General features: G+C 57.3%; 45 protein-coding genes (1 of these 45 running past the window's edge). 28 read left to right on the forward strand and 17 right to left on the reverse strand.

Translation table 11 applies throughout. The features are described 5' to 3' along the window. Positions 1-520: 520 nt before the first annotated feature. From F3I47_RS20135 to F3I47_RS20145, 3 genes are all read left to right on the forward strand, one after another. On the forward strand, positions 521-745 hold the full coding sequence (locus tag F3I47_RS20135) for a DUF3606 domain-containing protein (protein ID WP_009093256.1): 225 nt from the start codon (positions 521-523) through the stop codon (positions 743-745). Positions 746-1,263: 518 nt separating this feature from the next. After that, the gene (locus F3I47_RS20140; protein WP_150030328.1) at positions 1,264-3,048 is read left to right on the forward strand and encodes an EAL domain-containing protein; all 1,785 of its coding nucleotides are present in this window, start codon (positions 1,264-1,266) and stop codon (positions 3,046-3,048) included. A gap of 168 nt (positions 3,049-3,216) precedes the next feature. Further along, the gene (locus F3I47_RS20145; protein WP_009093254.1) at positions 3,217-4,404 is read left to right on the forward strand and encodes a diguanylate phosphodiesterase; all 1,188 of its coding nucleotides are present in this window, start codon (positions 3,217-3,219) and stop codon (positions 4,402-4,404) included. Between the two features lie 1,261 nt (positions 4,405-5,665). Here the strand turns inward: F3I47_RS20145 and F3I47_RS20150 are convergent. From F3I47_RS20150 to F3I47_RS20155, 3 genes are all read right to left on the reverse strand, one after another. After that, positions 5,666-6,739 carry a RepB family plasmid replication initiator protein gene (locus F3I47_RS20150; protein WP_009093253.1) on the reverse strand — a complete coding sequence of 358 codons (1,074 nt, stop codon included), beginning with the start codon at positions 6,737-6,739 and terminating at the stop codon, positions 5,666-5,668. A gap of 1,226 nt (positions 6,740-7,965) precedes the next feature. After that, positions 7,966-8,109, reverse strand: a complete 144-nt coding sequence (locus F3I47_RS22565) for a hypothetical protein (RefSeq protein WP_223812782.1) — start codon at positions 8,107-8,109, stop codon at positions 7,966-7,968. After that, a complete protein-coding gene (locus tag F3I47_RS20155; protein ID WP_223812783.1) occupies positions 8,110-8,829 on the reverse strand; it encodes an SDR family oxidoreductase in 720 nt (239 codons plus the stop codon). It lies immediately after the preceding gene. A 105-nt stretch (positions 8,830-8,934) separates the two neighbouring features. Between F3I47_RS20155 and F3I47_RS22570 the strand changes: the two genes are divergently transcribed. The 9 genes from F3I47_RS22570 to F3I47_RS20195 all read left to right on the forward strand — a co-directional run bounded on the left by F3I47_RS22570 (position 8,935) and on the right by F3I47_RS20195 (position 19,267). Further along, a complete protein-coding gene (locus F3I47_RS22570) occupies positions 8,935-9,111 on the forward strand; it encodes a LysR family transcriptional regulator (protein ID WP_223812784.1) in 177 nt (58 codons plus the stop codon). 57 nt (positions 9,112-9,168) lie between these two features. Then, on the forward strand, positions 9,169-9,810 hold the full coding sequence (locus F3I47_RS20160; RefSeq protein WP_223812785.1) for a substrate binding domain-containing protein: 642 nt from the start codon (positions 9,169-9,171) through the stop codon (positions 9,808-9,810). A 624-nt stretch (positions 9,811-10,434) separates the two neighbouring features. Further along, a complete protein-coding gene (locus tag F3I47_RS20165) occupies positions 10,435-11,637 on the forward strand; it encodes an AAA family ATPase (RefSeq protein ID WP_009093252.1) in 1,203 nt (400 codons plus the stop codon). Then, positions 11,634-12,605, forward strand: a complete 972-nt coding sequence (locus F3I47_RS20170) for a ParB family protein (protein WP_009093251.1) — start codon at positions 11,634-11,636, stop codon at positions 12,603-12,605. Before F3I47_RS20165 ends, F3I47_RS20170 begins: the two co-directional genes overlap by 4 nt. Before the next feature lie 184 nt (positions 12,606-12,789). Continuing rightward, complete coding sequence (locus F3I47_RS20175; protein WP_150030329.1) at positions 12,790-13,716, forward strand: aminoimidazole riboside kinase; 927 nt, start codon at positions 12,790-12,792, stop codon at positions 13,714-13,716. Positions 13,717-13,873: 157 nt separating this feature from the next. Continuing rightward, positions 13,874-15,388, forward strand: coding sequence for a carbohydrate porin (locus F3I47_RS20180; RefSeq protein ID WP_150030330.1), 1,515 nt, complete (start codon positions 13,874-13,876; stop codon positions 15,386-15,388). Positions 15,389-15,454: 66 nt separating this feature from the next. Continuing rightward, complete coding sequence (locus F3I47_RS20185) at positions 15,455-16,825, forward strand: sucrose-specific PTS transporter subunit IIBC (RefSeq protein ID WP_150042101.1); 1,371 nt, start codon at positions 15,455-15,457, stop codon at positions 16,823-16,825. Continuing rightward, positions 16,825-18,234 (forward strand): sucrose-6-phosphate hydrolase, encoded by a 1,410-nt coding sequence (locus F3I47_RS20190; RefSeq protein ID WP_150030332.1) that lies wholly within the window; start codon positions 16,825-16,827, stop codon positions 18,232-18,234. Before F3I47_RS20185 ends, F3I47_RS20190 begins: the two co-directional genes overlap by 1 nt. A 28-nt stretch (positions 18,235-18,262) precedes the next feature. Then, on the forward strand, positions 18,263-19,267 hold the full coding sequence (locus F3I47_RS20195; RefSeq protein ID WP_150030333.1) for a substrate-binding domain-containing protein: 1,005 nt from the start codon (positions 18,263-18,265) through the stop codon (positions 19,265-19,267). Positions 19,268-19,304: 37 nt separating this feature from the next. On the opposite strand, the gene F3I47_RS20200 is transcribed toward F3I47_RS20195, so the two are convergent. The 3 genes from F3I47_RS20200 to F3I47_RS20210 all read right to left on the reverse strand — a co-directional run bounded on the left by F3I47_RS20200 (position 19,305) and on the right by F3I47_RS20210 (position 21,861). Further along, entirely contained in the window at positions 19,305-19,850 is a 546-nt protein-coding gene (locus tag F3I47_RS20200) for a chorismate mutase (protein WP_009093240.1), read from the reverse strand. 310 nt (positions 19,851-20,160) lie between these two features. Beyond that, positions 20,161-21,327: a zinc-dependent alcohol dehydrogenase gene (locus F3I47_RS20205; RefSeq protein WP_046103058.1), complete on the reverse strand. Its 1,167-nt coding sequence runs from the start codon at positions 21,325-21,327 to the stop codon at positions 20,161-20,163. Beyond that, positions 21,328-21,861, reverse strand: coding sequence for an SRPBCC family protein (locus F3I47_RS20210; protein WP_150030334.1), 534 nt, complete (start codon positions 21,859-21,861; stop codon positions 21,328-21,330). Between the two features lie 229 nt (positions 21,862-22,090). Between F3I47_RS20210 and F3I47_RS20215 the strand changes: the two genes are divergently transcribed. Further along, entirely contained in the window at positions 22,091-22,330 is a 240-nt protein-coding gene (locus F3I47_RS20215; protein WP_150030335.1) for a hypothetical protein, read from the forward strand. A 2-nt stretch (positions 22,331-22,332) separates the two neighbouring features. On the opposite strand, the gene F3I47_RS20220 is transcribed toward F3I47_RS20215, so the two are convergent. After that, positions 22,333-23,244 carry an N-acetyltransferase gene (locus tag F3I47_RS20220; RefSeq protein WP_150030336.1) on the reverse strand — a complete coding sequence of 304 codons (912 nt, stop codon included), beginning with the start codon at positions 23,242-23,244 and terminating at the stop codon, positions 22,333-22,335. 426 nt (positions 23,245-23,670) lie between these two features. On the opposite strand from F3I47_RS20220, the gene F3I47_RS20225 reads away from it, so the two are divergent. From F3I47_RS20225 to F3I47_RS20255, 7 genes are all read left to right on the forward strand, one after another. Beyond that, positions 23,671-23,880 carry a hypothetical protein gene (locus F3I47_RS20225; protein WP_058958532.1) on the forward strand — a complete coding sequence of 70 codons (210 nt, stop codon included), beginning with the start codon at positions 23,671-23,673 and terminating at the stop codon, positions 23,878-23,880. A 585-nt stretch (positions 23,881-24,465) separates the two neighbouring features. Then, entirely contained in the window at positions 24,466-25,419 is a 954-nt protein-coding gene (locus tag F3I47_RS20230) for a hydroxyacid dehydrogenase (protein ID WP_150030337.1), read from the forward strand. A gap of 10 nt (positions 25,420-25,429) precedes the next feature. Next, positions 25,430-26,128 carry an RraA family protein gene (locus tag F3I47_RS20235; RefSeq protein ID WP_150030338.1) on the forward strand — a complete coding sequence of 233 codons (699 nt, stop codon included), beginning with the start codon at positions 25,430-25,432 and terminating at the stop codon, positions 26,126-26,128. 62 nt (positions 26,129-26,190) lie between these two features. Next, the gene (locus F3I47_RS20240; protein WP_150030339.1) at positions 26,191-27,588 is read left to right on the forward strand and encodes a DASS family sodium-coupled anion symporter; all 1,398 of its coding nucleotides are present in this window, start codon (positions 26,191-26,193) and stop codon (positions 27,586-27,588) included. A gap of 13 nt (positions 27,589-27,601) precedes the next feature. Beyond that, complete coding sequence (locus tag F3I47_RS20245) at positions 27,602-28,765, forward strand: metallo-dependent hydrolase (protein WP_150030340.1); 1,164 nt, start codon at positions 27,602-27,604, stop codon at positions 28,763-28,765. 136 nt (positions 28,766-28,901) lie between these two features. Beyond that, entirely contained in the window at positions 28,902-30,782 is a 1,881-nt protein-coding gene (locus F3I47_RS20250; protein WP_150030341.1) for a sigma 54-interacting transcriptional regulator, read from the forward strand. Between the two features lie 134 nt (positions 30,783-30,916). Beyond that, complete coding sequence (locus F3I47_RS20255; RefSeq protein ID WP_150030342.1) at positions 30,917-32,497, forward strand: sensor domain-containing diguanylate cyclase; 1,581 nt, start codon at positions 30,917-30,919, stop codon at positions 32,495-32,497. Between the two features lie 24 nt (positions 32,498-32,521). On the opposite strand, the gene F3I47_RS20260 is transcribed toward F3I47_RS20255, so the two are convergent. After that, complete coding sequence (locus tag F3I47_RS20260) at positions 32,522-34,303, reverse strand: sensor domain-containing phosphodiesterase (RefSeq protein WP_150030343.1); 1,782 nt, start codon at positions 34,301-34,303, stop codon at positions 32,522-32,524. Between the two features lie 346 nt (positions 34,304-34,649). Between F3I47_RS20260 and F3I47_RS20265 the strand changes: the two genes are divergently transcribed. The 3 genes from F3I47_RS20265 to F3I47_RS20280 all read left to right on the forward strand — a co-directional run bounded on the left by F3I47_RS20265 (position 34,650) and on the right by F3I47_RS20280 (position 39,085). Then, positions 34,650-36,083: a methyl-accepting chemotaxis protein gene (locus tag F3I47_RS20265; protein ID WP_150030344.1), complete on the forward strand. Its 1,434-nt coding sequence runs from the start codon at positions 34,650-34,652 to the stop codon at positions 36,081-36,083. 348 nt (positions 36,084-36,431) lie between these two features. Continuing rightward, positions 36,432-36,671: a hypothetical protein gene (locus tag F3I47_RS20270; RefSeq protein WP_009093224.1), complete on the forward strand. Its 240-nt coding sequence runs from the start codon at positions 36,432-36,434 to the stop codon at positions 36,669-36,671. 278 nt (positions 36,672-36,949) lie between these two features. Continuing rightward, positions 36,950-39,085, forward strand: a complete 2,136-nt coding sequence (locus F3I47_RS20280) for an EAL domain-containing protein (protein WP_058957582.1) — start codon at positions 36,950-36,952, stop codon at positions 39,083-39,085. Between the two features lie 48 nt (positions 39,086-39,133). On the opposite strand, the gene F3I47_RS20285 is transcribed toward F3I47_RS20280, so the two are convergent. Continuing rightward, positions 39,134-39,670 (reverse strand): GNAT family N-acetyltransferase, encoded by a 537-nt coding sequence (locus F3I47_RS20285; RefSeq protein WP_150030345.1) that lies wholly within the window; start codon positions 39,668-39,670, stop codon positions 39,134-39,136. A gap of 245 nt (positions 39,671-39,915) precedes the next feature. Between F3I47_RS20285 and F3I47_RS20290 the strand changes: the two genes are divergently transcribed. The 3 genes from F3I47_RS20290 (at position 39,916) to F3I47_RS20300 (ending at position 45,015) form a co-directional block, all read left to right on the forward strand. After that, positions 39,916-40,485, forward strand: coding sequence for a pyridoxamine 5'-phosphate oxidase family protein (locus F3I47_RS20290; protein WP_150030346.1), 570 nt, complete (start codon positions 39,916-39,918; stop codon positions 40,483-40,485). Positions 40,486-40,771: 286 nt separating this feature from the next. Beyond that, positions 40,772-42,226 carry a YsnF/AvaK domain-containing protein gene (locus tag F3I47_RS20295; RefSeq protein ID WP_150030351.1) on the forward strand — a complete coding sequence of 485 codons (1,455 nt, stop codon included), beginning with the start codon at positions 40,772-40,774 and terminating at the stop codon, positions 42,224-42,226. A gap of 251 nt (positions 42,227-42,477) precedes the next feature. Beyond that, on the forward strand, positions 42,478-45,015 hold the full coding sequence (locus F3I47_RS20300) for an excinuclease ABC subunit UvrA (protein WP_150030347.1): 2,538 nt from the start codon (positions 42,478-42,480) through the stop codon (positions 45,013-45,015). Here the strand turns inward: F3I47_RS20300 and F3I47_RS20305 are convergent. From F3I47_RS20305 to budA, 6 genes are all read right to left on the reverse strand, one after another. Beyond that, complete coding sequence (locus F3I47_RS20305) at positions 45,012-45,872, reverse strand: MBL fold metallo-hydrolase (RefSeq protein WP_150030348.1); 861 nt, start codon at positions 45,870-45,872, stop codon at positions 45,012-45,014. The two genes, F3I47_RS20300 and F3I47_RS20305, sit on opposite strands and share 4 nt — an antisense overlap. Positions 45,873-46,037: 165 nt before the next feature. Then, on the reverse strand, positions 46,038-47,351 hold the full coding sequence (locus F3I47_RS20310; protein ID WP_009093217.1) for a CitMHS family transporter: 1,314 nt from the start codon (positions 47,349-47,351) through the stop codon (positions 46,038-46,040). Positions 47,352-47,682: 331 nt separating this feature from the next. Further along, complete coding sequence (locus F3I47_RS20315) at positions 47,683-49,134, reverse strand: flagellin (protein ID WP_150030267.1); 1,452 nt, start codon at positions 49,132-49,134, stop codon at positions 47,683-47,685. A 203-nt stretch (positions 49,135-49,337) separates the two neighbouring features. Further along, on the reverse strand, positions 49,338-50,111 hold the full coding sequence (locus F3I47_RS20320; RefSeq protein WP_150030268.1) for a (S)-acetoin forming diacetyl reductase: 774 nt from the start codon (positions 50,109-50,111) through the stop codon (positions 49,338-49,340). 23 nt (positions 50,112-50,134) lie between these two features. Further along, positions 50,135-51,814 carry an acetolactate synthase AlsS gene (gene alsS, locus F3I47_RS20325; protein ID WP_150030269.1) on the reverse strand — a complete coding sequence of 560 codons (1,680 nt, stop codon included), beginning with the start codon at positions 51,812-51,814 and terminating at the stop codon, positions 50,135-50,137. 14 nt (positions 51,815-51,828) lie between these two features. Then, on the reverse strand, positions 51,829-52,611 hold the full coding sequence (gene budA, locus F3I47_RS20330; RefSeq protein WP_009093211.1) for an acetolactate decarboxylase: 783 nt from the start codon (positions 52,609-52,611) through the stop codon (positions 51,829-51,831). Between the two features lie 104 nt (positions 52,612-52,715). On the opposite strand from budA, the gene F3I47_RS20335 reads away from it, so the two are divergent. Beyond that, a complete protein-coding gene (locus F3I47_RS20335; protein ID WP_058957545.1) occupies positions 52,716-53,618 on the forward strand; it encodes a LysR family transcriptional regulator in 903 nt (300 codons plus the stop codon). Between the two features lie 71 nt (positions 53,619-53,689). Further along, positions 53,690-53,935, forward strand: coding sequence for a hypothetical protein (locus F3I47_RS20340; protein WP_150030270.1), 246 nt, complete (start codon positions 53,690-53,692; stop codon positions 53,933-53,935). Positions 53,936-53,973: 38 nt separating this feature from the next. Here the strand turns inward: F3I47_RS20340 and F3I47_RS20345 are convergent, their stop codons facing one another. Both F3I47_RS20345 and F3I47_RS20350 read right to left on the reverse strand, forming a co-directional pair. Further along, a complete protein-coding gene (locus F3I47_RS20345; RefSeq protein WP_150030271.1) occupies positions 53,974-57,018 on the reverse strand; it encodes an efflux RND transporter permease subunit in 3,045 nt (1,014 codons plus the stop codon). Next, on the reverse strand, positions 57,015-57,671 hold the 3' portion of the coding sequence (locus F3I47_RS20350; RefSeq protein ID WP_150030272.1) for an efflux RND transporter periplasmic adaptor subunit. 477 nt of this gene lie beyond the right edge of the window; only the last 657 of its 1,134 coding nucleotides appear in the window; its start codon lies beyond the right edge, outside the window; its stop codon occupies positions 57,015-57,017. The genes F3I47_RS20345 and F3I47_RS20350 overlap by 4 nt, the downstream gene beginning before the upstream one ends.

Here is a 57,671-nt window from a genome sequence, read left to right on the forward strand (position 1 = left end):
CGCAGGATTGGCTGCAGCTTCTTTCGTCTGCCAGACGCGCAGACTGAGGTCGAAACGCTCTGCGGCGCTCTGCTGTGACAGCCCGGCGGCCAGACGAAGTTCACGCACATTACTCTGTACAGCCACAGGCGGCTGAGGGGGACGATTAACCAAAAAGGACTCCTTCAACATGATGAAACCGCAAAGGCGCAGCGCTTCGCCTGTATAAAGCGAAGCGACCCGGAAGTGGCCCTGCGAATTGACCTGAGAATAATTGACCATTTTAAATAAATGTCAAATTCCGGATTCTGCATTCCGGCAGGATTTCTTTGTAAACGAAACGGGTAATTCTGCCCCGCCGGCGACTTTTCTATTTTTTTAGAGTGCCTTATTGCGCCAGCCAGGAATAGTCCTGATATTTGACTTAAGCGCGATTCAGGGATTAATCCGCTACCTCAATGCCTCACTCTTCATCACGATAGCTGTTTAGCCTGAGGGTGCTGCTCAGCGGGCACCATCAAAAATACGAGGAGGATAATAAATGAAAAATCCTATCCAGCGTCGCTCACCCGACGATCTGTCACGTGTAGAGATCCGTGAACAGTGGCAAATCACCTACTGGACCCAGGAGCTGAAGACGACTCAGGAGAGGCTGACGCGTGCGATTCGCGAACAGGGATCGCTGACCGAACAGGTGCGGGCGTGGCTGGAGCAAAACCCGCCACCCCGGCGTCCGTTACAGTCCCGCAACGGCATCAAACGTTAACCTGATTACTGCCTGACGTGCTGCGTCAGTGGCAGCCCGGCGGCGGATTGGCCTGCCTCAGCCATCACAATGGCGACAGGTTATCTCTGCCGGAGTAACCCGGTTTTCTGCTTTTACCAGTCATATTAACAGGTTATCTTTCTCACCCGTCTCTGCTCAGCGACGCGGTTCCGCAGCCTGTCGCGGCTGCAGGGTTCAGACTGACTTAGCAAAACCATTCACGCGCCTGAATGCATATTGTTCTGCTGCCCTGAAATAAATATTAAAAAGTCTGAAATCACACGTTTTCTGAAAATGACAACAACATGTAAATATTAACGCCTCTCTTCGATTAAATTTTCGAATCGTAAACACGCTTTTAATGCGTTAAAGAAAATATTCAGAGACAGCTGCCGCAGAGTCACCTATCATTCAGCGGAAAATAAAAAATACGCTATATTTACTGCCGCCTGATCGACATTTCAAACCGGACAGTTTTCTTTTTCGCTCCGTAATCAACCGGTGCGGGGTATACACACATGCTTAAGAATTTAAACGGCGATGATGAACGCAGAAGCCGTGCTATACAGGCGTTGCGCAGTCCTGATGAAAGTCGCGATGACGTCCTGCGGAAATTTGTCCGTCTGGCGAGTCAGGCACTGGGCATTCCGGGCAGCTTTATCTCTGTTCTGGATGATGAGTATCAGACCGTACAGGCCTCGCACACATTCAATCTTCAGCGCTCCACGCGTGAGGATTCTCTCTGTCGCCACGTGGTCGACAGTAACACGCCTATGGTCGTGCCCGACACCTGGCACGACCCGCGTTTTGTCAGGCATCCCCTGATCACCGGCGCACCCTTTATTCGCTTCTATGCCGGCGTACCGCTGAAAACGCGCGATAACATTATTCTGGGTACCCTGTGTGTGACGGACACCGAGCCGCATATTTTCACTTCCGATCAGGTCATGACGCTGACCCTGCTCTCCACGTTGGTCATGTCTTTTTTGGAAGCCTGGCATGCGGCCGGGTTTGTCGATCCCGTAACCGGACTGCCTAACCGCCAGCGTCTGATCCGTGATTTGCAGTATCTGGCCGTGGCGGGCGACATCACACCCCGCCGCCTGGTCCTGATTGATTGCATTGATATGTCGCGAGCCTATGAACTGGCCCGCACGATGGGAATGGGTCCGGTTGAAAGCCTGCTGAAAGATATGGCCACCCTGCTGCCACTGCGGCTGCGTCCGGCGGTGGGCGAAATGCTCTATACCGTGGCCACCGGGCGGTTTGCCATCCTGACCCGGGCAGACAGCCGCCTGAGTGCCGCCTGGGTGGCCGGTCGTCTGGAGGGTATCAGTGCAGATGTGGATGATGGACTGTCGGTCGCGCTGACACCGCACACCGGCGAAGCGGGCTTTGTGGCCAGTCAACTGTCGGCACCTGAGGTATTACGTCGCGCCGTCAGTGCCCTGAACGATGCGGTCGGACTGGGGCTGCCCTCGCAGCGCTATGACGCCGAGGCGCAGACGCAGCATGCTGACGATTTACTGCTGATGAACGATCTTAAAGCTGCGCTGCGCGACAACGTTGGGCTCTATATGGTTTACCAGCCGAAAATCTGCCTGCAGAGTGGCAGACCGGTGGGGCTGGAAGCGCTGATCCGCTGGCAGCATCCTACCCGGGGTGAACTCTCGCCAGGTGCCTTTATCCCGCAGGCTGAACAGACCGAACTGCTCTCTCTGCTGACGGCCTGGATTATCGATCAGGCGGTAGCCCGCCTGAGGCGGCTCAGGAATAGCTGCATCCAGCTGCCGTTAACGATTAACGTCAGCGTGAACGACTTCTCGCAGGAAGGCTTTGCTTCTGCACTGGAAAGCAAGCTGGTCAGGGCTAAGCTCCCCACCTCACTGCTGGGCATTGAGTGTCTGGAAACTGAACGTATCCTTGAAAGCCCTGATGCCCTACGCGGGCTGGAGAGACTCAGAGAGTGTGGATTTACGATTTCGCTGGATGATTTTGGCTCCGGCTACAGCAATATCAGTTATCTGCGCCGGATGCCGCTGGATGTTATCAAGCTGGATCGGTCCCTGATCAGCGAGCTCTCTTCCGATACTGCCTCACGCATCATTGCCCGCAGCATCATCGCCATGCTGAAAGAGCTGGACTACACCGTGCTGGCAGAGGGGGTCGAGTGTCCCGATGCGGTGACCTCGCTGACAGAGTATGGTTGTGACCAAGCTCAGGGCTACTTCTATTCCAGACCGCTGAACGAAGAAGCACTGGATCACTGGCTCAACTGGAAGCTGCGCGGAGAGCCCTGCTGAGTGACCGCCTGCACGTACCGGATCTGTCAGCCGGAACGTCACCCGACAGCCGCTGCGCTTAGTGCTGCCTGCCCGTGTGCACGCCGTGCTACAGTCAGTAAGGAAAGATGAAACATTTTTTAAACAGTGTTAGCGTGTGCGCTATATTCACCTAAAGCGGAGCTGCACATGCTGACTACCATTATATACCGCAGCCATATTTCCGATGATTTTCCGGTCAGAACCCTGCCTGAGATGGTCGATCACGCCAGCGAAATCAACACTGCGCACGACGTAACAGGCATCCTGTTATTCAACGGCACACACTTTTTTCAGTTGCTTGAGGGGCCGGAAGCGGGCGTTCAGGCAGTCTATCAGCGCATCTGTGCCGATCGCCGGCATCATAATGTCGTGGAGCTGATGCGCGACTACGCACCTTCCCGCCGGTTTGGTAATGCGGGTATGTCGCTGTTTGACCTGCGTGAACATGACCGCTCGTCGCTGCTCCAGGCGGTGCTGGACAAAGGGACCTCGAAATATCAACTGACCTATGATGATCGGGCACTGCAATTCCTGCGGACCTTTGTTGAGTCACGTGAGAAGGAGAACTATTACGAGGTTCTTCCGCCCGGTTACTGGGAATTCATTTCAGAGCATAACGAGGTGCCGGATTCCCGCCCTGAAACAGAAGGCGTCAGTTTCCGCCCGGTCGTCGATCCGCTGGCTCGTAAAGTCACCGCGATTGAAGCCACTATTGTCAGAGCGGCGCCCTCCGATGCAGCCTCAGACGCCCAGCTTCACGCTGACGATCTGGAGACCCTGAAAAAGACTTTCGCCCATGCAGGTCAGGTCTGCCCTGATGGCATGACGCTCTACGTCAGCCTGCTGCCGATGACGCTGGTGGTGATACCCGATGCCGTCACGCAGATTGTAGCCGCCATTCAGCAGGCGGGACTGGTGCCGGAGCAGGTGGTCATCGGCGTGAGCGAAACGGCAGTTATCTCGCAGCTGGCCGCCTTCTCTGAAGCGGTTCGTGCGTTGAAAGCCGCCGGGATCAGCCTCTCTATCGACAATTTTGGAGACGGCTCCGCCGGGCTTTCGCTGCTGACCCACATTCAGCCGGACCGTATTCGTATCGACGCCGGGATCACCCGCGACGTTCACCGCAGCGGCCCCAAACAGGCGGTGGTTCAGGCAATTATCAAATGCTGTTCTGCGCTGGAAATCACCGTAATCGCAGCCGGTATCGTCCAGGCCGAGGAGTGGATGTGGCTGGAGGCGGCTGGTGTGATCAACTTCCAGGGCACCCTGTTTGCTGCCGCTGGCCGCTACCAGGCTGAATCGGTCGCCTGGCCGGAATACCGGGAGGCGATGTAACGCAACCTGCCTGAACAGCAACAGAGCGGCTGGCGCGCCGGCCGTTTTGTTGCCTCACTCCTGACAATCCTCACGCAGTTCACTGATTCACTTCCCTGTCCCGTCTCTGCCCCTGACCTGCTGTATGAGCTTTTACAGCTTCCCGTTTTGACAGCGTATTTCTGACCAGTCAGGCACAGGAATGAGGGATAACCACTATAGCGAGTAATGTTACTTCCCTGCTGCCTGCGGAAAGGCAATTTGTTGCATATTTACACACCGGCAAAGACGTAATGTGACACATATCCACTATAGCGAGTGAATCGCAGCTCAGCTCAGCGTCAGTAACCACTGTAGCGAGTATCGGTGCCAGTGAGTGTTCCCACTCAGGCGGTTCAGCGACGGGAAACAGGCGAGCAACCACTATAGCGAGAAGACTCCTCAGGCAGGATGCGTGTTTACTGTTGCAGGGACTCTCTGAGGCCATATTGGGTGCATCGGGCCTGTCATGCAGGTCAGTTCTGTGGCGGTCAGTCTTAAGGGAACCACTATAGCGAGTGATGACTGAGGCAGAGCATCGTCTTGGTATTTTTCTTGAGGTCTTATCTGACAGGGAACATGACACTAGTGAGCACTCACACACTAGGTAAGCCCACCAAAGGCGTGGCCGGACAGAAACAGTAACAACCACTATAGCGAGTAAACCTCCCCTGCCTGTTCCCGTTTGGCAACCACTGTAGCGAGTGTGTTTACCCCTTAAAACGCTATGATCTGATCATTAACTCACCGCTTTAGCGATAAAACAACCTGATAACCACTGTAACGAGTAGCTCACAGGAGAAAAAGAGCATGAGAATGGCACGATTAGCTTCGAAAACAGAAAGGGTAACCACTATAGCGAGTAAGTGAAGCGCGCGCTGCGCGATAAATACCTGCCCTGCCCCGCTTCTTCTGAGGCAGGTAGACGTTCAGCCGGATAACCACTGTAGCGAGTAAAGCAGAGAAATCTCTGTGTCAGCCGTACTCATCATCACCTTTAACAGAAGAGCAACCACTGTAGCGAGTTAACACTGGCTGCGTCGGTTAAAAACGACACAAGGCAGATTAGGTGGAGGCCACAGCGATTGAGCGGGATCTCTGACGCGGGCAGCGGGTGGATAACCACTGTAGAGAGTAACGTAACTCGCTACAGTGGTTGGCTCAGGCCTTCCTGACATCCCTACTCTCAGGCCGCGAGCGGAAAGGGCTATCACAGGGAACGAGGCGTGCTAACGTCTGAAAATTATTGCTTTTTTTGCTTCCTGATTTTGTTCAGCAGCTCTTTCTCCTCACGTGACACCATCACCAGCTCGCTGCTCTCCTCTTCCATCACGGCTTCAGGCTGGCCGACATCAATAACAGTCGGATCGTTGTAGAGATCGTCGAACTCATCCATTTCGTCATCGATCAGACCAGACTTGCTGAGCGGCAGCTCGGCCGGGCGCAGCTTGGGGTGACGGTAATGGACCCAGAAGTAAACCGATGAGCCGCGCCGGGTTTCCGTGTAGTCAAGGTATCCAATCTCTTTCAGCTGCTCCATGGCCTTTCTGACGGTGGCGTTCTGGGTGATAACACGCGAAGTAAGGTTAAGTCTGGCACGCAGCCGGGCCATGGATATCGGCGCCGGTTTAGGCGGAAGACTCTCAATGAAGGTGTAGAGCGCCTGGGCCGACTCTTTACGTGCCAGCTCATTGATGGCTTTCAGCTGCAGCAGGACTTTCCTGTCGAACTGGTAGAGCTCAAAGATTTTGGGATCGGCCTGTAAGGTGACCGTATCCTTTTTGATGCTGTATTTGGCAGACTGCACCAGATGCGTGGTGTAGTTCTCGCCACCCTTGCTGGTAAATGTCAGCGTATTGGAGGCAATACGGGTCAGGGAAGCATCCAGACGGCTTCTGAGCTTCGAGGAGAGACGCACAGAGGGTATGCCACACAATTTGGCGAATTCAACGAAAGAGAGCGTTACCGTGTCTCCCAGACACTCATGTGTGGCGAAGGCACGGATGATCCCTACCCAGGTTTTGAAATCGTTGTCCATATCCAGGCGGGCACCCAGAATCTTGATGTTGTCATACCCTTCCGAGCGGACCAGGGATAACTGTTTAAGATCCTGTGTCACATCCATGGCATTCATCTGGTTTTTCTGACTGCGCGCCGTGGATTTCAGCGTCGGAACAAACAAGCCAAGTCGCATCAGCGCGACCGGCTGAACGGTGTTGTTGCTGTTAGGCGTGAGAGTAACAACCTCGCCAGTGCGTTTGTCTGTTTCGCTAAATGCATCCGCTATGTTCAGGATATCGGGTTCTTTTCTTGGCATCAGGCAGATCCGTGTTATGAACAGGCAACAGCCGCTGTTACTCGATACAGTGGATACTATCACTCACTATAGCGGTTAATCTACTTACCGCAGTGGTTATTTCTCTCACCACAGTGGTTATCTTACTCGCTACAGTGGTTGCTGACAGGGCCTTAAGCCAGCGCTGTCAGGGCCTGGCCTGCTACAGGGATCTTTCAGGAACTATTAATGATCTTATGAGGATCGCTTACTGGCTCGAATCGGTGGATAAACGTGTAAAAACGGGCTGTTAAACGTTCATTTTCAGAAAATCAGACCAGCCACCAGCCTCATATCTTCAGAGCCTGCCTGAAAACAGGCTGTAGCTGATAGCACTGCTGTTTATGCACCGTTACCAGGGCCGTCTACTCGCTACAGTGGTTGTTCACTACTCACCAGCGCGGTTACTTCTCTCGCCATAGTGGTTGTTATACTCTCCGCAGTGGTTGTTTTTCTCGCTATAGTGGTTATTGATCCGCTCTCAGGCCTTGTGTCATAAGGCTCAGGCCGCTGCGGGGATCTGTTTAGGATCTCAATTTGATCTATTGAGGATCGACTAATTGGATCTGGCCTGTGGATAACGGGGATAAAAAGACCCAAACCAGACGCTATTCCCGTCTCAAATGAAACTGCTTTTCTGCCGTGACTCAGCGTTAAGCCGTTTCAGCAAACATGACCAGATCCAAAGCCTGACACAGGAGGGTTTAAACAAGCTCACTGAAAAACAAAAATTAACATCAGCGGGTTTCCCGAGTGAGTACTGCGCTTAAGTTGTCGATCAGCCATCAACTTTTTCTGAAGAGAAAAAACGTAAACTCACCCTGAAAAAAATTCAATTAATATATTGATTTATATGCTTTTATTTTGATTTTTTCATGATGAAAACACCGTGAATCATTGCGATATTCAACTGACATGCAATGAAAAACTTTTGCCGGTAAAAGGAAATTACACACCAGTAAAGTAAAAGTCAGAATGCGAGAGCAGAGTGATTGCCAGAAGAAGAGGAGTTCAGGCCTGCCAGAAAAGAACCCAATTCAGAGCGCAGTAGTCAATTTTCGAATCTGGATGAGAAAGCGAGAACTTATCTGGTAATCATCTGCGAATGAAAATGTAGAGCTGAATAAAGGGGAGTCCGGGATCTTAAGGAGGGCGGTTTTAACCGCCCTGATACTTATCCCGGCTTCCTGTTAAACTCCGCCCTCTTTTCATCCGGCCAGAGCCAAAGCCGTTTCGCGGTAAGAATGCAGATTACGGCCTAGCATCTTAACCAGACGCTCGCGGTCGCCCTCCTGAGGGATCATGCCGTCGCTGACGTAACGTTCGGCCATAATGCGCATTTCATATGCCATTCACACAGGCATGAAATTCGTCATACTGGCCTCAAAGCCGCCCGGATCATCGCCTCCATAAGCAATGGGGCGGCCCAGCACCTCAGTCCAGATCGCAGCCACATCAGCGCCGGTGAGGATGTCAGGCCCGACTATATTGATTGTCTCAACAGGCAGTTTCCCCGCCGCCCGATCGCGACGAATCAATTCAATGGCAGCTATTTCAGCAATATCACGGGCATCAACCATGGCCACCCCTTTAGAACCGATGGGCATCGGATAAACGTTATGCTTTCTGACCACGTCTGCGATCATTGCCTCATTATCGATGAAGTAGGCAGGCCGCAGGATGGTCGCGCTGAATCCCAGAGTTTCAAGCATGCGCTCTGCGCCGAACTTTACAGCAAAGTGAGGCACGTTTACGGCCTTATCAGCATCAAACACCGACAGGTAAACGATCCGGTCAATGCCGGCTTCCCGGGCTACATTTAGCGTGATCAGGGCCTGAGTGAATTCATCCCCGGTGACAGCATTCAGAAGAAAAAGCGTGTCGACGCCACAGAAGACTCTCCGCAGGGAATCGATATCGAGCAGATCGCCTTTAAAGACGTCCACGCCCTCTGCGAAGCTGGCTTTGCCAGGATCGCGGGTAAGGATACGTACGTCAGCGCCGCGTTTCACAAGTTGCTCAACAACATGGTGGCCGACACGGCCGGTGGCTCCGGTAACGAGAATCGTCATGTTCATTTTCCTTCAGGTGACTGGTGTAAATGAACTCTAATTCGTTCCACTTTTGTTGAGAAGATGATAAAAATAAGATGGACTGTCTCATTAATGGTACTGGCTATGCACCTTGACGACTTAAACGATTTTTTATTAGTTGCAAGCCATGGCGGCTTGGGCAAAGCAAGTCGGATTTCCGGCCGTTCCAAGGCAACGCTGTCGCGACGCATACTGGAATTTGAGGAGGCGTTAGGCGTCAGGTTACTGGAGCGCGGTAGCCGTCATATCGAACTCACCTAGGCCGGTCAGTCACTTCTTGCTCTTACGTCAGGCCCTCTGCAGGAAATAAAAGATGCCATGTCTGCTGCGCGCGATGCCGAGAGCACACCTCGCGGCCTGCTGAGGATTGCTGCACCCGTGCTCTTTTCACAACTGGCTCTGGGCCGTATTACGGCCGAGTTCAGGCAACGATATCCGGCAATAGAGATCGAAGTCATATCTGAGGATCGCGTAAGCGATCTGATCGCTGAACATTTCGATGTTGCCATACGCGTCAATCCAGGTGGCGATGACGGACTGGTAGGCCGGTGTTTCGCAAAGGACCGTCTGATTCTGACGGCGACGCCGGCATTCAGAATTCCGGAAAGCAGTAAACACTGTGCTGTGCCTGTTGATGCCGTCGTCATGTCCTCTTTCCGCACGGGAGAAACCTGGAAAGTGAATGACAGCGAGACCGTTTATGACCCCCATCCGGTGCTGAAGCTTTCCTCTCTGCTGTCGGTTCGTGACGCGGTCCTGAGCGGTGCTGGCGTTGCAATGCTTCCGCAGTCAATTATTACTGACCATCTGGAGCGGGGAGAGCTTGTTTCCTGGGGGATATCAGGAGCTGAAACACAGTTATGGGTTTTACATACTTCCCGCCGGTTGCAAAGCCCGAAGGTAAAATGCTTCGTTGAATTCATCTGTAGCAGATATACGACGGGCTGGTTTATGCCATAAAAAAGAGAAAGGTTAAAACTGATGATCATCCCTGAAACCGGGCGCCTTATCACATCGCACGCACTGTGCTTACAGCTTCTTCGCCTCTGGCAGTGACCTGGCTGACGCCGGACACAACGGCTGACAAAACGACGTCTTACTCCCCCGCCTTCTTGCTGCTCTGTCAGGCAGGTTTAACTGAGAAAAGGATTTTTATTAACGATTACGCCGCTGAATAGAGCTGTGAGGGTCGCCTTTCAGTAAGCGTGGTGCATAATCCATTGCCAATCTGAACAGCAGAATGAAAAAGCACCCTGTCTGACCATGCACAACTGCAATTTTCACCAAGCAATTTCACAGTTTACTTATTGATAAATAATAACTATTTTACGATTTTCATGATGAAAACACCCTTCTCACGGCGTTACCTGCATCGGAACACCACATCATAAAGACGCACAGATCTGGCTGTATCCTACAGAAATGCCCGCACCATCACCCGGCTCCCTTCAACACCCTGCCTGATTTCCCGACGATTTCTTATCGTCTGTAGTGAAAAATCCAGGTTTTTGGCATTTTTCTAAAAAATTGGCAGATATGCGCTTTTTGTGTAGTATGCCAAAAAACATTAAATCAGAGGGGCTTATGAAGCGTGATTATGGTGGAGTGCTGGAAATGGCCACGCGCGCCAATTCCATGTTACATGGACTGAGTAACCATATTGAGCAGCAGCGTCAGGAGTTTAACCAGACCGGTTTTTACCAGACCTTCTCACGTAATGCCGTTGCCAATATGCCTTTACTGAGCAAGCACGCGGTCGTCGCGGCTATCGGGGATATGGAAGCTGCTGGCTACCAGTTTGGCAAAAAACAGACGGGCAGTACCTCGCAGTATGCACTGACCATTCAGAACGTCGTCGACATTTATCAGCACCGTAAAGTGCCGAAATATCGCGACCGCCACGACGGCCCCTTTGTCGTCTTTGTTGTCAGCCTTAAGGGCGGGGTCTCTAAAACGGTCAGCACCGTTACGCTCGCCCACGGTATGCGCGCGCACCCCTCCATGCTGCATAACGATCTGCGCATCCTGGTTATCGACCTGGACCCGCAGGCATCAAGCACCATGTTCCTGAGTCATACCAACAGCGTGGGTTCCGTTCTGGAAACGGCCGCTCAGGCGATGCTCAACGATCTTGATGCAGACCAGCTTCGCGAACAGTTCATCAAACCGACCGTCATGCCCGGCGTGGATGTTATCCCGGCGTCAATTGACGATGGCTTTGTGGCCAGCGACTGGGAAGAGCTGGTTGCCGAACACCTGCCGGGGGTAGCGCCATCCGAAGTATTGCGCCGTAACGTCATCGATCGTCTGGCAGGCGATTACGATTTTATCTTCCTGGACACCGGCCCGCATCTGGATTCCTTTATGCTGAATGCGATCGCAGCCAGTGATGTATTGCTGACGCCTACTCCACCGGCCCAGGTCGACTTCCACTCCACGATGAAGTATCTGACCCGCCTGCCGGAAATGCTGGAGCGCATTGAATCTGAAGGCGTTGAACCGCGACTGAAGGCAAATATCGGCTTCATGTCAAAAATGACCTCTAAACACGATCACCTGACATCGCAAAGCTATGCGCGGGAAGTCTTTACAAAATCGATGCTGGACTGCAGCTTACCGCGCCTGGATGGATTTGAACGCTGCGGTGAATCTTTTGACACGGTGATCAGTGCCAACCCCTCCTCGTATCCGGGCAGTGCCGATGCCCTGCGTAAAGCGAAATATGAAGCTGAGCAGTTCTCAAGGGCGGTATTTGATCGCATCGAATATATCAGGAGCACCCTGTGAGCAAACCTATACAGCGCATTGGCCGCAAATTTGGCGACTCCGCGATAGCAAGCATGATCGACAGCAGCAGCCAGTCGCGGACTTTTACGCTGAAATCGGGCGCGAAGGCGACCTTTGTGCGTCAGCTGATCCCGCATGACGATATCGAAACCCGGACCAGCGTCGACCCGGCCATTAACGGACGGGACCAGAGCAGCCTGACACCGGAGTCGCTGCAGGAGATCACCCGGACCATTACGCTGCAGCAGTTTTTCCCGGCCATTGGTCGCGTGAACGGTGACAAAATTGAGATCATGGACGGTTCCCGCCGCCGCGCCGCCTGCATTCTGTCGGGTGCCAGCCTGGAAGTCCTGGTAACCGCCGATGCGCTGAGCCTCGCGGATGCGCGTCAGCTGGCCGCGGATATTCAGACAGCAAAAGAGCATAACCTGCGCGAGCTGGGGCTGCGCTTTATGCTGATGAACGAGAACGGCATGAGCAAATCAGAGATTGCTAAAGCCGAAGGCATCTCTAACGCCAAAGTCTCCCGCGCGTTCCAGGCGGCTGCCGTACCCGCCGAATTTATCGGCCTCTTCCCGGTGGTGTCGGAACTGACATTGCAGGACTATCAGTTACTGCTCGACGTCTGGGAGGAAGCAAAGGCGGAGGCCGCAGACGTCACGGAACTGGTCAGCGGGATAGAGCAGCAGCTGGAGGCTGAGGGTTCACTGCTGAGCGCAAATGCAGATGAGAAAAAAAGTGCCATTCTCAATGCCTTTAAAAGCGCCCGTCGCCAGTTAAAAAAGCCCGCGCCGGTCAGCAAAACGGTGACGGAAAAACTGGCCACCTTTACCACAGCAAACACCTACGCGCGCCGTAAAACCAATGACGAGAAACGCACCGTACAGTATGAATTCAGTCGTCTGCCGAAAGAGATCGCTGAGCAGATAGATGCATCGATCCGTCAGATTCTCGCCACCATGAAGTAACCTGTCTCGCTTCAGCGAAAACGAAACCGGCTCAGGCCGGTTTTTTTATATCGCTTTACTACCTGAATGAACTGCTCGCGCCCGTCAGCGAGGTATCACTCCAGCAGAAGAACACTTGAAGTCGGCATCGTTTCCCGCTATAGCTAAAACGGTTTAGCGTTCAGGTCTGATTAAAGGAGTATGTATGTCAGTTCGCGTGTGGTGCCTCGGCGATGCCGTGGTGGATCTACTTCCCGAAATGCCGGGTCGGTTAATGCAGTGTCCGGGCGGGGCTCCCGCCAATGTCGCAGTAGGCGTCGCGCGTCTGGGGGGAAACAGCGCGTTTATCGGCCGGGTTGGCGCGGATCCCTTTGGTGAATTCATGCGGCAGACGCTGCAGGAAGAGCAGGTCGACACCGGGGCCATGATAAACGATCCCCGGCACCGCACCTCGACGGTGGTGGTCGGGCTGGATGAACAGGGCGAACGCTCCTTTACCTTTATGGTGCGGCCAAGCGCCGACCTGTTTCTTGAACCGGGCGACCTGCCTGCGTTCGGCCGCGGGGAGTGGCTACACTGCTGTTCCATTGCCTTAGCGGCAGAGCCTTCGCGCACCACCGCGCTGAAGGCGATGGAACAGATCCGGGCCGCAGGCGGGCATGTCAGTTTTGATTTGAATCTGCGCCATGACCTCTGGCCCGATCCGGCACTGCTGCAGGCGGTGGTGAGCGAGGCGCTCAGCCACGCCGACGTCGTTAAACTGTCAGATGAAGAGCTCGATTTTCTCTGTCCGGAGGGTGAAGCGGCCGGGCGCATGCTGCAACTGGCGTCGCGTTATCAGATCAATTTGTTGCTGGTGACGCGGGGCAGGGAAGGGGTGCTGGCATGTTATCAGGGCCGGGTTGCGCACTACAGCACCTCCCCTGTGGTCAGTGTCGATACGACGGGCGCAGGCGATGCCTTCGTAGCGGGGTTATTGTGGGAACTCGCAAAGTCGGGTCTGCCCGCAAATGAATCGCAGCTGGCCCGCGCGCTGGCGAGTGCCCAGCGCTGCGGTGCACTCGCTACCACGGCTAAAGGTGCCATGACTGCACTCCCCTGGCTCCACCAGCTTCATGAACTGACGGAGTAATCCCTGCTTTTTACCCCTGTTTTGCGAACTATCTCACAATCACTAAACCGGTTTAGCTATTTTCGTTGCGAAGGGAAATTACCCGTGGCTATGATTTGGCCTAAACCGGTTTAGCAAAAAGCCGGTGATGATAGCCTCCTCTCAGGGACATAAAAAAATGAAAAAAAGCACCATTGCAGTGACCCTTTCTACCCTGTTGCTTTCCTCTCCCGTCTGGGCCGATTCCAGCATGAGCAGTATCGAAGCCCGCCTGGCAGCCATGGAGCAGCGGCTTCAGGCGGCCGAGCAGCGGGCGGATGCCGCCGAAACCCGCGCACGGGCTGCTGAGAAGCAGGCTCAGCAGCTCGCGGCGGTTCAGCAGCAGAATCAGGCCTCTGCCGCTCAGGTCGAACAGCGCACCGCGAAGCTGGAGCAGCATTCGGCCGATGAGGGCGGCTTTGAATTTCACGGCTATGCCCGATCCGGCCTGCTGATGAACAGTTCAGCCGCGAAAACCCAGGGCGGTCCGACCGTAACCCCCGCCGGGGAGACCGGCGGTCACGTTGGTCGTCTGGGTAATGAACCGGACACCTACGTTGAGCTGAATCTGGAGCATAAGCAGACGCTGGCCAGCGGGGCCACAACCCGTTTTAAAGCGATGCTGGCCGACGGGCAGCGGACCTATAACGACTGGACGGCCGCCAGCAGCGACCTCAATCTGCGTCAGGCGTTTGTCGAACTGGGCCAGCTGCCTACTTTTACCGGCGCCTTCGACAACGCCACCGTCTGGGCCGGTAAGCGTTTTGACCGTGATAACTTTGATATCCACTGGATCGACTCCGATGTGGTGTTCCTTGCCGGAACCGGTGCCGGTATCTATGACATGAAATGGAGCGATCAGGCGCGCAGCAACCTCTCTCTCTATGGCCGTACTTTTGGCGACATTGAAAACAACGAAAACACCGCGCAGAACTACATCCTGTCACTGAACAACTTTGTCGGTCCGGTGCAGATGATGGTCAGCGGCCTGCGGGCAAAGGATAACGATGACCGCCGGGATATTGAGGGTAACAAAGTCAAAAGCGATGCAGCCAATACCGGCGTCCACGCGCTGCTGGGCCTGCACAACGACAGCTTCTATGGGCTGACAGACGGTTCGTCGAAAACTGCACTGCTTTACGGTCACGGACTGGGAGCGGAGGTGAAATCCATTGGCTCTGACGGCGCACTGCTGCAGGAGGCCAGCACCTGGCGTCTGGCAAGTTACGGCATCACGCCGCTGGGCGGAGGCTGGCACATTGCGCCTGCTTTACTGGCGCAGCGCAGTGACGACCGTTACGTCAGAGGGGACAGCTACGACTGGGCGACGGTCAACCTGCGGCTGATTCAGGAAATCACGCAGAACTTTGAGATGCAGTATGAGGGCTCCTATCAGTACATGGATCTGCGTCCGCAGGGGTATAACAATCGCAACGCGGTCAGCGGCAGCTTCACCAAGCTCACCGTGGCGCCCACGCTGAAAGCCGGTGATGTCGGTGACTTCCTCAAGCGCCCGGAAATCCGGCTCTTTGCCACCTGGATGGACTGGGATCACCGGCTGGATAACTATGCCAGTGACGACGCCTTCGGCAGTAAAGGGTTTGATGCCGGTGGCGAATGGAACTTCGGCGTTCAGATGGAAACCTGGTTCTGACCGGCTGGCCCCGCATCCGGGGCCGGATAGTCACGCGGATAAAAACATAACAAGACAGAGGTATGTATGGACTATGTGAAGATTTCCCGGGCACTCCTGCCCCTGCTGGGTGGCAAAGCGAACATCGCCAGTGCTGCACACTGCGCTACCCGGCTGAGGCTGGTGCTGGCCGATGATGCGCTGGCGGACACCGCTGCCATTGGCCGGATTGAGGGGGTAAAGGGGTGCTTCCGCAATGCGGGACAGCTTCAGGTGATCTTTGGCACCGGCGTGGTGAACAAGGTGTATGCGGCGTTCATCGCCGAGGCGGGCATCAGCGAATCGAGCAAGTCGGAGGCGGCGGATATTGCGGCCCGTAAGCTCAACCCTTTCCAGCGAATCGCCCGTCTGTTGTCGAACATCTTTGTGCCGATCATTCCGGCCATTGTGGCGTCAGGCCTGCTGATGGGCCTGCTGGGGATGGTCAAAACCTACGGCTGGGTTAACCCGGAGAATGCGCTCTATATCATGCTCGATATGTGCAGCTCGGCGGCCTTTATTATCCTGCCGATCCTGATTGGCTTTACGGCGGCGCGCGAGTTTGGCGGTAATCCCTTTCTCGGCGCGACCCTCGGCGGCATCCTGACGCATCCGGCCCTGACTAACGCCTGGGGGGGGGCGTCGGGTTTCCACACCATGAACTTCTTTGGTTTTGAAGTGGCGATGATCGGCTATCAGGGGACGGTATTCCCGGTGCTGCTGGCCGTGTGGTTTATGAGCATGCTGGAAAAGCAGCTGCGCCGGGTTATTCCGGATGCCCTCGATCTGATCCTGACCCCGTTTCTGACGATGATCCTGTCCGGCTTCATTGCGCTGCTGATCATCGGTCCGGCCGGCCGTATGCTGGGTGATGGCATCTCCTTTGTGCTCAGCACCCTGATCGCACACGCAGGCTGGCTGGCAGGCCTGGTGTTCGGCGGACTCTATTCCGTGATCGTCATTACCGGTGTGCATCACAGCTTTCACGCTATCGAGGCGGGGCTGCTGGGTAACCCGTCCATCGGGGTAAACTTCCTGCTGCCTGTCTGGGCGATGGCGAATGTCGCTCAGGGCGGTGCCTGCCTGGCGGTGTGGTTTAAAACCCGCGATGCAAAAATCAAAGCGATTTCGCTGCCCTCCGCGTTCTCTGCGCTGCTGGGGATCACGGAAGCCGCGATCTTTGGTATTAACCTGCGGTTTATGAAACCTTTCATTGCCGGCCTGGTCGGGGGCGCGCTGGGGGGAGCCTGGGTGGTTTCGGTGCACGTCTACATGACCGCCGTCGGCCTGACCGGTCTGCCGGGCATGGCCATCGTGCAGGCCGGATCGCTGCTGAACTATATTATCGGTATCGCCATCGCCTTCATTTCGGCGTTTGTGATCTCTTACCTGCTCAAATATAAAACGGACGCGGAATAATGAGCGCATCAACACGTCTGGCCGCCATCCTGCAGGCGGTCATGCAGGGTATGCCCGCGGCGCTCAGCGACCGCCACTATCCCGGCTGGCATCTGGCACCGGTGACCGGGCTGCTCAACGATCCTAACGGCTTTATCCATTTTGACGGACACTATCATCTCTTTTACCAGTGGAACCCGCTGGGGTGTGCACATCAGCATAAGTGCTGGGGTCACTGGCGCTCAGCGGATCTGCTGCACTGGCAGCATCAGCCCATTGCCCTGATGCCTGATGAGGAGTATGACCGCAGCGGTTGTTACTCCGGCAGCGCAGTGGAGGAGAACGGCGTGCTGACGCTGATCTACACCGGTAACGTCAAATTTGAGGATGGCTCGCGCACCGCGTGGCAGTGCCTGGCGCAGCAGAACAGCGCAGGGGGATTCGACAAACTCGGCCCGGTCATTGCCGTGCCGGACGGCTACACCGGCCACGTCCGCGATCCTAAAGTGTGGCAGCACGAAAACCACTGGTACATGGTTCTGGCGGCGCAGACCACGAAGCGGCAGGGCAGGGTGCTGTTACTGCGTTCTGACGATCTGCGCGCGTGGCACTCTCTCGGCGAAATAGCGGGCAGCGAGCGGGGGGGACTGGGTGCTGCAGGCTACATGTGGGAATGCCCGGATATGTTCACGCTGGGCGACAGCACCTATCTGATCTGCTGTCCGCAGGGCGTGGCGCCGGAAGAAAAACGCTACCTGAACAGCCACGCCTGCGCCTGGCTGAGCGGCTCTCTGAATTATGAGCGGGCTGAATACACACACGGCCCGCTGAATGAAATGGATGCCGGGTTTGAATTTTATGCGCCGCAGACCACGCTTACTGCGGACGGCCGGCGTCTGCTGGTGGGCTGGATGGGCACGCCGGATGGCGAGGAGATGGCCCAGCCGACGGTCGCGCACCGCTGGATCCACCAGATGACCTGCCTGCGTGAACTGAGCTCACGCAACGGGCGGCTCTGTCAGCAGCCGGTTGCCGAACTGCAGGCGCTGCGCGAAGCGGAGCAGCACTATCAGGGTCGCGCTGATGACATGCCACCGATCGCCGCCGCGCGACTGGAGCTGATGCTGGAGAGTCAGGGAGATATCGAACTCAATTTTGCCGATACGCTGATCCTGTCGTGGCAGCAGGATGAACTGCGGCTTGCCCGTCGCAGTCTGGTTTCGGGCGAGTGGATCTTCCGCTACTGGACAGGGGCAGCCCGCCGGTTGCAGATCCTCTGCGACCACTCCAGCGTTGAGATCTTCATCAATGACGGGGAGGGCGTGATGAGCAGCCGCTATTTTCCGGACACGGCGGCGAAGCTCACCCTGCGCGGAGGCGCAGAACTGACGGCCCGCTACTGGTCGTTGCGTCGCTGCATGGTAGAATAATGGCCTGTTCCATCAACCGTGTCCTGCCGTGAGAAAAACCAAACGCGTTACCATCAGTGACATTGCCGGGCTGGCTGGCGTTTCAAAAGCCACTGCCAGCCTGGTGCTTAACGGCCGTGGCGAAGAGTTACGGGTGGCAAAGGAGACGCGTGAGCGGGTTCTGACGCTGGCCCGTGAACACCATTATCAGCCCAGCATCCACGCCCGGATGCTGCATGATGCCCGCAGCCACACGCTGGGGCTGGTGGTGCCGGAGATCACTAACCACGGTTTCGCCGCCTTTTCGCATGCGCTGGAAAACCTCTGCCGGGCAGCCGGTCTCCAGCTGCTGATCTCCTGTACCGATGAAAATGGTGCTCAGGAGAGGGTGGTCGTGAATAACCTGGTTGCCCGTCAGGTTGATGGGCTGATTGTCGCCTCCAGCATGCTGGATGACAGTGACTATGTCAGCCTCAGCGAACAGTTACCGGTACTGCTGTTTGATCGCCACATGAACAACACCGCGCTTCCCTGGGTGATCACCGACTCGGTCACCCCTACCGCCGATCTCGTTGAAAAACTGGCGCGCGCCTGTCCGGAAGAGATCTACTTCCTTGGCGGACAGTCGGCGCTGTCGCCCACCCAGGATCGTCTGTCGGGATTCCGGCAGGGGCTGGCGCGCGCGGGGGTGACCCTGCAGCCGGAGTGGATTATTCAGGGTAACTACCATCCCGGCAGCGGCTATGAGATGTTTTCGGCCTTGTGTGACCGGCTGGGACGTCCTCCTAAAGCGATGTTCACCGCCGCCTGTGGTCTGCTGGAAGGGGTGCTGCGCTACATGAGCGAGCATCACCTGCTGACCCGCGATATCCGCATCGCCAGTTTTGACGATCACTATCTGTATGATTCGCTCTCCATTCCGATCGATACGGTAGAGCAGAATGTCCCGGCGCTGGCGCAGGCCTGTTTCTCCATGCTGACCACCCTGATCCGGGGAGACGATCCCTCCGAGAGTCAGCTGGTCTTGCCGGCCACACTGCGGCTGCGCGGTTAACGGCCAGACGCGTTTCTGGCCGTTAACTCTCTAATCGCTAATGCCTGCGCTGAATGCGGGAAAGGGAGGTCACGAGGCTGTTTTTGTCCGCCTCACTGAGGTGGGGGGCCGCGAGCTGCGAGAGCAGCCAGGCTCTGTCGGCGTCAGCCAGGGTGCCTGCCATCAGCCGCTGACTGATCGCCGTCAGTAACTGTGTATCCAGCCGTTGTATCTGCTGCCGGGTCTCTGCCAGATCCGGAACAGCCTGCAGGCTATCCGGCGTGGAAAGCCAGTCAGCCCGATAGCGATACTGAATAGCTTTACTGGCATTCATCAGGGCGTGAATAAAAGGTTCCACCGATTCCGGCTCAAGTCCTTCCTGCTGCGCATTGTGCAGCATGTTCTCCAGTACCACCTGCTCCCGGGGCAGATCCTCCACGGGTAAATGATGCTGCGCTTTATAACCTGCCACGGCTTTCATGACCTGCATACGTTCATTCAGGGCGGTTGAAATGGCCCCGAGTGAGACGGAAGAGACCGACCCGGCGAAAACGTTGCTGCACATAAAGAGTGAGGAGAAAAAAATCGCTACAAACTGCGTCATTTGCCTGCTCCATGAGTGAAAGGTGGCACTAATTTATGCATGAAACGATAACGTAGTGTGATTAATATTTTTACAAAATGTGAATAATGGCGGTACCGGCAACATTCAGGCAGGTTATTCATTTAACATCGTTTTTTGGCTTTCAGGTTCATAAAAAATTCATATGATCCTGCCATCCTGATCGGTCGGCCTCCGCTCTGCTCAGGGGGAACGGGCTGCCATAAACGGATAATCTGACGTTGAGGTAAGCGCGGGGGACAAAGAGAAAAGGGCGGCTCAGCCGCCCGGATCGGTCAGGGGCATCCTGTTCTCAGGGAACAAAGACGGCACGAACACAGCCATCTTCTTTATGCTTAAACATCTCATAGCCGCGCGGCGCTTCTTCCAGTGGAAAGCGATGCGTCGCCATAAACGCCGGATTGAGTTCATTCTGCGCAACATGCTCCAGCAGCCTGTGCATATAGCGTTGCCCGTGCTGCTGGGCGGTGCGGATGGTCAGACTCTTGTTGATCATCAGCCCCAGCGGAAACTTATCCATCACGCCATACACGCCCAGGATAGCGATGTTGCCGCCTTTGCGGCAGCTGTAGAGTGCCTGACGCAGGGCGGCACCCACATCCGTTTCAAGATGCAGCATCTGTTTCGTCTTGTCGTAGACCTGACTTAAGCCTTCCCCCCTGGCCTCCATGCCGACCGCATCGATACAGCTGTCCGGGCCGCGGCCGCCGGTCAGTTCCAGCAGGGCTTCGTGGATATCGACCGAGGTGTAATCCAGCGCGATGCTGCCTGCAAAGTCCCGCGCCATCGCCAGCCGCTCAGGATAGCGATCAATACCGATGACCTGATGTGCACCCATCAGCCAGGCACTCTGCTGAGCCATCAGGCCGACGCCGCCACAGCCCCAGACCACCACCGTGTCACCCGGATGGATGTTGCAGAAATCGGCACCCATGTAGCCGGTTGGTGTCGCATCGGAGAGGAACAGCGCCTGCTCATCGGTGACACCGTCGGGAACGACAAAGCAGTCATTGTCGGCAAAGGGGACGCGGACATACTCCGCATGCGAGCCCGCATAGCCGCCAAAGGCATGGCTGTAAGCGTAAATTCCGCCGGTCGGATGGCCCAGCGCCGTCTCCCCTTTTTCCCACTGCGGATGTGTGTTGTCACAGCAGGAGGGGAGTTGTTGCTGGCAATACCAGCAGGAGCCGCAGGAGATGAATGAGGGTACGACCACCCGGTCACCGCGGCGGATATTTTTCACCGCGCTGCCGACCTCGACGACCTCGCCCATAAATTCATGGCCCAGGATATCTCCCTCGCGCATCGTCGGGATCAGACCGTCAATGACGTGGAGATCGGAGCCGCAGGTCGTGGTAAGCCTGACCCGTATGATGGCATCATGAGGGTTAATCAGACCAGGATCGGCCACCGTTTCAACGCTGAGATCGTTGACGCCATTCCAGCAGAGTGCGCGCATCTATTTCTCCTTATCCTTACGGCTGGCATGGCGGCCCGCAGGCTGCCCCTCCAGCGTGGGAATTTCACCGGTTTCAGCCAGGCTCTTGAAGCGATGTAACGCTTTGCTGGCCACCTCTTTCGGCAGCAGATCGAATAACGTGGTCACCTTTTTCCCCAGTGCCCCGCCCGGTGGGGTGAACTGCAGCGTCAGGGCCAGTTCGGTCCCCCATTCACCCGGCGCGGGGCGAAAACGTAGTTCACCTTCGTTAGGAATGTCCGCGCCGTCCAGCGAACGCCAGGCGATGACTTCGCCCGGGTGCGCTTCAACAATCCGGCTTTCCCAGCGGTAATGCCTGCCGAGAGGCCCTTCAACCTGCCAGTGTGCATCGCTTTTATTCACCGGTGTCACGCTGGCGAAGTGGCTCATAATCCGGGGCAGGGTATCCGGCTCAAGCCACAGGGCAAAAAGCTCGGTTGCGGGAAGGCCGATCGTTATCCAGCGCCGGAGCGTGAGGGTATTGTCACTGGTCGTTGTCTCAGATGTGGTTGTCAAAGCGTCCTCCGGGAGTTCTCAGTGGAACGGGATTACAAGATTTGAGTTAAGGACAGTGCGGGGGATTATGCGAGCGAAGCCGCGTCAGTCAGATCAAAGCTGCAATCTCAGAAAGAGGTTAGGATGCCTGCCGGATAGCCAGTGCAGAGACGCACTCTGGCATGCCGGAACAGAGACCTGGCGCCGCCGGGAGGGACATTTACAGCAGCAAAAAGAGGGAGATAGGGCCGTGAGTAACCTGTTTTCCGCGAACAAAAACGTCGCGGAATATGTGAGAAAGCTGGAGAAGCAGGCAGCCAGCCGCTCAGAAGCGAACTGGCATGAAGGACTGAAAGTTAGCACCAAAAGCGCGCTGGAAAAAATCAATGCGGCTTATGAGGCTAACCTGATCGGTGCTGAAGAGAGCCTGAGTCTGAAGCAGCGGGTTTACCGGCTGCAGGATAAGCTGATTGCGCTCGCCTTGTGGTGACCTCAGCAGATCAGACCGCCTGTACGTAAATCGGCGGGGGTAAAAAACTGATACTTCAGCACGCAGCGTCGTCCGGCATTGCAGGCCGTTCGCAAAGAAGGAAGGTTGCCTGGCAGAATCGTGCCGGTCAGCAGCGCGCGCTCGTCATGGTGCAGATGAAGCTGCCGCAGCAAAAGCCGCTGCGCGCTCGCGGCAAGCCCCCGGCCCTGACAGGCAGGGATAATAACTTCATCCATAATCTGGAAGCCTTCAATAAACGCCGTTTGCCGTGGCACACAAATAATCAGTCCAGCCATCCTCTCCTGCCAGACAATCAGACGGACGTGCCCGTCAGCGATATCATCCCGTAACTCCTGCCTGCTGGTAGCCTGTAACTGATCGCGGAGATGCGGCAGGGTCTGCCTGCTGACGCGATAGGCGTGATGGATCGCCGCGAGACAGGCGGGATAATCGCGCCGGCTGGCGGTGACCAGAGACAGTTCGCCTGTGACAGGTTCCGGCAGCGAAGCGGGATCGCTGAGGAAAAGCAGCTGGTCAGTAAAGCCGATTTCAGCGTGAGTCACAGGCAACAGGACCCGCAGCCTGAGCGGATTCAACACCTGCCACGCCCGCATGATGGCGTCAGCCGCCGCATAATCCAGCGCGCCATCACGTGCGATGACATCAATGAAGGGCTGAGCCAGTTCTCCTCCCAGATAGCGCGGCCCGGTGAGATAGCGCTGGCCGTTTATCGTCAGTTCCCGCTGCAAAAAGGTGTGCTGGGGCAGGCCGGTTTCGCGCCAGGGAAACGCGGCGGAAAAGTGATGATCGTGGCAGCGACTCTGCTCCCGGGCCAGCCAGCGGGCAAGCCAGGCGCTGAGACAGTCCGGCGAGACAGGAACAGTACGGTAGAGCGACACCATATAATCCAGCATAAGAGTCCTTATTGCCTGCCGTAAGGGAACGTCTGAGCCGTGCCGGTTTGCAGAGAAGGCTGCTGAGAGTGTAACGATATGCTCTGTTTTTGACCATCCCGACAGCATCGGTGACGCTCTGCCCGAGCGGGCGCGCATCTGAAGCCGGAACGGCAGACCAAAAAAAATGCGCGGATGAGCGTGTTATCTGTGCTGTCGTCAATCGCGACAAGGGGCGTCTATTCACATCCGGCCCTTTAACGCCTGCATCGTCAAATTAATTGATGTTATAAGGCTTATTTGCCCAAAAAGAGACAACAAAAACCGTTATCTGATCTTTTACGTAAATATTACAGATTCAGATAATCGGCGGGCGGATCCTGCATTATGCTTTAAAGGCTATTCCATAATTATAAAGCGTGCCTTTTTTACACAGCAGGGGGTTCCATGGTTCATATTGATTTATGCACCAAAGAGGGCGTGATGAAAGCTTATGCTTTTCAGACGCCCATGCAGGCGATGAGCCTGGTAGAGAAAATAAAAGATGATGAGTTTCAGTGGTTTAATCTTGAGTGGGATGGGCAGCGTTTTACATGTCCCTACCATTTTATTAAAAGACTCAGCAGCCGTTCTTATATTAAGTCATTCTGGCGTTAACGTAACCTGATTGATGACGTTATCACGCTCTCGCCAGCCAGTACCGTTCATCTGTATCTGAAAAAATGATGGGTGGGGCAGAAATAGCCCCATCCGTTTTTCAACGAAGCGCCTGTCATCAGCGCTCAAAAAAGTTGAACGGAATGAAAATTTTTATCTGTCACCTCTGAGCGCAGTCCGGAACGAAAAACCTTTCCTATTTCATTATTGCAGGAAAAAGAGATCTTTATTTTTTTCCTGTTGTCGGTGGTCTGGAAATAACATTAACAGCGTTATATTTTATCCCTTCATTAATCTGATCTACCTTCTTTTAACCAGTCAGAAAAAACATGAAAATTTAATTAACCAGATATTAACGTAGTGGTTATTTCATATTGAAATTTTTTCTTTTCACTCTGAAATGTGCTTATTTTTCCATCGCGCAGGGTGAGACTGTTGTCACTCTTTTAAAGCGGCGTGTCAGCTAACATTAAAATAAAAAATTATTATTTTTCATGATTTTAATTATTTTCTTTTGTCTGTCTGTTTCATTCTGGCATGACCTCTGCAACAGCCGGGGAAAGAAACCACAAGGGAGTACCTTAAATGAGCTATAAAATTCTGCTTCCGCAGGAGATCATGAAGGAAGGGCGGGACTATCTGGAGAGTCGTGGCTACGAACTCATTACCGGTTCCGGCATGGAAGAGGAGGATATCATTCGCGATATCGCTGACTGTGACGGAATTATTGTTCGACTTTCAAAAATGTCTGAGCGCGTATTTGCCGCAGCAAAAAAATTAAAAGTGGTTGCACGCCATGGCGCAGGCTATGACACCGTTGACTTAGAGGCGGCAAAACGCCACGGCGTCACGGTTCTTAATGCGCCTGTCGCCAACAGTATGTCCGTGGCTGAACTGGCGCTTTTCTTCATGCTGCACTGCTCACGTAACTTCCGTCTCGTCGAAGAGAAAATGCTGGAAGATTATTATTGGGCAAAACTGCGCACGCCAAAAGTTGAGCTGGACGGGAAAACCCTGGGCCTTATCGGCGTCGGCAATATTGGTTCACGCGTAGCCATGAAGGCGCTGCATGGCTTCAACATGAAAGTCATTGCTTTTGACCCCTACAAAACAGCTGCTCAGCTGCCGGACGGTGTTGAGTTAACTCAGGATTTTGACCGGATTTTCCGGGAGAGTGATTTTGTTTCGCTGCACTGCCCGGCGACAGAAGAGACCTTTGACTTTGTCGGTGAAAAGCAGTTTTCACTGATGAAGCCAGAGGCTTACTTCATCAATACCGCACGCGGCAAGCTGGTCGATGAAAAAGCGCTGTATCACGCGCTGTCGACCTCTCAGATTGCCGGAGCCGGGCTGGATGTCCTGAAGAAAGAGCCGTTCGATCCCGCCGATCCCATTTTTGCACTGAGTAACGTCGTAATTGCCCCCCATATTGGTGCCGCTACGAAAGAAGCCACGGACCGTGCCTCGCTGCATTCCGCCATCGGCATTGATGAAGTGTTATCGGGCAAAAAACCATCCTGGCCGGTGCCGGGCTTTTAAGGAGAAGCGTATGTCTATTGGTAACCGTATTTTCACACAGCGTCCCGCTTTTGACGTGGCGTTACTCGAAGCCTATCAGCAGCTGCCTGTGGCCAACATTGCTGACACCATGAACCGGATTGCTGTACTCGGTAACGGCATCAGGCGCATCTCTTCACCGGCCAGACCTGTCATGGCGGGCTATGCCATTACCGTGAAGGCGCGCGCCGGTGACAATCTGATGCTGCATGCGGCGCTGGATATGGCAACAGAAAACGATGTCATCGTGGTCTCTAACGAAGGCGATCGGTCCCGTGCACTGATGGGGGAGATCATGATCGCTTACGCTCACTACGATCGCAAAATTGCCGGCATCGTGCTGGATGGGCCTGTCCGGGATATTGATGCCCTCTCGGTGCTCGATTTCCCCATTTTCGCCACGGGTTCAAACCCCGCCGGTCCGTTTAAAGAGGGACCGGGAGAGGTTAATACCCCCATCGCCGTCGGCGGTGTCGCGGTGTGTCCGGGGGATTTGATCGTGGGCGATGCAGACGGGGTGATAGTCGTCCCGCTGAGCGATGCCGCGGCGCTGCTCGAAAAAGCGACGGAATACGCCAGTTTTGACGCCGGTAAAGTTGCCGCAGCGAAGCGTGGCACCGCGAACCGGGCATGGGTCAGAAAAGCATTAGATGAAAAAGGCGTTGAGTTCATCGACGACGTTTACCGCTAATTCTTAAAAATAATGAAAAGCCGCGTCCCGGCGCGCGGCTGCTAAGCAGAGGTAATATCATCATGCTTTATCTGAAGCTCTTACCCATCCTTTTTTTCCCCGTTCTGTTCTGGATGATCCCGCCCCCGGAAAGCCTCTCCGCCCAGACCTGGCACTTAGTCGGTATCTATCTGGCGATGCTGTGCGGTCTGGTTCTGCGTCCGTTCACCGACGCCGTGATTATGCTGATTATTCTGGGCTTCGCGTCACTGTTCATTGCGCCTGGCCCGCTGTTTGCCGGATTTGGCAGCCCGATGGTCTGGTTTATCATCAGTGCCTTTATCATCTGCAAAGCCTTCGTGATCACCGGCTTAGGTAAACGTATCGCTTACCTGCTACTTCAGCGCTATGGCAAAAATACGCTGACACTGGGTTACCTGATGATGGTAACCGACACGGTGCTGGCACCGGCCACAGGCTCAAACATGTCGCGTTCCGGCGGCATCACCTATCCCATTTTCCGCAACATCGCCGAAGCACTGGGATCAACGCCCGATAAGGGCAGTCGCAGGATTGGCGCTTATCTCACGATTCTGATGTATGTCGTCTCGATGGGCACCTCCAGCCTGTTCCTGACCGGGATGGCAACCAACTCGATTACCGTCTCGCTGGCGAATGAGATCATGAATGTGAATCTCAGCTGGATGGTCTGGTTTAAGGCTGCCATCCTGCCGGCGGGACTGGTGCTGCTGGCGGCCCCCTGGATCCTCTATAAACTCTATGCGCCTGAACTGAAGAGCATCGATAACGTCAATGACATTGCCATTCAGGGATTGCACGAGCTGGGCCCGGTAAAGCGTGAAGAGAAACTGCTGATGGTCTTCTTTGTGCTGGGTATTCTCGGCTGGATGACCGGCTCTTTAACGGGGATCCCCTTCATTCCGGTGGGGCTGGCATTCCTGGCCTGTCTGCTGCTGTCCGGCGTACTGAACTGGAATGATGTAGCCAGTGAAAAATCGGCCTGGCAGACCTTTGTCTGGTACGGTGCGTTTTACGGTTGTGCGGTCGCGCTCTCTAAAGGCGGTTTCTATGTCTTTCTGGTCGACGTGATCAAAAACTATCTGGACCTGTCGCAACTCAGCGAAATCAGTGCCCTTGGCGTACTGGTTTTTATCAGCCTCGCGGTGCGTTACTTCTTCGTTTCTAACAGTGCCTTTGTGGTCTCTTTCTATCCGGTGTTATTCACGCTGGGCATGACCACGCAGGCCCACCCGATGTACATCGCACTGTCACTGGCCTTCTCTGCCGGGTATGGCGCACTCCTGACCCATTACGGCAACGGCGCGGGTGTCTTCACCTTCTCAAGTGGGTATGTCCCGCAAAAAACCTTCTGGTTACTGGGTAGCGCCATGGTGCTGGTCAACGTGCTGGTCTTTTTTCTCATAGGGATCCCCTACTGGAAAATGATCGGTATTGGATAAAGGAAAAAGCAAAATGAAACTGGATATTCTGATTAAAAATGGCCGGGTAGTGGACCCGGAACGCGCCATCTTCCTTGACCAGAGCGTTGGGGTGGCAGGCAACCGTATCGTCGATCTGCAGTCGGTTGACAACCCGGAGGCGGAAACCGTCATCGACGCGGCGGGCTGCCTGGTGCTACCGGGCCTGATTGACTTTCATGCCCACGTTTTTCATGGGGGCACAGCTATCAGCGTTAACCCCGATGTGATCGGCCTGCCCAATGGCGTGACCGGGGTGGTGGATGCGGGCAGCAGCGGCTGGGTGAACTACGGACTGTTCCGTAACAGCGTCATCAACACGGCGCAGACGCGGATAAAAAGCTATCTGAACGTCGTCAATGTCGGCCTCTCCACGCTGGGCGGCGGGCCGACCGGGTATCTGGAGAATACCAACCCGGCCAACTTCAACGTGGAAAAGATTGCCCGGACGGTAAATGAACATCGCGACAATATTCTCGGTCTGAAGCTGCGTTACAGCCAGGATATCGCCAGGGGACGTCACTTCAGTGGCGATCCCTTCTTCGCCACCGTGGAACTGGCCCGTCAGCTGAACACCGGGCTGTGCGTGCATGTGACAGATTCGCGTCTGCCCGCCGATGAACTGATTACGCATTTCCAGGCTGATGATATCTTCGCGCACTGTTTCCACGGCACCGGCCATGCCATCCTGCAGGCCAACGGCGAGCTCTTTCCGGACATCAAAGCGGCCAGGGATCGCGGCGTCATTTTCGACTGTTCGAATGGTGTGGCGCACTTCGACTTTGCCGTGGCGCGCAAGGCGATGGAGCAGGGGTTTAATCCGGACATCATCAGCACCGATCTCACCCTGCGAAATAGCCTGCGCACCGATAAGGTCTTCAGTCTGCCCTTTATTATGTCCAAGTACCTGAACATGGGAATGTCACTGTTCGATGTGGTTCGCGCCGTCACCACCACGCCTGCACGCCTGATGAAAATGCAGGGCGAGGCAGGCACGCTGGCTTCCGGCGCCTTTGCCGATATCGCTATCGTGAAACTGCGGCAGGAGAAGGTGGTGTTTGAAGACACCCGGGGTGAACGCTTAACGGGCGATCACTATCTCGACAACTGTGCGACCATCAGCAATGGACAGATTGTCTATCGTCGCCAGCGTTTCTGATTGAGAATCCCGCCCATAAAAATCTGCCTGCGTATTGCCCTGCGCAGGCGTTGTTCGTTTCGTCACGCGGCATCGGTTGCTGTCAGCGTGACGAAAGTTGCCGCTTTTCCGGTAAAACGATGGCGCAGAATGGCCTATGAAAAACAACGAAATTGCGATCCTCTCGGTGTCACAAACCATCACGCAACGCATCTCGAATGTCCTGCTTGAGAAAAAGATCGATATTCCGGTTTACGAATATCGCTATTTTGACGTGGTTGAAAAAGCGCAGCAGCTGATTCAGGGAGGAACCCGCATCCTCATCAGTCGGGGTGGCACCGCGGCACTGCTTCGGAATAACGTGGCAGTTCCGGTCATTGAAATCGCCCACGACCTGCACGGCATATTTCGTATCCTGATGGAAGCGCGCAAGAAGTCACAAAAAATCGCCGCAGTCGGGTTTCCGCAGTTCTGCCATGTTCTTCGTCATTACCAGAACATGACGCATGAAGAGTTCAAAATCTGTCAGGTCTACAACCACTATGACATTGATAACGTCGTCAAAAATCTGGCAGATAATGATTATGATCTGGTGATTGGCGGCCTGACCGTCGCGGAAATGGCCAGAAAGTACGATCTGAAGGTCATCATGGGGGACACCGATAATATCGCTATCGAGCAGGCTCTCGATGTCGCGGCGAGCACGCTGAAATATATCAACAGGGAGAGCACGAAGCTGGCGATGGCCTGGTCAGCCCTCAATCAGTCGCGGGAAGGGATCCTGTGGCTGGATCAGTCCGGGGAAGTCATCAATATCAACGCCCGGGGTTTGTCGCTTTTTCCCTGCCGGATCGGGGATAAGATTTTAAAAAACGACGCGTTTAAAACGCTGTTCAGCAGCATCATCAATGAGCGGGATATCACCGACGAGGTGCATGAGATCAAGGGCGACGCCCTCCGGCTGACGGTGAAACATATCCCCGGTCAGCAAAATTTTTATACCCTCATAACCGCCGTCAGAGCGGGACAGCACGAGGGATGCGCTCCGGTTCCGGCGAGAAAGCCTGCAGGCAGCAGCTTCACCACGGTTTACACCTTTTCGGACATCGTGGGCCGCTCGCCTGAGATGGTGTCTGTGATTGAGCAGGCCAGACTTTATGCGGCTCACGATCTGCCGGTGAATATTCTCGGGGAGACGGGCACGGGCAAAGAGCTGTTTGCCCAGAGTATTCATCACGCCAGTGCGCGCAGCGCGGGGCCTTTTATTGCGCTTAACTGCGCGGCAATCCCGGAGTCCCTGCTGGAAAGTGAACTGTTCGGCTACGCTGACGGGGCGTTTACCAGTGCCCGGCGGGGCGGCAAACCCGGTATTTTCGAAATGGCGATGAACGGCACGGTGTTTATCGACGAAATCAGCGAAGCCCCGCCCGCCGTGCAGATCAAATTGCTGCGTATTCTGCAGGAAAAACGGTTCAGCCGGGTAGGGGGCGAGGGGCTCATCACCGCCAGTTTCCGCCTGATCACCGCCAGTAACAAAGATCTGGGTCAGATGGTGGCCGCAGGACAGTTCCGCCAGGATCTCTTTTACCGCATTAATATTCTGGAGCTGCGGCTGCCGGCGCTGAGAGCGCGCCGGGGCGACATTATGCTGATTGTCGACGCGCTGCTGGCCAGCCAGAACCGGACACTGACGTTTAGCGACGAAGCGGTTGCCCTGCTCAATAATGCGGCGTGGCCGGGCAATATCCGTGAGCTGAAAGCCGCTATCCTGCGGCTGGTGGTGCTGCATAAGAGCAGCACAGTCGATGCCGATGCATTGCAGTCACTCTGCCACCTTTCTTCAGCTGCCGGTGAGCGTGAGGTGCCACCCTGCACGCTCAGTGACGAGGTGAATTTACTGGAGAAGCAGGAGAGGAAACTGATTGCGTCGGTGATCAACAGAACCGGTGGCGATCGCGCCCGGGCCGCCGTGATGCTGGGCATCAGTCCCACCACCCTGTGGCGAAAGATGAAGCGATATGGACTGAACTCTGACTGACCGGCGTGCGCGCTGTCGGGCAGCGCCGGAACGTTAATCATTCGGAAGGAGAGGGAAATCATCTTCTTTTCTCCCCTTCAGCCGTGCCATCAACAGTTACACTATAGGGATACTTACTCCGGATTCCGACTGCAATGCCCCACGAAAAAATACGTCTTCGCTCCCTGCTGACGCTGCTTTCCATTGGCGGCGTCATCCTGACCTCCGGTCTGCTGCTGGGGGCGCTGCTGCTGTTTCAGAAGGCCAATATTGAAGACAGCCTGCTTGAGGGGAACATTGCCTATGCCCGCAAACTGGCGGATACCACCGATCGTTATCTGGGGACAGCGCAGCGCGAACTGGCGTGGAGTGCGTCGCAGATCAGGGACCTCGGCGATCTGACGCAGCTGAAAAGCGAAACCGATCGCCTGCGGATGCAGTCGGGCTTTTTCAACTCGGTCGTGGTCGTGAATCATGACGCTGTTATTGCCGCAACTTCACCGGAAAGTCTGAAACTGGTTGGCGTAAAACTCCACTCGGCGGCCAGCCTGCAGGCGATTTCCACCAAAAAGCCCTTTATCTCCGCGCCGTTCACCTCTGCCGCCGGTAACTATGTGCTGTTTTTATCCCAGCCGCTGTTCAGCGCCGATGGCCGCTACCTGGGCTACATAGGCGGCACGATCTATCTCAAAAAACAGAGCATGCTGAGCGACATCCTGAGCCAGCATTTTTATACCAAAGGCTCTACGGTGAGCGTGGTCAGCAATGAAGGTCTGATCATCTTCAGTCACGACCCGGCACAGGTCGGCACGAAAATGCAGCTGAGCCAGGCGCTGCAGAAGCGGCTTGAGGATACGGAGAGCGGGCATTTCACGCTGGAAAACGACGGTCGTCACTATCTGATCGGCTATGGCACACTGCACAAAACCGGCTGGAACGTGTTTATTACCGGCACCTCAGAAACGGTCAGGCACCTGCTGATGCGCACGGCGGAAAACGCTATCTGGTTCACGCTGGGCATTATCGTGCTGACCGCGGCGATTATTGCTTTTCTGGCGGGACGCATCGCCTCTCCGCTTGAGAAGCTGGCGGACAGAGTCCGCAACGGCGGCAGCGAAGCGCAGGCGGAATCTCTCTCCTCGGTCAAAACCTGGTATTACGAAGCCGACCGGCTCCGGGAAGCGGTGCAGGAGCATCGTCACGCCGTCGCCGGACATCTGGCGGCACTGAACGATGAAGCGATGACTGACCCCCTGACCGGACTCTGCAACCGGCGCGGATTCTCGGCGCTGGCGGCGCAGAGTGACAACGACCATGAACAGTGCGTGATCGCCATCGATATCGACCATTTCAAAAAGATCAATGACTGGTACGGACACGATGCGGGCGATGCGGTGCTGGTAAGTCTGGCGGCACTGCTGCGTCAGGCCAGTCGTACGGGGGATATTGTCAGCCGGTTTGGGGGAGAAGAGTTTATTCTGCTGCTGCCGGAGACGTCGCTACCGGACGCCGCCCGCACGGCGGAACGTATCCGTGAGAGCGTCAGCGCCACCCTGTTTCCGTTTGTCGGGACGATGACGATATCCGCAGGCGTCGCGTCGCGGGATCACCACAGCGAACGCGAAGCGCTGTTGCGGCGTGCGGATGAAGCGCTCTATGAGGCAAAAGGCGCCGGACGCAATACCGTCGTGATTGCCGGATCGGCGGGATTCAGCGTGTTTGATCCGGCCCGGTAGAGGGCTGACGCTGGCGCAACCGGCTCAGCACTTGCTGCGTAATCGCCAGCCGAGCCACTCATCCAGCGCCGCTTCCGCCAGCGGCCGGGAGTAGAAAAATCCCTGCGCCTGATCGCAGCCAAATTCGGTCAGCGTGTTGACCGTTTCCGCATTCTCCACGCCTTCGGCCAGCACCGTATAATCGAGATCTTTCAGCATCGCAATAATACTGCGGGCGATAACCCGCGAGCCGGTATCACTGGCGATTTCGCTAATCAGCGAGCGGTCCAGCTTGATCACGTCCAGTGGCATACGTCGCAGGTAGCTGATGTTGCTGTAGCCGGTACCAAAGTCATCCAGAGAGATCCCAAATCCGCGCAGTTTCAGCATCTCAAGCCCCTGCATCGCTGCCGGGCTCTCCAGAATCCGCTCTGTCTCCAGACACTCGATGCCCAGCAGTGAAACTGGCAGCTTTGCCTTGATCATCTGCTCTTCAAGCTCGTCGGCAAACCCGCTGCGGGAGAAATCGCTGCTGCTGACGTTGATGGTGACGGGCAGCTGAATATAGCTGTCACGCAGCCGGGAAAGGCGGGTGATGGCCTGCTCGGTCACCCAGCGGGTCAGCTCGCTGAGCAGTTCAGTCTGTCCGGCAAAAGGCAGAAACTCTGCCGGAGAAAGCTCGCCGCGCTGGGGATGCCGCCAGCGGATCAGCGCTTCCAGCCCAATCGGCTTTCCGCTATGCAGACAGATTTTCGGCTGATACGCGAGCCACAATCCTTTGTTTTCCCGTATCGCCAGGGCCAGATCGTGCATCAGCGTGAAATCCTGAGTATGCCGTGTGTCGGTGGCTTCACTGAAACACATCGACGCGACATCCCGGGCGATCGCTTCATGAAGGGCGCTGACGGCGCGGCGCAGGATCTCCTGCGCAGGCATCTCACCGGTGATGAAACTGGCCTCACCGGTATGCGTCATCAGCGCGACAGACAGCCCGTCGCCCAGATCCGCGCTGATGCCCGTCAGCTGCTTCGCCACCCATCCGGCACTCAGCCGGCTCTCCTGGCGGGTTAACAGGGCAAAACGCCCGGTGGCCACGGTATAGAGTATCTCGCCCGGCGCCGGGCGCAGGCGCAGAGGCAGCAGCGTGGCGACATCTTTCAGCAGGCTTTCAACCGGCCCCATCCCCATTGAACGCGCCAGCTCGTAAGCGCGCGGCATATCAATGCAGTCAATCAGGACCAGTCGCCGTGGCGTCCGATCACCCGAGGCGGCCAGAAACTGGAGGTCACGGATAAGCCGCTGACGGTTAGGCAATCCGGTGACGGGATCGGCAAAACCTGCCGAATACCAGGCTTCCAGGAATGACATGACCAGGGTGGCCAGCATCGTGAGCATGGTGACCTGAGCCGGACTGAAAGGGTGGGGCGTAGTGTCGGTGACACACAGGGTGCCCAGAATCATGCCCGTGCTGTTTTTCAGCGGCGTACCGGCATAGAAGCGGATAAAGGGTGCGCCGATGATCAAGGGGTGCGTCGCAAACCGTTCATCCAGCAGGGTATCCGGGATCACCACGGTGCTGTCGCTGTCGACCGCATACCGGCAGAGCGAATCTTCGCGGCTGGACCGGGTAAGGGTAAAATTATGCGCGGCCATCACATGCTGCAGCTCATCATCCAGCACGGAGATAAAACTGCCAGGAATGCTGAGCGCCTGACTGGCCAGTCGGACAAACTGACGCAGCACTTCATCACGACTTTCGTCGGGATTGCGCAACGCGCGCAGGGTTCGCGTGCGACCATCATCGCCGCCGCTGAGACTTATAAACATGAATTCCTCCGCCCCGGCTGGTTACGGAGCGAAATTAAGCAGGAAAATTGCAGAGTAGTGTGTAATGAGTACAGGCAATTTCCGTAAAAATAAAGTGTCCTGACAAATTTATTACGTAACGGAATGCAGAGAGCGGCAAACGGTTACCGGATCGGCTTTCTTCAATAAAATATTTTCAGAACGGCGATTCTTTTATTTTGTCGTCAAAAAATTTGAATTTCTGAAATATCCTGCCAGGATAGAAAGAACAAAAATAGCGCACTATATAATAACGCGCTAAAGCAGATAACAGAACTTATTATTGCCCGACTTTTACACACACCAATAACAACATCAGGGAAACCTTATGAACTCACTCCGGCATTTCACCATCCGGCGCGTCGTGCTGTGGATGATGATCATTTCACTGGGCGTGGTTGCAATGGCAGGCGGCTACAGTAGCCATGTGCTGCGCGACATCTATCGTCAGACCGATCGTACCGCCGTTCTCACTCAGCAGCTCAGCTTTCTGACGCAAAGCGCTATCGCCATGCAGAGCGGAAGCGCCGCCGACAAAAGTGCGGTGATGGCTGCCATGCCGGAAGGCGCTGACTGGGAGCGTCTGCGTACGGCACTCACTACCACACCTGCAGACTATGCCTCTGCGGCACGGGCGCAACTGAACAGCATCACGCAGCAGCTGGCGCAGCATCAGGCGCCGCTCAGGGCTGACCGGCATCAGCTGCAGGGTGTACTGCTGGCGGCGCTGCTGGCGGCGTTCGCGTTACTGCTGTTCTGCGATCGCTATCTGGTCGTGCATCTGGTGCGTCCGGTGGCAAAAATTCGTGGTCACCTGAAAATCATTGCAGATGGCGATCTGACGCAGGAGCCGGAAGACCTGGGCCGTAACTGTGTCGGACAGCTGGTTCCGCTGGTGAAAGAGATGCAGCACAGCCTGTTGCATATGGTCAGCGCTATCCGCGACAACGCCGCCATTCTTCATCGTGAAGCCGCTGATATTGCCGCAGGCAACGCAGATCTCTCCGATCGGACCTCCACCCAGGCTGCGGCACTGGAGCAGACCGCCGCCAGCATGGAAGAGATTACCGTCACCGTGCGCCACAACGCGCAGAACGCCCGTGAAGCGCGGGAGCTGGCCGTCAGTACAACCGATACCACGCAGCAGGGCGCGAAGCTGGTTCAGACGGTGACTGCGGCCATTACCAGCATCGCGGAAGGGTCAGAAAAAATTCGTCAGTTTACCGCCACCATTAACGGCATCGCGTTTCAGACCAATATTCTGGCGCTGAATGCGGCCGTTGAGGCAGCGCGCGCCGGTGAGCAGGGCCGCGGCTTTGCCGTCGTGGCCAGCGAAGTGCGCTCACTGGCGCAGCGCAGTGCGGCGGCGTCTAAAGAGATTGAAGAGCTGATTTCAGATACGGTGGCGCGGGTTGACGATGGCCGCCGTGCAGCGGAGAGCGCCGGCACCACGATGGAAGCCGTCCTGCGCGGCGTTGGTGGCGTGAATGAGCTTATCGGGCAGATTGCGCTGGCGTCAGATGAACAGAGTAAAGGCATCGCTCAGGTCACCGTCGCCGTTGCTGAGCTCGACCGCGTGACGCAGCAGAATGCGACGCTGGTGCAGCAGGTGTCAGCCACCGCAGGCAGTCTCAGCGGTCAGACGCAAACGCTGGGCAGCGTCATCACCCGCTTTACCCTCCCGCATCAGGCGGTTGCCGTGGCGAACAGACGCGAAGCCACGGAACAGCCTGGCGGATGGGCTGCCTTTAGTCAGGCCTGACATCAGTCGCCCGACGAAGAATGTGCCTGTATGAAAACCGTGTGCACGTTCGCGAATGATTATTAAATTGCGCTCTGACACCTTATTTTTTAAGGGCAGAGCGTGCGGCAATAATCGCGGGATGAGTCTGCGTCTCATCCTGTCGGTTATTCTTTTATCGATGTGTTTATTATTCAGGCATCGTCAGAAAGATAATTTGCCTTATTTAATCATCGCACGCTGCATTCACTGATTTCACAGGACGGCCTGCTGTGCCGGGCGATTAAAACATAACCAGAATTTATGCTTTGGTCAGGCGTGTGATGGCGTCCTGCCCTCTATACGGCCACCCTAAGCCGGGAGTTTCATATGGGAAATCAGATTTTACAGCGACCTGTCGCCGTGCAGTGCAACGTACGTGAGCTCCGCCTTGCCGCCGGGTTTTCTCAGGAGATCGCCGCAGAGCGTTTCGACCTCAGCCAGCGTGTCTGGCAGACCAAAGAGGCGTCAAAAAATCCTGCGCGGCTCAGTCAGGGGGAATATGAATTGCTGATGCTGCTGGCCGGGGAGCATCCGCACTTTGAGCTGGTAGCAAAACAGAAAAAATAGGGTTTTCAGCCGCTGTTTTCTCTGAAGTTAGAATATGGCAGGCCGATAAACAGATTAAGCGAAGCGCAGCCATCGGCTGCGCCAGATTTTACTGACGGGCCTTTCTTCCGGCAGCGGGTCAGCAGCGCATGCTGCCTGGCCTGTCTGATTGAACGTGTCCTCTTTATGCTGTGTCATGCCGTCCACAGTACCGATCCGCAGAGGAAGTTATCCTGAAACGTCCCGTTTATCATGATGCCGAGGCGGCGCGCCTCGATGCACTCAGGCAGTACCAGATGATGGATTCACCGCCAAACGATGCGCTGGATCGTCTGACTACGCTTGCCGCCCGACTGTTTCAGGTGCCCGTCGCGTTTGTTTCCCTTATTGATGAAAAGCGGCAGTTCTTTGCTTCCCGTTACGGACTGAACATTACGGGCACGTCACGCAACGTCGCGTTCTGTCATCACACCTTAACGCAGGGCAGGATACTCTGTGTCCCGGATACCCTGCAGGATCCGCGCTTCTGCGACAGCCCGCTGGTGCATGGCTATCCCTATATCCGCTTTTATGCCGGTATTCCGCTCTCCACGCCGGATGGTCATCACATCGGCACGGTCTGCCTGACCGATACCCGTCCCCGCGCGCCGCTGACCCCAGAAGATCGGCAGCATCTCAGCGATATTGCCGCGCTGGTGATGGATCGCATGGAGATGCACCGGCTTAAATTACTGCGCTATACCAGTCAGCAGCGGCTGGAGGCGATCTCCTCTACCTCGCCTGACGCCATTATCTGCACGGATCTGCAGCGCGGCATCACCTTCTGGAACCCTGCTGCTACCGCTCTGTTCGGCTACAGCGCGGAGGAGATGCGCGGTCAGTTCGTCAGTGAGCTGATCCCGGCGCGCTGCCAGATCGACTACCGTAATGAACTGGCCCGGATTACCTCCGATGAATCGGCGATCTCGCGTCCGCGCTCTCTGCAGATCTGGGGACTGACGCGTAACGGACGCGAATTTCCGGCTGAGGTCTCTTTCTCCGGCTGGCGTGAAGGGGGAGAGCGGCTGGTGGGCATGATTATCCGCGACGTTACCGCCCGTCATGAAAGTGAGGCACGGCTTTGTGAGCTGGCCTCTCTCGATATGCTGACGCGCCTCGCCAGCCGCAGCGCGTTTATGGATCAGGTCGCTCAGCTCACTAAAGCGGAGATCCCCTATACGTTACTGATGACCGATCTTGATGGCTTTAAGGAAGTGAACGATACCCTGGGCCATGCGGCCGGGGATGCGCTGTTGTGTCACGTTGCCGAACAGATTCGTACCGTGTGCACCGGTGCGGTGACGGCGGCGCGCCTGGGCGGTGATGAATTTGTCATCCTGCTGACGGGGGGCTGCGCGGAGGCGGCGCTGACGGCAGAGAAGCTGATTGCCGCCGTTCAGACGCCGTTCAGCTATCACGACTCACCGGTTGTGGTCGGCGCCAGCACCGGTATCGCCTCCTATCCGGAGCACGGCCGGGATCCCTCTGCGGTCATGTCCGCCGCCGACCTGGCGCTCTATCGTGCCAAAGCGTCGGGCAAAGGCTGCAGCATCCTGTTCAGGCCCGCCTTTCGTGAAGCGGAGCAGCAGCGCCGTCGCTTTGAACGCGAACTGGAGTCCGCGGTGCGGCAGCAGCAGTTCACGCTCTACTATCAGCCCCGCTACGACGTCGAAAGCGGCAAGCTCACCGGCTGTGAGACGCTGGTGCGCTGGCAGCATCCGACGCGCGGCCTGCTGTTGCCGGCTGATTTCATCGCCATGCTGGTGAAGAGCCCGCTTTCCGTCACGCTGGGGGAGTGGATTATCCGGACGGCGCTGGATCAGGTCCGGCAGTGGCAGGTGCGCGCGCCTCATCTTCGCGTCAGCATCAATCTGTTTCCGCGCCAGCTGGTGGGCAACAGCCTGGAGAAGGTGCTCCGGGAGAGTGCCGGTGGCGATGCCGGTTTTGTCGAGCTGGAAGTGGATGAGCCCCTGCTGACGGTGCTGGTGCAGGATATGCCGGTGCAGGTTGAAGCTATCCGCCAGACCGGTGCTTCATTCATTATCGACCATTTCGGACGGACGCTGGGCGCGATCAACCTGCTGCGCTACAGCTTTGTGTCGGGCTTTAAAATCGATAAGTCACTGACGCGCGAGCTGGGCTCCAGTATGCGGGTGCGTATGATGTTCCGGGCTATCGCCGGGCTGGGTAAAAGTCTGGGTATCCGGGTCGCCGCCGAAGGGGTCGAGGAAAAAGAGCAGATCGCGTTCGTGACGACGGCAGGATGCGACATTATGCAGGGGAATGGGCTGTGCCAGCCGCTGAGTCCGGCCGATTTTGAAGCGATGCTTTGTGCAGAAACGCCGTCTCTGCCTGCCGCGGCCATCGCCGCCGGTTCAGGGGCCGCTCTGCGCTGATCGCGCGTCACTGAGGCGGGGGAGAGTCATCTGTGGCCTCTCCCGGCCTCAGGGCCGGTACTCCTGTTTCAGCAGGCCGAAGATCCAGTCATCCTGCCACGCACCGTCCAGAAAGAAATTTTGCCGCAGTGTTCCCTCCTGAACGAAACCCGCCGAGAGCAGGGTGCGGCGTGAGGCTGCATTACCCGCCGTCACCGTGGCGACCAGACGACGGTAATCCAGGTGCTCAAAGCAGAGCCTGATGGTGGCATGCAGTGACTCGCGGCCGTAGCCTTTTTCCTGCGCATGCGCGGCAACAATAAAACCGAACTCGGCAATGCCGTCTCCGCGATCGATAAACCCGCAGAAACCTGCGGGCAGCCCGCTGGCTTTTTCCTCCATCACCAGGCAGAGCCAGTGCTGGCAGCCCTTTTCCCATTCAGGCAGGCGAACATCAAAAGAGCGGGTTCTTATCTCTTCGGCGCTGCGCGGGTCACAGATATATTTCATCACCGATCTGTCCTGACTGACTGCCAGATAGAAGGGCCAGTCCTCAGGGTTGAGCGGCCGGTAGGTCATACGTGGCGAACACATTTCAGACAACATAGCCGCCTCCATGGCGTAACGCTTTTCGCGATCTCAGGGATAGCGCAAAAATAACACAGAGACGCAGAAACAGAACATGCGGCACGCATTTTCCCCCTTCCTGACCCGCTCGGTGACGGCCGGGTCGGCGAAAGGATCCCGATCCCGCGGTTTACCTCCCGCGATGGCAGGCCATCTGGTCACTTCGTTGCTACGCTTGAGCAGAGCCGTCTGGCTTGCCCCCCAACCCTGACGAGAGAAACCCGATGGATTTGACACAGTTTGAAGCAACCGCCTGGGCTGCGCTGGAGGCGGCCGCCGCCGATCCACAGGACGCATTTCGTTATCTGGCACTCTGTACCGTTGACGCTGAGCAGCGCCCCCAGGCGCGCACGCTGGTCCTGCGCCAGAGTCGCAGTCCCCGTCGGATGCTGACTTTTCACACTGATGTCCGCAGCCCGAAGTGGCAGGAGATGGCGGCCAATCCGGCGGTCACCGTACTCGGATATTGTCTGCAGCGCCGGCTGCAGCTGCGACTGGCGGGCCGGGTCAGCTGTTATGCGGCGGGGAGTGATATCACCCGGCAGGCCTGGCAGGCATTACCTCAGCACACCCGGCAGACCTATCAGGGCGGGCCGCCGGGCGAGATACCGATGCCGGCAAATAAGATGCCCGCTGTGCACGCCGCAGAGTCTGGCGAGCCGCACTTCGGCGTGGTGATCCTGCAGGTCACCACACTGGAGGGCTACCAGTTACAGCGTAACGACAATCAGCGCGCCCTGTTTCGCTATGCGCCCGACGGCGAACTGAAGGCGTGTCAGTGGCTCAATCCCTGAACGCAGACGTCTCTGTTTCCCGGGCCAGCCTGAAAAAAGGGCTGGCCCTTTTTTTGAGCAGTCTAAAACAGCAATCTGACTGTCTGACACAGTAAGAACCTTTTTTTATCTGCCGCCTCGGTTATGCGATTTTAGCGCCACGTTATCCTCATATGGCTGCGTTTATCTGCATTTTCCTTTCTTTTGCCCATCTTTGTGCCAGGCTTTAACTAACCGAAAAGCAGTGACTTATGCTCAAGGCCAGGAGAAGTACAAATGATCGCTCTGTATGACAGGCAGGTTAACCATGAACAATCAGCCTCCTGAAAAATCAGGGTCAGCGGATAACGAGCAGGTGATAAGCCTTGCTGAAGAAACGGCAGAGGTGTCAACACAGCGGATCAGTGACGGCGTTGTCAGGTTAACCCGGCAGGTCACTGAGCATCAGCAGACGATGGCGCTGATGCTCCGGCAGCAGACGGCGGCGATAGAGCGCATTCCCAAATCGGAAAGGCTGGCGGCGATGCCGGCGATCCGGGAGGAAAATGGCGTTCTGATCATCCCGATTGTGGAAGAGGAAGTCGAGATCGTTCGTCATCTGGTGCTGAAAGAGGAGTGGCACATCCGCACGGTCGTCAGCGAGGCGGCGACAGAACAGGTCGTGACCCTGCGCAGACAGCACGCTCACCTGACCCGATCCCCTCATCCAGAGTCATCCGAATCCATCAGCGAGGAACACAACATGGCGCGTGAAACAATCGTAACAATGTTCAGCAATATCTCACTGGCAGAGGGGGCAAAACGTAACCTGATCAAAGCGGGATTCCTGGATGATGATATCGATATCATCTCCGGCGAACGACTGCGGACAGAAGGTCATGAGGCCCGCCATCCTGGCTTCTGGCAACGCCTGTTCGGCAACACGCTGGAGGAAGATCAGGCCGAAGTGTATGAAGATGCGATGCGTACCGGCGGGGTGGTGCTGTCGCTGCGCGCTGATGAAGATGAGCTGCCGCGCGCGCTGGGCATTCTTGATGCCCATGAAGAGCTGACGGAGCGTACCGCCGCCGTTCCCGGTGACGCTACGGTTGACAATGGCCTGACGCCGCCAGCCAGCGGAACGTTACCGGGTAACGAGACGGTCACTCCGCTGAACAGTGAGCGCGGCACGACCCGCACCGCGCTGACCGGTGATGAGAGTGATGAGGATGTGCTGCGTCTGGCTGAAGAGCGACTGGAAGTTGGCAAGCGACTGGTCAGCGAAGGCTCGACCCGCGTCCGTCGCTATACGGTCACCGATCGGGTGTCTGAAAATGTCTCGCTGCATGAGCAGCACGCCGAAATCTTCCGCCGCCCGGTGAACGAAGCGGGTTCGCCCGATAATGTCGACTGGTCAGAAAAAACGGTGGAAGTGGAGGAGTCGCACGAGCAGCCGGTGGTCAACAAGACCGCGCAAATCATCGAAGAGGTGGTGCTGCGTAAAGAGGAGAGCGACCGGGTGGAGACCATCAATGACTCGGTGCGCCGTCAGGAAGTCGACATCGACCATGCCCGGGCCGATCACACCCGCGCCGCACCGGTCAGCGGCCAGAGCACAGCGACCGATCCCCTGCTTGAAGGCACGCGACAGGCCCGCGCGGAGCAGGATCACCGCTCGCTGACGCCAGACCATCCCGATCACAAAGAGGGGCTGATGGACAAGGCCGGGGACAAAATTGCGGAAGCGAAAGAGAAGGTCGAAGACAAGTTTAAAAAACCGTGATGCTGTGAGGGCCGGAAGGGGGGCGTCTCTGCCCCTTTCCCGGCTGACTGGAAAAGGTCATGTACCTCCGGCCCCCTTGCCGATTCAAGGCGTTACTCCACCCCATAAATTGTTAAATCCCGGTTCCCTGACTACCCTTGCTGTTGTTTTTCAGAAGCGGGCCAGTACGTCCGCCAGATTAGCCGCTGCAGTTTTCGGCCATTCATCGCAGGCGATCATCAGTCGGCCGCACTTCACCAGGCAGGGACATCATGACAGAACACCGCTTTACCGAGACATACCGCGCTGAAGAGGGGGAGATCGATCCCTGTATCTCCGTGCAGGGCGCGCGCACCCATAACCTTAAAGAGGTGTCGCTGCGTTTTCCCCGTAACGCTATGGTGGTGTTCACCGGGGTTTCCGGTTCCGGTAAATCGTCCCTCGCCTTTGATACGATCTATGCGGAAGCGCAGCGCCGGTTTATCGAGTCGGTTTCACCTCACGCCCGCCGCCTGATCGATCAGGCCGCGGCGCCGGATGTCGATAACATTGACGGACTTCCGCCTGCGGTGGCCCTGCAGCAGAGCCGGGCGGGCGCGCAGGAGCGATCGACGGTCGGCAGCCTCACCCGGATCGCCGTCACGCTGCGTCTGCTCTATTCCCGTGCGGGCACCAGACCGGACGGTGTTCCTTTTATGACGGCCGACTATTTTTCACCGAACAACCCAAAGGGTGCCTGTCCCCACTGCCAGGGGCTGGGAAAGGTTCACACTGTCAGAACTGAGGCGCTGGTGCCCGATAGCTCACTGAGCATCCGGCAGGGGGCTATCGCCGCCTGGCCCAGGGGCTGGCACAACAAGAATCTGCGCAGCATCCTTGATACGCTCGGCTACGATATCGATGTGCCGTGGCACACTCTGTCTGAGCGTGACCGGCAGTGGATACTGCTGACCGAGGAGCAGCCGTCGGTGCCCATCTACGAAGGTCTCAACGCTGAGCAGCGCGAAAAGGCGATAGCGGCAGGTGAGGAACCGGGATACACCGGCACTTACACCAGCGCCGCAAAAATCGTGTTGCAGAGCTATTCGGGCGGCAGCGAATCGGTCAGAAAACGGCTGGCGCGCTTTGTGGCGGTCACGCCCTGTTCTGAGTGCCACGGTAAACGACTCAACCGCGATGCGCTCTCCGTGACATTTGCCGGGTATGACATAGCCAGCCTGAGCGAGCTGACGGTTTCCGCGCTGGCGGAACGCTTTCGTCCCTATGCCCGTGGCGACTCTCCCGATCTGCCAGAAGAGCCGGCGCTGCGTGAGGCGGTCATCCGGATGGCGGCAGACATCTGTATGCGGCTTGAGCAGCTTGACGCGCTGGGCCTGGGACATCTCGCGCCGGGGCGTCGCACCACGCTACTCTCCTCCGGCGAGCTGCAGCGCGTCCGTCTGGCAACCCAGATGATTTCGCGCCTGTTTGGCGTGCTGTACGTGCTGGATGAGCCGTCCGCCGGGCTGCATCCGGAAGATGTGAAAGCGCTGCTTGCCTCCCTGAAAAGGCTGGTTCGCGCAGGCAACTCGCTGATAGTCGTGGAACATAACACTGACCTCATCGCGGAAGCGGACTGGCTGGTAGAGATCGGACCCGGTCCGGGCGGTTACGGCGGGGCGATCGTGTACAACGGCGTCCCGGCGGGGGTCAAAGAGGTCGAATCGCCCACCTCAGGCTATCTCTTTTCCCGACGCTACACCGGACTGCGCCAGCGCCAGTCGCCGGAAGATTGGCTCAGGCTGGAAGCGATCGACTGCAACAATATTGCCGGGATGGATATCGACTTTCCGCTGGCGAGAATGACGGCCATCACCGGGGTGTCAGGCTCAGGGAAATCGACGCTGCTGAATCGCGTGCTGCCTGAAATGCTCGGTCATGCGGATAAAGAGTCCGACAGCGAGGAGGGGGAGGACGAGGATCTGGTGCCCGACGTGAAGGGACGCGTGGTCAGCGGAAGCGACGCCTTCGGCCGACTCATCAGAATCGATCAGCGTCCTATCGGACGGACGCCGCGCTCCAACCTGGCCACCTATACCGGCTTTTTCGACATCATTCGCCGACTGTTTGCCGATACCCCCGATGCGAAGGCAAAAGGCTTCGGCGCCGGGCGGTTCTCATTCAATCTGCCTGCCGGGCGCTGTCCTGCGTGTGAGGGGCAGGGGCAGATCTCCATTGAGCTGCTGTTCATGCCCAGCGCCACGGCCACCTGCTCCGTCTGCGCGGGCAACCGCTACAACCCCGGGACGCTGGAGGTAAGGTGGAACAACCTGACGATTGCGGATGTGCTCGATCTCACGGTGGACGAGGCAACGGCGGTCTTTAGCGGCAACGAAGGGATTCAGCGTTCGCTGTCGGCACTGACGGCGCTGGGGCTGGGATATCTCCGGCTGGGGCAGCCCGCCACAGAACTTTCCGGCGGAGAGTGTCAGCGTATCAAGCTCGCCTGGGAACTGCAGCGGGTCCAGCGCACCGCCACGCTCTATCTGCTCGATGAACCTTCGACCGGATTGCATCCGGCGGATATGGATAAGCTGCTGCGGGTGCTGGATGAGCTGGTTAAACGCGGCCACACGGTCATCATGGCAGAACATAATATGCGTATCGTGGCGGAGTCGGACTGGGTGATCGATCTGGGGCCGGGTTCGGGCGATAAGGGTGGCCGGATTGTTTCATCCGGCTCACCGGAGACGGTCAGTCAGTCATCAGAAAGTCTGACCGCTCCGTGGCTGTCAGCCCAGCTGCAAAAGCGAGCGGGCGATCCGGATTAATCGGGTCGGGCACTCTGGCTGAACCGCGGCGCATTAACCTGCAGGGCCTCCAGCTCACGTGCGTCGTGACTGCAGAAAAAGGTGATTTCGCTGCCGCGCTGACAGGAGAGCTCCCGCAGGCGTTGCTGGTTGTGTCGTCTGGCACCGTTATCCATCGCCATCATCCACTGGTAAAAACGCAGTCCAGGCGTGCAGTGGCGCGTCTGCTGGCGCATTTCGCCCCGATAGAACCACGCATCGCCGCCGTGCAGCAGCCAGCCTTCAGGCTGCTGAATGGCGATGCCCGCGTGACCCGGCGTGTGGCCCGCCAGCGGCACCAGCAGAATCTCTGGCGGTAAATCCCGCAGGCGATTTACCGCCTCAAAACCAAACCACGTTTCGCCCTGAGGCTGATAGGTCTCCCAGTGGCTGATCCCACCCCATTGTCCGGGACGGTAACGCTCCCGCGACAGCCAGCTATGACGCTGATGGGCCGTGTCCACCTCCTGCTGTAGCAGGTGGATACGCGCCTGCGGAAAATCGGTCAGTCCGCCCGCATGATCAAAATCGAGGTGGGTCAGAATAATATGCCGCACATCCTCAGCCCGGAAGCCCAGCGCCCTGACCTGTGACAGGGCGGTCAGTTCATCGCGACGCTGAATATTGTTCAGCGCGCGGAAAAAGCCGGACAGGCGGCTGCCCGGCGCGTGGATATCCTGGCGGCCAAAGCCGGTGTCGACCAGCACCAGCCCGTCGCGGTCCGTCTCAATCAGCAGGCAGTGACAGACCAGATGCGCTTTGATGCCTTTGCTGAATCCATCATAAAATGCCCCGCCCAGCGGGCACATACAGCCACAGTTCAGGTGGTGAATTTTCATCGGGCCTCCATCGCAATCATCGGCAGAATGGCTAAGGTGCTTCGGCTCGTCTCCGGCACGCAGCAGATCAGCCTGGCTTTAGAGTGTAGAGAGGGTTGTAACAGTAGGCGGAGCGGTGAAGCGGATAACCGGGCAAATTTGCCGGTTATCCGCCAGAAAGCAGAGTTAACGATGGAAGAACGGGAAAGCGCCGGTGAGCAGACCGCCCGCCATCAGCACCAGACTGACCAGAATCCCCCATTTAATCGCAAAGCGCTGGTGGTCGCCGATATCGACTTTTGCCAGACCCACCAGCAGATAGACTGACGGCACCAGCGGACTCAGCAGATGGAAAGGCTGACCGACGATAGAGGCGCGGGCGATCTCCTCTGCGGTAATGCCGTAGCTGGCCGCCGTCTGTGCGATGACCGGCAGAATGCCGAAGTAAAAGGCATCATTCGACATAAAGAAGGTGAACGGCAGACTGACCAGCGCGGTGAAGACGGCCAGATAAGGTCCGAAGCTGTGCGGGATCACCGCCAGCAGGCTCTTCGCCATGGCATCCACCATGCCGGTGCCGGAGAGAATACCGGTGAAGATACCGGCGGCAAAAATCAGCGCGGTCACAGCCAGCACGTTACCGGCATGAGAGCTGATGCGCGCTTTCTGCTCCTCCAGGCTTGGATAGTTGAGCATCACGGCAATCGCAAACGCCAGCATAAACAGGATCTGAATCGGCATTAACCCGACCACCAGCAGCACCAGCAGCACGGTGGTCAGGATGAAGTTGGGCCAGAACATCTTAGGACGGCGGTTGGCGGCGCACTCATCGGCATCGCCCAGCCCCAGCTCAATGTTGTCGAGATGGTGATCTTTCAGCGTCATGACGCCTAAACGCTTGCGCTCACGCAGGCCAAACAGCATAGCCATCGCGACCAGGCTGACGCAGGCCAGCAGCATGGCGGGCAGCATCGGGATAAAGATGTCGAGAGCGTCAATGCGCAGGGCGGCGGCGGCGCGGGCGGTCGGGCCACCCCAGGGCGAGAGGTTCATGATGCCGCTGGCGAGGTTGACCAGACAGGTCATCATCAGCACGTTCATCCCCAGCCGGTGATAGAGGGGCAGGAAAGCCGCGATGGCGATCATGTAAGTGGTGGAGCTGTCACCATCCAGTGAAACCAGCAGCGTCAGCACGGCGGTGCCGACCAGCACTTTAAGCGGATCGCCGCGCACCAGCCGGAGAATAAAACGGACCAGCGGGTCAAACAGGCCGGCGTCGATCATCAGACCAAAATAGAGAATGGAAAAGGTCAGCATGACACCGGTGGGGGCCAGCTTTTTGACGCCATCCAACATCATTTCGCCCAGTCCCGCGTAAAAACCGCCAATCAGCGCAAAAATGGTTGGTATCAGGATCAGCGCAATTAAGGCTGACATGCGTTTGGTCATGATGAGATACATGAAGCAAACAACCATGGAAAAACCCAGTATCGTCAGCAAAATAACAGCCCTCACAATGGCGTAAAAGTAATGAAAAGGTGGCGTTCAGTCAGGAAAATTCAGGAAATTGCTTAGCGTGGTAACGATTAACCTGTTGTTTTAATTAACCCTGATCAGAAAGATGATATTAAATTGTTATCATTTTTTAGCATTTCTTTAACAGGGAAGGGTGATCGGGATCATCTTTAAACGAATGTTAAACGAGAATGTGTGACTGAGATCAAACGATACGGGGGCGTCAGAGGGAATTGCGGGCCAGACGGGGGCTGATGCAGCGGCGAAAATCCGTCAAGGGGAAGCGGCTGAGCGCGAGCGCTCAGCCTAATGGGCTTTAATTATTCAGCAACTGAATAATCATCTCAGGCGTTTTGTTGGTCATTTTGCTGACGGCGGTCTGCCCCTGCTGAATAATCTGGCTGCGTGCCAGCTGGCTCGCTTCTTCCGCGTAGTCGGCATCCTGAATACGGCTGCGGGCGGTGGCGGTATCCACACCCTGCTGCGACAGCACATTCCGGTTCGACTCGTAGCGGTTAATCTTCGCGCCATAGAGCGACTGATAACTGCTGATCTTCTCCAGGGCTGAATCCAGCGCCTTCATGGTGACGGAGATGTCACCGCTGGTCAGCAGCGTGGTGTTATTCAGCTTCAGCGTTTTGGTGTCCGAAGGCGTGGCCGGAATCGAGTCCGACTGCACCGGCTGACCATAATCCGCACTGGTAATCACCTCCATCGGCTGACTCTTATGCGGCGGTATGGCGGGCATCCCTTTCGGCTCAGGCAGGATCCCCCAGGTCAGATTGCTGGTGAAAGAACCGTTGCCGACCACCACTACAATCAGATCTTCGCTGACGGTATCCAGCGTGATGCGCTCCAGCCGGTTGCCGGTAATGGTGCCGTTGTTGAAATCGCCGCTGGTGGCATCTTCATAGCGATCGCCGTCACCGCTGTAGGTGATGTTCATGCCGTTGTAGCTGCCACTGTTACTGCCCGCCAGCGCCCAGCTCGATCCCCCTTCCAGCAGGGAGGAGCTGTCATAGGCCGCGTTACTGTCAAAGCCGTTACTGCTGGTCAGCAGGCGCGACTTTGCGGTCGCCGCATCGGTTATCCCCTTGCTGGTCCAGGTGTAGTCGGGCGCGCTGCCTTCCAGCGGCGTGCCGACCAGATGCTTACCGTCGCGGGTAAACAGCTGAAGGTCATCATCCTGACCCAGCGAGTCGATGGTGATAGTAATCGACGTCGCGCCTGCCGGAATATAGGCCAGCGGGATCACCCCGGAGCTGAAGGAGTAATTCCTGCCCGAAACCGGAAATTTGGTGTTGATGGGATCAACGTTGCCCAGCTTCGCGGGCGGAAGATCGGGTTTATCGGTCGCCAGCGGGTAACGGCCAAAAATCTCAGTGTGATCGGCCACTTCATCAATGCCGGCCAGAATCTGCTGATACTGGGCGTTAACGCTCTGCCGATCTGCATCAGAGAGCGTGCCGTTCGCCGCCTGCACGGAGAGCGTGCGGGCCTGAATCAGCAGATTGGCGATGGTACCCAGGCCGCCGCCTGCCGTCTGCGAGTAGCTGATCGCGTCATTGAGGCCGCGCGCAACAACCGCATCGGCATTCACATTGGCCGTCATGCGGTTGGCGATGGCCTGACCCGCCGCGTCATCTTTAGCACTGTTAATCCGCATCCCTGATGAAAGTCGTTCAACCGTTCGTCCCAGAACAGAGTCAGTGCCGTACCGCGTTTTGTTCGCTATCGCGGCGGTTTCGTTATGGTTGATTGTTAACATGGTCGCTTCGAACAGGGAGAGGAGTCTCTGATTTATCGGCAGGGTGATAAGCAGCTTTAACCTCTGCAGTGACAAAAAACCAGCAGGGACGCGGCCAGGCGGGCAACCTGCTGATGGTTAACCGCTTTTCAGATAAAAAATATTTAAGGGTGAAGCCGGGGAGGAAAAACAGCTGCTGCGCGCTGGCGCAGCAGGCAGGGGGATCAGTTAAAGACCATGCCGCCGTCGATCAGCAGGGACTGGCCGGTCATGTAGTCGGAGTCGGGGCTGGCAAGATAGGCCACGCAGGCCGCCACATCTTCCGGCTCAGAGAGACGTCCCAGCGTAATGCGTCTGGCGAACGCTTCCGTGCCGTAACCGGCAGGTTTTCCGGCCGCTTCCGAAATCTGCCGATCGATCGCTTCCCACATTGGCGTTCTGACGATGCCGGGACAGAAGGCGTTGACCGTGATACCGGCCGCGGCCAGGTCGCGCGCGGCAGTCTGCGTCAGGCCCCGCACGGCAAATTTACTGGAGCTGTAGACGGCCAGCTCCGGGTTGCCGACGTGTCCGGCCTGAGAGCAGGCGTTAATAATTTTGCCGCCGTGCCCTTCAGCCTCAAAAGCCTTTATCGCCGCCTGCATACCCCAGATCACGCCTTTGACGTTAACGTTGTAAACCTTGTCGACCACCTCTTCGGTAATCTCCGCAATCGGCGTCGAGGGGGCAATACCGGCGTTGTTGACGATGACGTCGAAGCCTCCCAGCGCACGACGCGCCTCCTCAACTGCCGCCATCACCTGATCGCGCTGCGACACATCCACTTTCAGCGCGATCGCTTTACCGCCCTGCTGAGTAATCTTCTCCGCCACCTGACGGGCGGTTTCCTGATTAAAGTCCGCCACCGCGACCGCCAGTCCATCTTTCGCCAGACGCAGGGCAATCGCTTCACCAATGCCCTGGCCTGCGCCGGTTACAAATGCCACTCTGTTTTTCATCGTGATTTCCTTTTTGCATGAAATTAAAGAAGCTGGCTCAGATGCAGCTGGCCCATCAGCAGCGGGTTATCGGCGTAATCCACCGGGACAGCCACTACCGCAGGTCCCTGAACATCCATCGCTTTACGCAGCGTCGGCTCCAGTTCTGCCGCGCTGGTCACCGCAAAGCCTGCTGCGCCAAACGCTTCGGCATAGGCTTTGAAATCGACCGGGCCAAAGTTAACGCCCGAGACGCGCTGATATTTTTTCTCTTCCTGCATCGCCACCATGTTGTAGGCGTTGTCGACCCAGACGATGTGCAGAATGTTGGCTTTCAGCCGGACGGCGGTCTCCAGCTCCATGCTGGACTGCAGGAAGCCACCATCGCCCGAGACCGAAACGACTTTACGCTGCGGGTCGACCAGCCAGGCCCCGATTGCCCACGGCAGGGCGACGCCCATGGTCTGCTGACCGTTGGAGATCATGATCTGGCGGGCACGGAAGCTGTAGAGATAGCGGGCGATCCAGATGTGGAAGCTGCCCATGTCGACCGTAAGGCTGACGTCGCTGTTAATGATGTCCTGCATGGCACGCACGATGCGCAGCGGATGCAGGGCAAACTGATTGAGGCTGGCACCCTGCATCGCCAGCAGTTTCCGCTGCTGCTGACGGTCATCGAGGATGGTGGCGGCTTCCGGCGTCAGCTGCAGCGGCGCGGTGATGCGCGCCGCCAGTTTACGCAGCGTGGCGGCGATATCGCCCACCAGCTCGGCGTCCGGCAGGTAGCGGTTGTCGGTCTCTGCGGGGATCACGTCAATGTGAATCAGGGTCGCGTTGCCGCTGTTCCACATGGCCGGTTCATACTCCACCGGGCTGTAACCGATGGTAATGATCAGATCAGCCTGTTGCAGCAGCCGGTCGCCCGCCTGGTTGTTAAATAACCCGACGCGTCCGGCAAAGCGTGAAAAGTGCTCCTGGCGGATGGCACCGGCGGCCTGATAGGTACTGGTGACCGGGATGTGACTGCGGCTCAGCAGATCGTGGATCGCCTCGCTGTTCTCGTGCTGGCTCGCCATCAGTCCCAGCAGGATGACCGGATTTTTAGCCCCGGCGATAGCCTGGCTCACGGCATCGATCATCGCATCCGGTGCCGCACCCAGGACGGGACGCGCTTTGCTGCTCAGTGCTTTGCCGGTAACAGGCTGGTCGACAATATCCTGCGGCAGGCTGACAAACGCGCCGCCGCCCCGCCCATGTTCGGCATGACGAAACGCATTCGACAGGCACTCGGAGAGCGCGGAGGGATCGGTGACCTCAACTGCATATTTGGTGATCGGGCGGAACATCGAGACGGTATCCATGCTCTGGTGCACCTGTTTGGCGCTGTCGGAGCGTTTTACCTGGCCGCCGAGGGCGACCACCGGGTCCCCTTCGCTGGTGGCGGTAGCCATGCCGGTGATCAGGTTAGAACAGCCCGGTCCGGAGGTGACCAGCGCCACTCCCGCATTGCCGGTAAGGCGGCCTACGGCTGCTGCCATGAACGCCGCGTTCGCCTCGTGGCGAACCGGAATCGTCTGGATGGAGGAGTCCAGCAGGGAGTCAAAAACCTTATCAATCTTGGCACCGGGAATACCAAAGACGTGGCGGACGCCCTGCGCCTCAAGCTGCGCGACCACCAGGTCAGCGCCACAGGTCCAGAGCGTGGTATCGGTTGGAGTTTTCATCGTCATTCCTCTGATTAGCTTTCGACCGCACGGATGGCAGCGTCAAGATTGGCGGGGTTCAGGTCGGCATTGAGAAAGTCACTGTCCTGCGGCAAATCCACGACCAGTTTGCTGATGGCACCGAAGGTCAGGGTTCCCTGTTCCAGCGCATAATCCAGAATGTGTCCACCGCCTTCGCGATCGTCGGTAATAAAATGTTCGTGATAGCCCGCGACGTTAATCCCCTGCATGTACTGGGGCGTGCGGAAGCCGATCAGTTCCCCCGCACGCTGGCGGAACGCAAAGGTCGGCTGATCGCCCAGCACTTCCGGCATGGAGCGATAGGGGCGACACTGGCAGGGCACGGTGCGGGTCTCGACCCGGCTGAAGCGGCCACTGATCCGCAGCGCGCAGAACTGGTTGTCGGAGGTGATTTCACTGTCGATCACCTGATGGATGGCCTCACGCGACATCGGCCGGTCAAACTCAAACAGATATTGCGGTTTGAAAAAGGTCATGACAGCAAACGGGGTTTTCTGCGCCGGATCGGCCGGATGGGCGCTGCCATCGGCGTGCAGCTGGTAAACCTGACTGTCAAAGGCGATCAGCTCGCCATCCAGCCGGTTAAAAGTGCCCAGGCCAAAATCGCCTTTGCGCAGAAGATCGGCAATCCGCGTGTTCCCGTCATAAACGCCGCTCAGTAGCGCACTCATTAAAGAGGTCTGATAGATAACACTTTCTGGTGCATCCTGGGAAAGCGTTAAGACAGTTCGTTTTAGTTGATCCTCACAGGAACAATCAGTTACACAATTGCTCATTTGATGCCTCGTAAGTTAACCGTTAAGCCGTGTTAACCTAAGGGTGAACCGATTCAGTCGTAAGATCCAATAGCGAAACCTGTTAACTTTGAGACGTTTTTGATATGGAACTGCGCCACCTGCGTTATTTTGTTGCCGTTGCCGAGACGCTTCACTTCACCCGCGCCGCCGAAATGCTGGGGATATCGCAGCCGCCGCTGAGTCAGCAGATATTGCGGCTGGAGCAGGAGATTGGCACGCCCCTGCTGAAGCGGCTGACGCGTGGGGTGGAACTCACCGAGGCCGGCGAGGCTTTTCTGGCGGATGCCGTGCAGATTGTGCAACTTGCCGACCAGGCGCTGGAGAATGCGCGCGGGATCGCCCGTGGGATCAGCGGCCAGCTGTCTCTGGGATTCGCCAGCTCGGTTGCCTTTAATCCTCATATCTTTACCCTGATCCGCCGCTTTACCGGGCGTTATCCGGCGATGGAGCTGCTGACGCGCGAAGAGAACATGTCCCTGCTGATGCAGGATTTGCAGGAGGGATTGCTGGATGCCGCCTTTATCCGGCTGCCGTGCGAAAGCAGCAAGGCGTTTAATCTGCGTGTCATCTCCACCGAAAAGATGCTGATTGCGCTGCCGCGCTGCCACCCTCTCAGCGGCACACCCGTCCTGCCCTTATCGGCCCTGGCCAGTGAAACCCTGGTGATTTTCCCGCGTGACGTTTCGCCCAGCCTTTATGAGCTGATTGTCACCGCCTGTCTGCGGGCGGGGTTTTCGCGTCATACCTTCCAGCAGGCGCCGCAGATCACCACGTCACTCGGCATGGTGGCGGCAGGGTGCGGGATTGCGCTGGTGCCGGAGTCGATGCGCTGCGTTGATAACCCGGACGTCAGCTTCAGCGATATCGAAAACAACACGCTGTTCACCGACGTGGCGTTTGCCTGGCGGCGGCATCACCCCTCGAAAGCGGTGCTGCATCTGCTGTCGCTGCTGGCGGAACAGTCGGCTTCAGGCGAAGCGGGTTGATAAGCGCCAGCTATTGAACTGAAAACAATAACCAGCTGGCGAGCGGTGGGCGGGATATTAATAATCGGGGCATGACTACATACCGCGTAAGAGTCGGGTTTCACAACCCGTCAGCCCTGACATTCAGGCAACTGGATGAAATTCTGGAGCCGCAGCGATTCTGGAGAACAGATTCGGCGGGTGGCCAGTTCCGCTATTTCATGGAGTATGAGTACCAGTCTGACGTGCGCGACTTCTGTTCGGTCTGTTCGCTGGCCTATACCCAGGCCTGTAAAGTCAGAAAGTGCCCGCTGATTCTGGTGGAGGTGATGAACTGAGCATGCCAGGCGATCCCGCGGGATCGCCTGACACCGTTTCAGCGCGACCGGCGCTGCATCAACAGGCTAAGCGCGGCGGGCAGCACGGTGAGCGTCACCAGCGTTCCGCTGACCAGCCCTCCGATAATCGCCAGCGCCATCGGTCCCCAGAAAACCTGATGGGCGATGGGGATCATACCGAGGATCGCGGCGCAGGCGGTCAGCAGGATAGGCCGCGCGCGGTGATGCGCTGCCTGGCGGATGGCCTCACCGGCGGCCAGCCCGGCGCGGGCATTCGCATCCACTTCACTGATCATGATCACCGCATTGCGGATGATGATACCTGCCAGTGCAATAATCCCCAGCAGCGCCACAAATCCCAGCGGGGTGCCGGTCGGCAGCATGGCGGAAACGATGCCGGGCAGGCCGAAGGGGGCCATGCTCAGCGCGAGCAGCATGCCGGAAAAGCGTTGCAGCTGAATCATCAGCAGGACCAGCATGGCGCAGAGCGTCATCGGCAGCAGGGCAAAGACCGAACTGTTGCCCTTGTCCGACTCCGCTACCGTGCCCGCTTCCTCAATCGTGTACCCGGCGGGCAGGGAAGCACGCAGGGCGGCGATAGCCGGTGCCAGCTGTTGGGAGACCGCTTCCGCCCGCTGGCCGGGGGCGATATCCGTCTGCACCGTGATGTAGGGCAGCCGCTGACGCCGCCAGATCACCGGATCATCCACGCCCCATCTCAGGGTCGCCACCTGGCGCAGCGGGATCTTCTGACCGCTGGCATTGGTGATCATCAAACCCGCCAGCGTCGCCGTATCCTGCCGCTCGGCGTCATTGCCGCGTAACACCACATCAATCAGCCGGTTGCGGTCGCGCAGTGTCGTCACCACGCTGCCGGACATAAGGGTATTCAGGGCACGGGCGATCGTCCCGGAGGAGAGTCCGGCCGCGCGGGCTTCGGTCTGATTGACGGCCAGCGTCATGACGCGCTCCGGTTCTCCGGCGGTCAGATTGACCTCGCGGGTCAGCGGTGAGCGGGCAATCAGCGCCGCCAGCCGGGACGCCGCCAGCCGGACATGACCATAATCCGGTCCGGTAAGGCGATATTTCAGCGGCCAGCCAACCGGCGGTCCCAGCTCCAGCGGCGACACCCGTGTGGTGATATCACTGAAGTTCTCAGCGAGCCTGCTCTCCAGCCTGCGCTGCAGCCGGTCGCGCACCGTCAGGTTTCTGGAGACCACCACCAGCTGCGCGATGTTTTCATTCTCCAGCAGCACATCCATTGGCAGATAGAAACGGATGGCACCCGACCCTGCGTAGCTGCTGAAGCTGGCCACATCGCGGTCATGGCGCAGCACCTCTTCCAGCTGTGCGGTCCGGCGCGTGGTTTCAGCCTGCGTCGCACTGGCGGGAAGCGTGAGGCTGACCAGCAGTTCGGGGCGGTCGGACGCCGGGAAAAATTCACCCTGCATAAACGTGGTGGCGTACAGGCTGACCAGCAGCACCCCCAGCGCCGCGCTGACCGTCACGCCCCGATGACGCAGAATGACTTCCAGCAGCCAGTGATAGCCGCGCATCAGCACGCCCGGTCGCGGGTCGGCATGATTCAGTTTTGCCGACAGCAGCCAGCAGCCGGTAAGCGGAGAGAAGATCACCGCGACGACCCACGAGCAGAGCAGCGCCAGCGCGATGACCACAAACAGCGAGTAGCAGTACTCGCCGGCGCTGGAGGCGGCGAACCCGACCGGAATGAACCCGGCGATCATGACCAGCGTGCCGGTCAGCATCGGAAAGGCGGTGGTTTTAAACGCCCAGGTAGCGGCCTGCCACTTACTGTCACCCGCTTCCAGCCGGGCCACCATCGCCTCGACGGTGATCATGGCGTCATCCACCAGCAGCCCCAGTGCGATAATCAGCGCACCCAGTGAGATGCGCTGCAGCCCGATACCGGCCAGCAACATACCGGTAAAGGTCATCGCCAGCACCAGCGGGATCGCCGCCGCCACCACCAGTCCGGCGCGCAGCCCCAGCGAGATAAACGACACGGCTAACACAATCACTACGGCTTCACCCAGGATTCGCACAAAACCGCTGACCGCCGTTTTTACCACCGCAGACTGATCGGCAACGCGGGTCATGGTGATGCCGTGCGGTAACTGACCAGCCAGCGTCTGCATGCGCTGATTCAGCTGCTGACCAAAGTCGAGCAGGTTGCCGCTGGCGGCCATGGAGACGGCCAGCCCGATAGCGGGCACGCCATTGACCCGGAACGTCGGGGCGGGCGGTTCGGCGGGTTGCAGGCTGATCGTTGCGAGATCGGTCAGCGGGATAAAGCGATCGCCGATATGCAGTGTCATCGCCTGCAGGCTGTCGACGGAGGTCAGGGTGCCGCTGACCCGCAGCGCAATATTCTCGCGGTCGGTGCGCAGGCTGCCCGCCGGGACGACCTCGTTCTGCGCGTTGATGGCGTCGCTGACCTGCTGCAAATCGAGACCCATGCCATTGAGCTTTTGCGGAGAAAAGGCGATAACCACCTGTTGCTCCTGCACCCCCAGCAGCCGGGTTTTGCCGATGTCGGGCAGGGTCGCCAGAGCGCGCCGCAGGTTATCGACGCGGTCGCGCAGCTCACGGGCGCTAAATCCCTCAGCGGTGAAGCCATAAATTGTGCCGAAGGTGTCATCAAACTCATCGTTCACCGCCGGACCCTGCACGCCCTGCGGCAGAGAGGGGCTCACATCCTGCATCTTTTTGCGCAGCTGATACCAGATGCCCGCGACCTGAGACGGCGGCGTATCGTCACGCAGATTGACATAGATGACCGTCTGCCCGGCGCGGGTTTCACTCTCCACCGTATCGAGAGAGGGGAGTTCCTGCACCTTCTGCTCCAGCACGTCTGTCACCAGCTGCACCATGGTATTAACGTCGGCGCCCGGCCATTGGGCAGAGACCACCGCGATTTTGATGGTAAACGTCGGATCTTCATTACGTGACAGATGTTCATAGCTCATCACGCCCGCGGCCATCACCAGCAGCATGAAAAAGACCACCAGCTGCTGATGCGCCAGCGCCCAGCCAGAGAGGTTAAAGCCAGCCGGTTTTTTCATGGTTCCTCCTGCGCAGGCAACACTTTTTCGCCAGGCTGCAGGGTGGCGACACCGGCGGTAACGATGCGCTCGCCCGACTGAATACCGGATGCGACGAAGATCTGCTGAGCATCAAAGCGGGCCAGCACCACCGGGCGAAGCTGCAGACGGGAAGCCGCATCCACAACCAGCAGCGCCGGCTGGTCGGCTAAGCGCGTCAGGGCGCTGGCGGGCAGGGCGATGACCGGCGGTTGCGAGTCGGGCAGGGTAACCATAACGGTGGCACCGGGCGCCATCGCCTCGGGCGGCTGATTCAGCGTGACACGCAGCCGCCAGGTGCGGGTCTGCGGGTCAGCCTGCGGACTGATGTCACGGACCGTGCCGCTGGCCTCAGTGCCGGGGTCGGCAAGCAGCGTCACCCTCAGCGGTGTGCGTTCAGCGATCTGCAGCCGCTCGGTCGTGGTCAGATCAAACACCGCATCGCGAGCATCCCCCGCGGCCAGCGTCATTACGCTTTGTCCGGCGCTGACCACCTGACCCGGCTGAACCGTGATAGCGGTGATCCGGCCCGCAGCAGGGGCCGTCAGCCGGGTCCAGCTGAGGCTATCCTGAGCATTTTTCAGCGCCGCTTCGCTACTGAGGCGGCGGGACTGCGCGCTCTGCCAGTCCGCCTG

This window comes from Pantoea sp. M_10 (assembly GCF_008631515.1).
Taxonomy (GTDB): Bacteria; Pseudomonadota; Gammaproteobacteria; order Enterobacterales; family Enterobacteriaceae; genus Pantoea; species Pantoea anthophila.

Excerpts from the sequence above, each read along its gene's own strand:
- F3I47_RS20145 (WP_009093254.1), top strand. The coding sequence starts at position 3,217 with ATGCTGACTACCATTATATACCGCAGCCATATTTCCGATGATTTTCCG.
- F3I47_RS20320 (WP_150030268.1), bottom strand. The coding sequence starts at position 50,111 with ATGAAAAACAGAGTGGCATTTGTAACCGGCGCAGGCCAGGGCATTGGT.
- F3I47_RS20315 (WP_150030267.1), bottom strand. The coding sequence starts at position 49,134 with ATGTTAACAATCAACCATAACGAAACCGCCGCGATAGCGAACAAAACG.
- F3I47_RS20225 (WP_058958532.1), top strand. The coding sequence starts at position 23,671 with ATGGTTCATATTGATTTATGCACCAAAGAGGGCGTGATGAAAGCTTAT.
- F3I47_RS20155 (WP_223812783.1), bottom strand. The coding sequence starts at position 8,829 with ATGACGATTCTCGTTACCGGAGCCACCGGCCGTGTCGGCCACCATGTT.
- F3I47_RS20165 (WP_009093252.1), top strand. The coding sequence starts at position 10,435 with ATGAAGCGTGATTATGGTGGAGTGCTGGAAATGGCCACGCGCGCCAAT.
- F3I47_RS20305 (WP_150030348.1), bottom strand. The coding sequence starts at position 45,872 with ATGAAAATTCACCACCTGAACTGTGGCTGTATGTGCCCGCTGGGCGGG.
- F3I47_RS20175 (WP_150030329.1), top strand. The coding sequence starts at position 12,790 with ATGTCAGTTCGCGTGTGGTGCCTCGGCGATGCCGTGGTGGATCTACTT.
- F3I47_RS20300 (WP_150030347.1), top strand. The coding sequence starts at position 42,478 with ATGACAGAACACCGCTTTACCGAGACATACCGCGCTGAAGAGGGGGAG.
- F3I47_RS20190 (WP_150030332.1), top strand. The coding sequence starts at position 16,825 with ATGAGCGCATCAACACGTCTGGCCGCCATCCTGCAGGCGGTCATGCAG.
- F3I47_RS20260 (WP_150030343.1), bottom strand. The coding sequence starts at position 34,303 with ATGTTTATAAGTCTCAGCGGCGGCGATGATGGTCGCACGCGAACCCTG.
- F3I47_RS20345 (WP_150030271.1), bottom strand. The coding sequence starts at position 57,018 with ATGAAAAAACCGGCTGGCTTTAACCTCTCTGGCTGGGCGCTGGCGCAT.
- F3I47_RS20140 (WP_150030328.1), top strand. The coding sequence starts at position 1,264 with ATGCTTAAGAATTTAAACGGCGATGATGAACGCAGAAGCCGTGCTATA.
- F3I47_RS20185 (WP_150042101.1), top strand. The coding sequence starts at position 15,455 with ATGGACTATGTGAAGATTTCCCGGGCACTCCTGCCCCTGCTGGGTGGC.
- F3I47_RS20335 (WP_058957545.1), top strand. The coding sequence starts at position 52,716 with ATGGAACTGCGCCACCTGCGTTATTTTGTTGCCGTTGCCGAGACGCTT.
- F3I47_RS20285 (WP_150030345.1), bottom strand. The coding sequence starts at position 39,670 with ATGTTGTCTGAAATGTGTTCGCCACGTATGACCTACCGGCCGCTCAAC.
- F3I47_RS20295 (WP_150030351.1), top strand. The coding sequence starts at position 40,772 with ATGAACAATCAGCCTCCTGAAAAATCAGGGTCAGCGGATAACGAGCAG.
- F3I47_RS22570 (WP_223812784.1), top strand. The coding sequence starts at position 8,935 with ATGCACCTTGACGACTTAAACGATTTTTTATTAGTTGCAAGCCATGGC.
- F3I47_RS20250 (WP_150030341.1), top strand. The coding sequence starts at position 28,902 with ATGAAAAACAACGAAATTGCGATCCTCTCGGTGTCACAAACCATCACG.
- F3I47_RS22565 (WP_223812782.1), bottom strand. The coding sequence starts at position 8,109 with ATGGCATATGAAATGCGCATTATGGCCGAACGTTACGTCAGCGACGGC.
- F3I47_RS20160 (WP_223812785.1), top strand. The coding sequence starts at position 9,169 with ATGTCTGCTGCGCGCGATGCCGAGAGCACACCTCGCGGCCTGCTGAGG.
- F3I47_RS20235 (WP_150030338.1), top strand. The coding sequence starts at position 25,430 with ATGTCTATTGGTAACCGTATTTTCACACAGCGTCCCGCTTTTGACGTG.
- F3I47_RS20245 (WP_150030340.1), top strand. The coding sequence starts at position 27,602 with ATGAAACTGGATATTCTGATTAAAAATGGCCGGGTAGTGGACCCGGAA.
- alsS (WP_150030269.1), bottom strand. The coding sequence starts at position 51,814 with ATGAAAACTCCAACCGATACCACGCTCTGGACCTGTGGCGCTGACCTG.
- F3I47_RS20340 (WP_150030270.1), top strand. The coding sequence starts at position 53,690 with ATGACTACATACCGCGTAAGAGTCGGGTTTCACAACCCGTCAGCCCTG.
- F3I47_RS20150 (WP_009093253.1), bottom strand. The coding sequence starts at position 6,739 with ATGCCAAGAAAAGAACCCGATATCCTGAACATAGCGGATGCATTTAGC.
- F3I47_RS20255 (WP_150030342.1), top strand. The coding sequence starts at position 30,917 with ATGCCCCACGAAAAAATACGTCTTCGCTCCCTGCTGACGCTGCTTTCC.
- F3I47_RS20230 (WP_150030337.1), top strand. The coding sequence starts at position 24,466 with ATGAGCTATAAAATTCTGCTTCCGCAGGAGATCATGAAGGAAGGGCGG.
- F3I47_RS20205 (WP_046103058.1), bottom strand. The coding sequence starts at position 21,327 with ATGCGCGCACTCTGCTGGAATGGCGTCAACGATCTCAGCGTTGAAACG.
- F3I47_RS20280 (WP_058957582.1), top strand. The coding sequence starts at position 36,950 with ATGGATTCACCGCCAAACGATGCGCTGGATCGTCTGACTACGCTTGCC.
- budA (WP_009093211.1), bottom strand. The coding sequence starts at position 52,611 with ATGAGCAATTGTGTAACTGATTGTTCCTGTGAGGATCAACTAAAACGA.
- F3I47_RS20240 (WP_150030339.1), top strand. The coding sequence starts at position 26,191 with ATGCTTTATCTGAAGCTCTTACCCATCCTTTTTTTCCCCGTTCTGTTC.
- F3I47_RS20265 (WP_150030344.1), top strand. The coding sequence starts at position 34,650 with ATGAACTCACTCCGGCATTTCACCATCCGGCGCGTCGTGCTGTGGATG.
- F3I47_RS20290 (WP_150030346.1), top strand. The coding sequence starts at position 39,916 with ATGGATTTGACACAGTTTGAAGCAACCGCCTGGGCTGCGCTGGAGGCG.
- F3I47_RS20200 (WP_009093240.1), bottom strand. The coding sequence starts at position 19,850 with ATGACGCAGTTTGTAGCGATTTTTTTCTCCTCACTCTTTATGTGCAGC.
- F3I47_RS20135 (WP_009093256.1), top strand. The coding sequence starts at position 521 with ATGAAAAATCCTATCCAGCGTCGCTCACCCGACGATCTGTCACGTGTA.
- F3I47_RS20270 (WP_009093224.1), top strand. The coding sequence starts at position 36,432 with ATGGGAAATCAGATTTTACAGCGACCTGTCGCCGTGCAGTGCAACGTA.
- F3I47_RS20180 (WP_150030330.1), top strand. The coding sequence starts at position 13,874 with ATGAAAAAAAGCACCATTGCAGTGACCCTTTCTACCCTGTTGCTTTCC.
- F3I47_RS20220 (WP_150030336.1), bottom strand. The coding sequence starts at position 23,244 with ATGCTGGATTATATGGTGTCGCTCTACCGTACTGTTCCTGTCTCGCCG.